Annotated in this window: 33 protein-coding genes and 3 tRNA genes; 18 read left to right on the forward strand and 18 right to left on the reverse strand. The window is 59.5% G+C overall.

Annotated elements, in window-relative coordinates; all coding sequences use genetic code 11:
- Positions 1-67 precede the first annotated feature (67 nt).
- Positions 68-553 (reverse strand): CarD family transcriptional regulator, encoded by a 486-nt coding sequence (locus AB5164_RS01815; protein WP_022094807.1) that lies wholly within the window; start codon positions 551-553, stop codon positions 68-70.
- A gap of 342 nt (positions 554-895) precedes the next feature.
- Between AB5164_RS01815 and argS the strand changes: the two genes are divergently transcribed.
- The 4 genes from argS to AB5164_RS01835 all read left to right on the forward strand — a co-directional run bounded on the left by argS (position 896) and on the right by AB5164_RS01835 (position 8,021).
- On the forward strand, positions 896-2,749 hold the full coding sequence (gene argS / locus AB5164_RS01820) for an arginine--tRNA ligase (protein WP_117655689.1): 1,854 nt from the start codon (positions 896-898) through the stop codon (positions 2,747-2,749).
- A 529-nt stretch (positions 2,750-3,278) separates the two neighbouring features.
- Positions 3,279-5,852, forward strand: coding sequence for a transcription termination factor Rho (rho, locus tag AB5164_RS01825; protein ID WP_438265607.1), 2,574 nt, complete (start codon positions 3,279-3,281; stop codon positions 5,850-5,852).
- Between the two features lie 311 nt (positions 5,853-6,163).
- Entirely contained in the window at positions 6,164-7,564 is a 1,401-nt protein-coding gene (locus AB5164_RS01830; RefSeq protein WP_368142392.1) for a hypothetical protein, read from the forward strand.
- Positions 7,565-7,571: 7 nt separating this feature from the next.
- Entirely contained in the window at positions 7,572-8,021 is a 450-nt protein-coding gene (locus AB5164_RS01835) for a VanZ family protein (protein ID WP_117770213.1), read from the forward strand.
- A gap of 115 nt (positions 8,022-8,136) precedes the next feature.
- On the opposite strand, the gene AB5164_RS01840 is transcribed toward AB5164_RS01835, so the two are convergent.
- Both AB5164_RS01840 and AB5164_RS01845 read right to left on the reverse strand, forming a co-directional pair.
- The gene (locus tag AB5164_RS01840; protein ID WP_368142391.1) at positions 8,137-9,027 is read right to left on the reverse strand and encodes an ROK family protein; all 891 of its coding nucleotides are present in this window, start codon (positions 9,025-9,027) and stop codon (positions 8,137-8,139) included.
- Between the two features lie 144 nt (positions 9,028-9,171).
- Positions 9,172-10,353, reverse strand: coding sequence for a pyridoxal phosphate-dependent aminotransferase (locus AB5164_RS01845; RefSeq protein WP_195239198.1), 1,182 nt, complete (start codon positions 10,351-10,353; stop codon positions 9,172-9,174).
- A 166-nt stretch (positions 10,354-10,519) separates the two neighbouring features.
- Here AB5164_RS01845 and AB5164_RS01850 point away from each other — a divergent pair.
- From AB5164_RS01850 to AB5164_RS01860, 3 genes are all read left to right on the forward strand, one after another.
- Positions 10,520-10,596 (forward strand) — tRNA-His (locus AB5164_RS01850).
- 22 nt (positions 10,597-10,618) lie between these two features.
- Positions 10,619-10,694: transfer RNA gene (locus AB5164_RS01855), tRNA-Lys, on the forward strand.
- A 43-nt stretch (positions 10,695-10,737) separates the two neighbouring features.
- Positions 10,738-10,813, forward strand: a tRNA-Lys gene (locus AB5164_RS01860).
- 83 nt (positions 10,814-10,896) lie between these two features.
- Here AB5164_RS01860 and dinD read toward each other — a convergent pair.
- The 4 genes from dinD to AB5164_RS01880 all read right to left on the reverse strand — a co-directional run bounded on the left by dinD (position 10,897) and on the right by AB5164_RS01880 (position 15,459).
- Positions 10,897-11,757 (reverse strand): DNA damage-inducible protein D, encoded by an 861-nt coding sequence (dinD, locus tag AB5164_RS01865; protein ID WP_368142390.1) that lies wholly within the window; start codon positions 11,755-11,757, stop codon positions 10,897-10,899.
- Positions 11,758-11,918: 161 nt separating this feature from the next.
- A complete protein-coding gene (locus AB5164_RS01870; protein ID WP_368142389.1) occupies positions 11,919-13,445 on the reverse strand; it encodes an FAD-dependent oxidoreductase in 1,527 nt (508 codons plus the stop codon).
- A gap of 256 nt (positions 13,446-13,701) precedes the next feature.
- A complete protein-coding gene (locus AB5164_RS01875) occupies positions 13,702-14,706 on the reverse strand; it encodes a GGGtGRT protein (RefSeq protein ID WP_006235553.1) in 1,005 nt (334 codons plus the stop codon).
- A gap of 18 nt (positions 14,707-14,724) precedes the next feature.
- Positions 14,725-15,459: an iron-sulfur cluster assembly scaffold protein gene (locus AB5164_RS01880; protein WP_006235554.1), complete on the reverse strand. Its 735-nt coding sequence runs from the start codon at positions 15,457-15,459 to the stop codon at positions 14,725-14,727.
- Positions 15,460-15,862: 403 nt separating this feature from the next.
- On the opposite strand from AB5164_RS01880, the gene AB5164_RS01885 reads away from it, so the two are divergent.
- Entirely contained in the window at positions 15,863-16,672 is an 810-nt protein-coding gene (locus tag AB5164_RS01885; RefSeq protein WP_368142395.1) for a transposase, read from the forward strand.
- A 76-nt stretch (positions 16,673-16,748) separates the two neighbouring features.
- Here AB5164_RS01885 and sufU read toward each other — a convergent pair whose 3' ends face one another.
- The 5 genes from sufU to sufC are packed head-to-tail and all read right to left on the reverse strand — an operon-like array spanning position 16,749 to position 21,994.
- Positions 16,749-17,183 carry a Fe-S cluster assembly sulfur transfer protein SufU gene (sufU, locus tag AB5164_RS01890; RefSeq protein WP_368142388.1) on the reverse strand — a complete coding sequence of 145 codons (435 nt, stop codon included), beginning with the start codon at positions 17,181-17,183 and terminating at the stop codon, positions 16,749-16,751.
- Complete coding sequence (locus AB5164_RS01895) at positions 17,176-18,501, reverse strand: aminotransferase class V-fold PLP-dependent enzyme (protein ID WP_368142387.1); 1,326 nt, start codon at positions 18,499-18,501, stop codon at positions 17,176-17,178. The genes sufU and AB5164_RS01895 overlap by 8 nt, the downstream gene beginning before the upstream one ends.
- Complete coding sequence (locus AB5164_RS01900) at positions 18,498-19,769, reverse strand: SufB/SufD family protein (protein WP_368142386.1); 1,272 nt, start codon at positions 19,767-19,769, stop codon at positions 18,498-18,500. Before AB5164_RS01900 ends, AB5164_RS01895 begins: the two co-directional genes overlap by 4 nt.
- The gene (gene sufB / locus AB5164_RS01905) at positions 19,769-21,181 is read right to left on the reverse strand and encodes a Fe-S cluster assembly protein SufB (protein WP_022094821.1); all 1,413 of its coding nucleotides are present in this window, start codon (positions 21,179-21,181) and stop codon (positions 19,769-19,771) included. The genes AB5164_RS01900 and sufB overlap by 1 nt, the downstream gene beginning before the upstream one ends.
- Positions 21,182-21,193: 12 nt before the next feature.
- Entirely contained in the window at positions 21,194-21,994 is an 801-nt protein-coding gene (gene sufC, locus AB5164_RS01910; protein ID WP_006235561.1) for a Fe-S cluster assembly ATPase SufC, read from the reverse strand.
- Positions 21,995-22,216: 222 nt separating this feature from the next.
- Between sufC and AB5164_RS01915 the strand changes: the two genes are divergently transcribed.
- From AB5164_RS01915 to AB5164_RS01925, 3 genes are all read left to right on the forward strand, one after another.
- A complete protein-coding gene (locus AB5164_RS01915) occupies positions 22,217-22,648 on the forward strand; it encodes an RrF2 family transcriptional regulator (protein WP_022094822.1) in 432 nt (143 codons plus the stop codon).
- A gap of 139 nt (positions 22,649-22,787) precedes the next feature.
- Complete coding sequence (locus tag AB5164_RS01920; RefSeq protein WP_368142385.1) at positions 22,788-24,575, forward strand: VgrG-related protein; 1,788 nt, start codon at positions 22,788-22,790, stop codon at positions 24,573-24,575.
- Positions 24,576-24,777: 202 nt separating this feature from the next.
- On the forward strand, positions 24,778-26,574 hold the full coding sequence (locus tag AB5164_RS01925) for an AAA family ATPase (protein WP_368142384.1): 1,797 nt from the start codon (positions 24,778-24,780) through the stop codon (positions 26,572-26,574).
- 24 nt (positions 26,575-26,598) lie between these two features.
- Here AB5164_RS01925 and AB5164_RS01930 read toward each other — a convergent pair whose 3' ends face one another.
- Complete coding sequence (locus AB5164_RS01930; protein WP_368142383.1) at positions 26,599-27,618, reverse strand: glycosyltransferase; 1,020 nt, start codon at positions 27,616-27,618, stop codon at positions 26,599-26,601.
- 256 nt (positions 27,619-27,874) lie between these two features.
- Here AB5164_RS01930 and AB5164_RS01935 point away from each other — a divergent pair, with 256 nt between their 5' ends.
- From AB5164_RS01935 to AB5164_RS01960, 6 genes are all read left to right on the forward strand, one after another.
- Positions 27,875-28,978 carry a glycosyltransferase family 2 protein gene (locus AB5164_RS01935; RefSeq protein WP_368142382.1) on the forward strand — a complete coding sequence of 368 codons (1,104 nt, stop codon included), beginning with the start codon at positions 27,875-27,877 and terminating at the stop codon, positions 28,976-28,978.
- Positions 28,979-28,984: 6 nt separating this feature from the next.
- Entirely contained in the window at positions 28,985-30,025 is a 1,041-nt protein-coding gene (locus AB5164_RS01940; protein WP_368142381.1) for a glycosyltransferase family 2 protein, read from the forward strand.
- A 74-nt stretch (positions 30,026-30,099) separates the two neighbouring features.
- Positions 30,100-31,218, forward strand: a complete 1,119-nt coding sequence (locus AB5164_RS01945; RefSeq protein ID WP_368142380.1) for a glycosyltransferase family 2 protein — start codon at positions 30,100-30,102, stop codon at positions 31,216-31,218.
- A gap of 12 nt (positions 31,219-31,230) precedes the next feature.
- Positions 31,231-32,298: a glycosyltransferase family 2 protein gene (locus AB5164_RS01950; RefSeq protein WP_368142379.1), complete on the forward strand. Its 1,068-nt coding sequence runs from the start codon at positions 31,231-31,233 to the stop codon at positions 32,296-32,298.
- Positions 32,299-34,785 (forward strand): glycosyltransferase family 2 protein, encoded by a 2,487-nt coding sequence (locus AB5164_RS01955; RefSeq protein WP_368142378.1) that lies wholly within the window; start codon positions 32,299-32,301, stop codon positions 34,783-34,785.
- A 192-nt stretch (positions 34,786-34,977) separates the two neighbouring features.
- A complete protein-coding gene (locus tag AB5164_RS01960) occupies positions 34,978-35,544 on the forward strand; it encodes a DUF8462 domain-containing protein (protein ID WP_368142377.1) in 567 nt (188 codons plus the stop codon).
- Here AB5164_RS01960 and AB5164_RS01965 read toward each other — a convergent pair.
- The 3 genes from AB5164_RS01965 to AB5164_RS01975 all read right to left on the reverse strand — a co-directional run bounded on the left by AB5164_RS01965 (position 35,494) and on the right by AB5164_RS01975 (position 37,893).
- Positions 35,494-36,222, reverse strand: a complete 729-nt coding sequence (locus tag AB5164_RS01965) for a nucleotidyl transferase AbiEii/AbiGii toxin family protein (protein ID WP_368142376.1) — start codon at positions 36,220-36,222, stop codon at positions 35,494-35,496. The two genes, AB5164_RS01960 and AB5164_RS01965, sit on opposite strands and share 51 nt — an antisense overlap.
- Positions 36,222-36,764, reverse strand: a complete 543-nt coding sequence (locus tag AB5164_RS01970) for a type IV toxin-antitoxin system AbiEi family antitoxin domain-containing protein (protein WP_161115970.1) — start codon at positions 36,762-36,764, stop codon at positions 36,222-36,224. Before AB5164_RS01970 ends, AB5164_RS01965 begins: the two co-directional genes overlap by 1 nt.
- Before the next feature lie 184 nt (positions 36,765-36,948).
- Positions 36,949-37,893, reverse strand: coding sequence for a virulence RhuM family protein/type II toxin-antitoxin system death-on-curing family toxin (locus tag AB5164_RS01975; RefSeq protein ID WP_368135739.1), 945 nt, complete (start codon positions 37,891-37,893; stop codon positions 36,949-36,951).
- A 424-nt stretch (positions 37,894-38,317) separates the two neighbouring features.
- Here AB5164_RS01975 and AB5164_RS01980 point away from each other — a divergent pair, with 424 nt between their 5' ends.
- Positions 38,318-38,614 carry a glycosyltransferase family protein gene (locus AB5164_RS01980; protein WP_055252705.1) on the forward strand — a complete coding sequence of 99 codons (297 nt, stop codon included), beginning with the start codon at positions 38,318-38,320 and terminating at the stop codon, positions 38,612-38,614.
- Positions 38,615-39,032: 418 nt separating this feature from the next.
- Here the strand turns inward: AB5164_RS01980 and AB5164_RS01985 are convergent, their stop codons facing one another.
- Positions 39,033-40,814 (reverse strand): ATP-binding protein, encoded by a 1,782-nt coding sequence (locus AB5164_RS01985; protein ID WP_368135742.1) that lies wholly within the window; start codon positions 40,812-40,814, stop codon positions 39,033-39,035.
- Between the two features lie 43 nt (positions 40,815-40,857).
- Positions 40,858-41,815 (reverse strand): SIR2 family protein (locus AB5164_RS01990; protein WP_368142375.1); only part of this gene is annotated, 958 nt, incomplete at its 5' end.

The following is a 41,815-nucleotide window of genomic DNA, read 5'->3' on the forward strand; positions in this document are numbered from 1 at the left end:
CTACTAGAACAAGAAAACCACCACAAAGGTGCCTGTCCCCTTTGTGGTGGTTTTTGGCGCGGATGGGTTAGTTGAGGGCGGCTTGGGCTAGGCGAGCTTCGGCGTCCTCCTCGGTGACGCCCAAGGCCACGGCGAACTCCTCGATGGAGCGGCGCTTGGCCTCCTTGAGTACGCGCATGTAGTAGGAGCTGGGTTTTTTATCAGCTTCCTCGGCCTGGCGAATGCGGTGCATCATGGTCTTTGCCACGCGGACCGTCTCGGGCGCGCCCAGCTTGAGCTGCTGCTTAAAGTGTGTCTCCTCAAGCGAGCTGTTGCGCTCGGTAAAGGTGTCGCACTCCAGCTCGTCATAGTGGCTCAGCAGGTGCTCGGCATCTTGCTGCGAGATGGCGGCGTGCAAACGGTCGGCCTGCGCCACGGGGTACATGAGGATCGTCTGCGCATGTCCCTGCTTGGTCTCGAGCAGCAGCATGGGCTGCGGTGTGTCGTCCCTAAAACCGACGACGGTGCAGACTCCCTGGCCCGGATGAATGACGTGTTGACCGATTGAGAACATGCTACCTCCAACTTATACGAATTTACGTATGTCTAGAATAACACGCTGACGTGCGCAAACCCTTACTTTATGCAGGAAAAGCACACAACTCTGATAGGTAAGAGTATTCGATAACAGACGCAGCTCATTCACACCTTTATGCATTTTCAACGCCTGCATAATCTGCAGGCAGACTGGCATCTTTGAGGGACTCCATACAAGCTGTAGTCATTTTTGTGCATATGCAATATCTATTAGCTTTACCCTGCGACAGTGCCCGTCGCTTGTGATAGAGTGCTACAAACTCTGGCTTTTGCCCTACGAGTGACCAAGAGCTCGGGGGCTTTAACACAAGGAGGATCTATGCCCGAGAAGATTGAAGAGCTGGTACGCGCTGCGCTTGCTGCGGCCCAGGAGGCCGGCGACCTTTCCGCATTTGAACTTGACGATTGCGCTATCGAGCGACCGGCTGACACTTCTCATGGCGAGTGGACCTCTACCATGGCCCTGAAGTCCGCCAAGCTGGCCCACTGCGCCCCGCGCAAGATCGCCGAGGCCATCGTTGCCCATATGCCTGAGGACCCCGCGATCGAGAAGGTCGAGATCGCAGGCCCCGGCTTCATCAACTTTTACCTCTCCGTTGCCGTCAAGAATGCCATCTTTGGCGAGGCTCGCGAGAAGGGTATGGACTTCGCTAAGTCCAACGTCGGTGGTGGCCTGAAGACCCAGGTCGAGTTCGTTTCCGCCAACCCCGTCGGCCCCATGCACATCGGCCACGGCCGTTGGGCCGCGCTGGGCGACTCGCTCTGCCGCGTTATGGACCACGCCGGTTACGACATCCAGCGTGAGTTCTACATCAACGACCACGGCTCTCAGATGAACACCTTCGGCAACTCCATCAGCACGCGCTATATGCAGCTTGCCGACATCATCGCCAAGCAGGGCGTGGATATCGACGAGGCTCACAAGCTGCTGATCGCCGACCGCGACGCCTTTGTTGCCGACGAGAACGACGAGCACCCCGAGACCCATCCGTATCAGGACAACTTTGCCGAGACTCTGGGCAAGGACTCCTACGGCGGCGACTACATCATCGACGAGGCTGCTGAGTTCTGGCGCACCGACGGCGATAAGTGGGTCGACGCCGACCCGCAGGAGCGTATGGAGAGCTTCCGCGAGCGCGGCTATGTGAAGATGGTCGACAACATGCGCGACCTCTGCCACGCCGTCAATTGCGACTTCGATCGTTGGTACTCCGAGCGTTCGCTGTATGTGAAGGACACCGAGGGTGAGACCGCCGGCACCTCCGCCGTCGACCGCGCTTTTGAGAAGCTCGACAAGATGGGCTATCTCTACACTAAGGACGGCGCCCTGTGGTTCCGCTCCACCGACCTGGGCGATGACAAGGACCGCGTCCTGATCAAGTCCGACGGCGAGTACACCTACTTCGCCTCCGACGTTGCCTATCACTGGGATAAGTTCCAGCGCGTCGACCACGTCATCGACATCTGGGGCGCCGACCATCACGGCTACATCGAGCGCGTCCGCTGCGTCTGCGACGCCTTGGGTTACCCCGGCAAGTTCGAGGTTCTGCTGGGCCAGCTCGTCAACCTGCTGCGCAACGGCAAGCCCGTCCGTATGTCCAAGCGCAAGGGCACCATGGTGACCCTGCAGGAGCTCGTCGACGAGGTCGGCTCCGATGCCGCTCGCTACACGCTCATCTCCAAGAGCTCCAACCAGATGGTCGACTTCGATATTGAGGCCGTTAAGAAACGCGACAACTCCAACCCGGTGTACTACGTGCAGTACGCTCACGCCCGTGTGTGCTCCATCCTGCGCCGTGCCGCTGACGTTACGCCCGAGCAGGCTGACGAGATGGGCATGAAGGCCGTCGCCGCCAAGGCCATCGGTGAGAACGTCGATTACTCGCTGCTGACCGACCCGACCGAGCTCGCCCTTTCGCGTAAGCTCAACGAGCTCACCGACCTCATCGCCAGCTGCGCTCGCGACCGCGCCCCGTTCCGTCTGACGCACTTTGCTGAGGAACTTGCCGGCGACTTCCACAGCTTCTACGCTGCCTGCCAGGTTCTGCCGAGCGAGGGCCGTCCCGTCGACCCCGAGCTTTCGCGTGCCCGTCTGGCCGCTTGCGACGCCGTCCGCGTGACGCTCGCCCTGGTGCTCACCCTTGTTGGCGTTTCCGCGCCCGAGCAGATGTAATCTGCGAGTCATTTAACCGTGTAGGTTCGGCTTTGCTGAGCCCTATAAGCCCGATCTCCATGCGGAGGTCGGGCTTTTTGCAAACGCCGACGTATTGACGAATTTGGAACTGCTGGAAATACGAAACTATGCCGGTTTACTACGATGAATATGAGAAATTCCAACCACGCCAGCTTTTCGCAAAAAAGTGCAGGGCATCTACCTGCGGTTTTAGTTCAACAAGTTTCGGAGTGGTCGCGGTTGAGCGATTCATCGTAGTAAACCGCCATAGTTTTGGCGGAGGCAGTCAGATTTGTGGGTGTTAAACCAAAGAGTGCCCCTTTTGACTAGTCGTTTAAGAGCGTTCCCAATGACTAAGTTGCAGGTGGCGGCGGTTGTGTTACACTAACGCTGCGTATATGACGCAATCATCTCGATACAGATCAATGATGTCCGTCGTTTTGAACGGAACTAGACTGTTTAGCCGCCCTGAAGGTTTATGCAGGGAGCATGTGATCACAGGGCTTGAAAAGAAAGTTGAGCAAACACTGTGTCTGATCAACAGCAAGAAAACGAAATAACGACGACGCAAGCCGCTCCCGCTGCACCGGTTGCGTCGGACCAGGTCGCGGCGCCCGCGCATGCCTCGGCTCCTGAGACGCCTAAGGCTGCTTCGACGCCTACGCCTGCAACGGCTGAGAAGGCCGTGCCTGCAACTGGTGAGGAGGCTGCTCCGGCAAAGCCCAAGCGTACGCGCCGCACGGCCAAGCCTGCTGCTGACGGCGAGGAGGTCACCAAGCCCAAGCGCCGTACCACGCGCATGACGCGCGTCAAGCGCACCGTTGCAGCTGACTCCTCGGCGCCGATTTCCGATGAGGTCGCGCAGGCACGTGCGTTGGCGCAGATTAGCGAGGCTCAGGTGGTGCGCGCCCGCCGTCGTGCTGCCGAGCGCGAGGCTGCGGCTCTGACCGAGCTTGCAGCTCCGTCTGTGCCCGAGACGCCTGCCGCCACCGAGACCCCTGTCGCCGACCAGCCGACCGAGAAGCCGGTACCGCGCACACGCCGTCGCACGGCTGCTAAGGCCGAGCAGGTTGCCGATCAGGTAACCCCCGAGCTCACTGAGGCTTCGGTCCGTTCCGCGGCAGGGGAGGGCACATCGCCTGTTGAGCTCGCTGCGCCTGTCGAGGCCAGCGAAGTTCCCGTTGTCGATCCGGCTTTGCGCCCGCACCGTCGCGGTCGCAAGCCCAAGGCCTTCGTCGAGGCAGAGAAGGCCGCAGCCGCAGCTGCAGCCGCTCGGGATGCTGCGGCGACCGCCGAATCTGCAACCGCCGCCGACGCGCCCGTCCAGGATGCTACGACTTCCGAGGCCGCTCCCGCCGATGTCGAGCCCGCCGACCTCCGTCCCGGTCGCAGCCGTCGCACTGCTGCTAAGCGCACGTCCAAGGCTAAGGCTGCCAAGAAGGTTGCGTCCGAGGATTCCGCCGAGACGACCGCCGATGCATCGACTGACGCCGCCGAGCCCCAGGACGTCGAACAGCCTGCGTCTGAGAAGCCCAAGCGCGGTCGTAAGAAGTCCGCTAAGGCCAAGGCGTCCGAGCAGCAGGCCGAGGCCGAGCTGCAGGGCGATTCCAAGGCCGAGGCCAGCGATGATACTGTGGCTAACGCCGACGCCGTCGCAACCGATGGCGCCGCGCCCGCCGAGGCCGAAGACAACGCTCGCCCCAACCGTCGCCAGCACAAGCGTAACGACGAGCGCAACGAGCGCAAGGACGAGCGCAACAACGACCGCCGCAACCGCCAGCGCGATCGCAAACAGCGCAACAAGGAGCGCAACGCCGCCCCCACCGAGCCCACGCTTTCGCGTGAGGAACTCGCGGCCATGAAGGTCGCCGAGCTGCGCGAGAAGGCCAAGGAGTTCGAGATCGAGACGACCGGCAAGAAGAAAGCCGAGCTCGTCGAGGAGATCTACGTCACCGCCGCGAAGGCCGAGGGCTTCCGCGACATCAAGGGCATCCTGCAGATTCGTCCGGACAGCTCCGGTATCATCCACGCCCACGGTTACATGAAGTCCAACGACGACGCCTTCGTCCCCGCCTACCTCATCCGCTCCGCGCGTCTGCGCACGGGCGACGTCATCGAGGGCTCGCTTCGTCCTTCGCGCGGCGGCGACAAGCGCGCCGGCCTCGCCAAAATCACGACCGTCAACGGTCTAGACCCCGAGCAGATTCGCAACCGCCCCAAGTTTGGTGACCTCACCCCGGTCTATCCCAACGAGCCGCTGCGCATGGAGCACGGCAAGGACTCCATTACCGGTCGCGCCATCGACATCGTGTCGCCGATCGGCAAGGGTCAGCGTGGCTTGATCGTGTCTCCGCCCAAGGCCGGCAAGACCACGATCCTCAAGAAGATCTGCCAGTCCATCTCGATCAACAACCCCGAGGTGCACCTCATCTGCCTGCTCGTCGACGAGCGCCCCGAAGAGGTCACCGATATGCAGCGCTCCATTAAGGGCGAGGTCGTGGCCTCGACCTTCGATATGCCCGCCGACAACCACACCCGCGTGGCCGAGCTCGTCATCGAGCGCGCCAAGCGCATCGTGGAGCTGGGCGGCGATGTCGTGGTGGTGCTCGACTCCATCACGCGTCTTGCCCGCGCCTACAACTTGGCGGCGCCCGCCTCGGGCCGCATCCTTTCGGGCGGCGTCGATTCGGCGGCGCTGTATCCGCCCAAGCGCTTCCTGGGCGCAGCCCGCAATATCGAGAACGGTGGCTCGCTCACCATCCTGGCCTCTGCCCTCATCGACACCGGTTCCAAGATGGACGAGGTCATCTTTGAGGAGTTCAAGGGCACCGGCAACATGGAGCTTAAGCTCGACCGCGACCTGGCCGACCGCCGCATCTTCCCGGCTATCGACCCCGTTGCCTCCGGTACGCGTAACGAGGACCTGTTGGTTGACGAGCAGATGCGTCCGTTTGTCTTTGGCCTGCGTCGCATTCTTGCCGGCATGAACAACACCGAGCGCGCGGCCGCATCGTTTATCAAGGGTCTTAAGGGCACCAACACCAACCAGGAGTTCCTGGTGCGTTCGGCCAAAAAGCACAGCGACTACGAGCAGACGTTCTAGGTTGTCATCCACGCGCAGCGATAGTCATCAGTGCAATAAAGGGTCGGGGCTTTGAGCCTCGGCCCTTTTCTTTATTGCCGCTCCGCGCTTTTTTGACCATAAGACTGGCAAGCAGCAGGTTTCCCGTTTCAATCCGACATCGTCGCTTGCAATCGACAGGGCGGTTTCGCATAATAGCTTTTAAGCTTCGCGACGGAAAACGCAGATGAAACGAACCATATACCGTTGCTTTGGGGCATAGCCCCGCTTCATCTTCTCTCGCGCAGCCAACTGAATGATGCGATTTGGGTGCTGGAAGATGGGGAGAGCTCATGGCTTCTTCTGATGCAACACAACGAGCAGTCCTTGCCGGACTTTCGTGCGGGATCGGCCTTGCCGCTCCCGTGGTTATGTATGCCGCGACGCTGCCGTTTTCGTCTGTGAACGAGACGGTCGTGGCGGGTGCGGTTCCCTTCGCCGTGGGCGCGGTGGCGGGCGTGGGTATCTATGCCGCCTCGCTGGGTATTTCCGAGTACCGTGCGCAGCGTGAAGAGCGTCTATTCCAGCCTGATGCCATGGGCGGTGCCGCCAATCTCAATCAGCATCAAAGCGAGTTCAAGACCGCCTCGATTCCAGCTCAGCAGCAGGATGCGACTCCTTACGCTGCGGCTTCTGCTTCTCAGGCTCAGGCGGAGCAGTCTACCTCGGCATTCCTTTCCGGCCTGACTGGTGCGTTCCAGCGCCGTCATGCCGATGATGGTGTCCCTACCATCGCTCGAGCCGCAGATGCTATGGACGAGGACGAGGCTTGGTCCATGATCGACAGTATGCTCGACGACGATTCGCCGGTGAGCTGCGACCCTGCACACTCGCGCGACGTCTATCAAGTCGCCATCGACGAGCTCACCAACGGCGGGCAGACCGGCTCCTTCAATCGCGACGACATCGCCGCCGCGGCACGCGCCGTGTCTGGCTCCCAGGCCGCCCCTGCGGGCAGCACGGCGGCTTTCGTGGCGCTCGTCGCCAACGCGGCAGCCAATAACGCCTACAGCGCTACCTCGGCGGACGCGAACGCTTCTGCCGACAATTCGTACGTTGATGAAGCCATGACTGCGGACGAGGAGGCCGTTGCCGCCCGCCGTGCCGCCGAAAGCTCGCTTTGGGGCGCTCCTGCCCAGCAGCAGGCGGCTGAGGCTGCGCCGTACAATGCAAACCTCGCCAGCATGCCTATCATCTCCGGTGCCGTGGACATCGATCTCGATGACCTCGATGAGCCTGCAGCCATCACCGCATCGATTGATGCCCAAGATCGCATCGACACCGGCGACCTTCCGGACGCCTCGCTCGAGGTTGATGTTCCCATGGCCGATTACTCGGGCCACGAGGACATGTGGGCCGCCGCCACCGCGATTCTGGATGAGATTGACGAGCCCGCTCCTGTTGCAGCCCCCGCTCCCGTCGCTGCCCCTCAGCCTGCTGCCCCCGCCTATGTCGGCCGTCACAGTGCTGTGTTCCCCGAGGATACTGCCCGTATCTCGCGCGAGAGCATCGAGCGGGCCGAGGCTATTGCCGCCGGCATTATGGAAAACCGTCGTCACGAGCGCGTCAATCAGATCCTCGAGGAAGAGATCGAGCGCCTGCAGTCCTCAACCGCCAAGCGTACGGGCCGTGCCTATCTGAGCGTTATCGAGGGCGGTACCGCCAGCTTCGCGCCGCTCCGCGCGGAGGCATAACTTCTGCATGGTTAAGATCAATCGAAAATGGGCGGTTGTAACCTGCCTGATGGCGCTCTTGATCTGGGGCAATTCGCTGGTTCCCGGCTCGGGGTCGGGCTCGCTGAGCCTAACGGTCATGGAAGCTATCCGCGGTTTCCTGCACAGCGTGGGACTTCCATATGAATGGGTGACCAACTTTGTTGTTCGCAAGTGCGCGCATTTTACCGAGTATATGGTGCTCGGCATCTTGGCAACGCACGCCTTTGATTTTGAGGGCCGGCGCACCTTTGACGTGCTGCTGCCCACGGCGGTGTTCCTGCTGCTGATTCCCTCGATCGACGAGACGATTCAGCTCTTTGTGCCGGGACGCGCCGGCATGATCACCGATGTGATGATCGACTGCTGTGGAGCGGCAACGGGCGTTGTGCTCCGATATCTCTTACGGTCGCTGATGTGCGCTAAAAAGGCCGCCTAGGACGTATTGTTTGGTCCTAGGCGGCCTTTTTTATTTGAGGGGCTTATATGAGGCGTGGTGGCGTCGTTCCGTAGGTCGGATTTGCCGGGCGCGCCACGCCCTGTGGGTGCGTCTGCTACTGAAGCGCCTGTGCGCCCAGGGCCAGGCAGCCCATAATGCCCTGCTTGCCCTCGAGGCTGTTGTTGACGATGTAGTTATCGATGTCGTTGACCTCGGGCGTGACGATATAGCCGTTGAGCATCTCGGCACACTTTTTGCGTGCGAGCGGCACGATGGGGGTGTGGTCGGCCACACCGCCGCCGATGATGATCTTTTGCGGCGCGTAGCACAGCGTGTAGGTCATGAGCGCCTGTGCTAGATAGCCTGCGAGCAGGTCCATGGCCTCTGGGTCATCGGCCATGTCTCCGGCGCTCTTGCCATCCCAGCGCTTTTTAACGCCGGGGCCGGCGATGAGGCCCTCGAGGCAGTTGTCATGGAAGGGGCAAGCGCTATGCTCGCCGATGGTGTCGCGCGGGTCGCGCGTGACCAGGATGTGGCCGGCCTCGGGATGCATCATGCCGTGTACGAGCTTACCGCCCGAGAGCACGCCGGCGCCCACACCGGTGCCGATGGTCAGGTAGACCACGTCCGTGAGGCCCCGGGCGCAACCAAAGGTGACCTCGCCCAAGCAGGCAACGTTGACGTCGGTGTCGTAGCCGCAGGGAATATTGAGCTCGTTTTGGATGGTGCCCAGCAGGTCGAAGTAGCGCCATGCCGTTTTGGGCGTCTCTAGGATCTTGCCGTATTGGGGCGAGGCAGGGTTGACTGCGGTGGGTCCAAAGGCGCCGATGCCCAGCGCGGCGATGCCCTTGTTCGCAAACCATGCATTGACGGCCTCAACGGTCTCCTGCGGGGTCGTGGTCGCGATCTGCTCACGCTCCAGGACCGTACCGTCTGCATAGCCCGTGGCGCAGACCATCTTGGTGCCGCCGGCCTCGAGCGCTCCGATAAGCTGCTGTTCTGCCATAGTATTCCTCTCTCTGGGACGAGTTGCTCCGTGACTAAAGTATAGGGCTCTAAACCATTTAAGAAAGCGCTATAAAAAGAAGAAGCCTCGCAACGTGGCGGGCGGTGCGGGGCTTCTTTGGTTGCTTTAGTTGCCGGGCCGTCCTTACCCGCGCGGCTTGATTTTATCACGTAGCGACTTGAGGTTCTCCAGTGCCGCGTTAAGCGTCTCATCCCGCTTGGCAAAGTGGAAACGAATCAGATGGTTGACGGGCTCGCGGAAGAAGCTCGAGCCGGGCACGGCGCCCACGCCCACCTTGGATGCGAGGTCCTCGCAGAATTCGAGGTCGCTGTCATAGCCAAACTCAGAGATGTCCATCATGACGTAGTAGGCGCCCTGCGGCACGTTATGCTCAAGACCGATGCTATCGAGCCCCTGGCAGAACAAGTCGCGTTTGGCGGTGTAGAGGTCGAGGACCTCATCGTAATAGCTGTCGTCGAAGTTGAGGGCGGTGACAACGGCTTCCTGCAGGGGAGCGGCGGCACCCACGGTGAGAAAGTCGTGGACCTTCTTGATACGCTCGGTGATCTGGGCCGGGGCGATGGTGTAGCCCAGGCGCCAACCGGTGATGGAGTACGTCTTAGACAGCGAGCTGCAGCTGATGGTTCGCTCGAACATGCCGGGCAGCGTGGCCATATAGACGTGCTCGTGGGGCGCGTAGACGATGTGCTCGTATACCTCGTCGGTAATGCAGTAGGCGTCGTACTTTTTGCAGAGGTCGGCGATGAAGGTGAGCTCCTCGCGCGTAAAGACCTTGCCGCAAGGGTTGGAAGGGTTGCACAGGACGATGGCCTTGGGGTCGTTGTCGCGGAAGGCTGCCTCGAGCGTCTCGCGGTCAAAGTCGAACGTGGGCGGGTTGAGCGGCACATAGATGGGCTCGGCACCCGAGAGAATGGTGTCAGCGCCGTAGTTCTCGTAGAACGGCGAGAAGATGACGACCTTGTCTCCGGGGTTCGTAACCGTCATCATGGCGGCCATCATGGCCTCGGTGGAGCCGCAGGTGACCACGATATTCTGGTTGGGGTCGATCGGCATGCCCATAAAGTGCTCCTGTTTGGCGGCGAGCGCCTCGCGCATGGCCTGGGAGCCCCAGGTAATGGAGTACTGGTGGTAGAGCGGCTTGGGGTCGGCGGCGATGGTGCTCAGGCTGTTGAGCAGCTGCGCCGGAGGATCGAAGTCGGGGAAGCCCTGCGACAGGTTGACGGCATCGTACTTATTGGAGATGCGTGTCATGCGGCGGATGACCGAATCGGTAAATGTTGCCGTGCGGTTGGAGAGTTCTTTCATGCCGGTCCTTTCAAGGATTTGCAGTGGGGCAAGTTTACTCCTATGGAACCGGTGGGAATTGCTCGAAACGCGCTCGAAAAACTCTTTTCAAAATTCTTGAAAATTGGGGCTTGCATCGCGTGGCGTTCCTTGCAATAATAGTCGAGCGCGAAGCGCACAGGACACGGTGGGTGTAGCTCAGTTGGCTAGAGCGACGGGTTGTGGTCCCGTAGGTCGAGGGTTCGAGTCCCTTTACCCACCCCAGTTCTTGCTTCGTGTTGATATCGGGTCGTTAGCTCAGTTGGTAGAGCAGGGGACTCTTAATCCCAAGGTCCAGGGTTCGAACCCCTGACGGCCCACCACACGATATCTCATCTAAAGTCCGCCATAACGGACTTTAGCTTTGGGTCGTTAGCTCAGTTGGTAGAGCAGGGGACTCTTAATCCCAAGGTCCAGGGTTCGACTCCCTGACGGCCCACCAAAGCATGTTAAAGCGACTGGCTTAGGCTGGTCGCTTTTTTCTTAACCTCGCATGGGGTCGAACCCGAAAGGGCGCGGCCGCTTTCACAGATTGAGTCTACCCTGGGGATCGGTGAAACCGTCAGTACCCTCCTTGAGTTTCTTCTCGTCTGCCTTCACGCGACGCTCGAGCTTTTTTGTATCCTCGGCAGGCGGTAGGTTCTCGGGAACAATTCCGCGGTCGATGAGGCTGCCACGCACGCTCGTGTTGTTCTCGACGTGTTCTTGTTTGATCTGGTCCAGACCGTACAAGTCGTGTTCCTCGGCGTTGAAGGCCGTCATCGAGTTCGTGAGGTCCTTTGCTTTGATGAGGACATCGGCTAACCTGTCCGCCAATGCCGCGCTCTTGGGTACGCCGAGCTGCTGCTTCATTTCCGCCGTGCTTCTGCCGCCGAATAACGTCTCATCGCCCTTCGACTTGATGATCGCGAATCCTTTGGAGTCCACGCCGCGTTTGAACGCAATACCCGAGAGCTGTTTCTCTGAATCGGATAGCGAGTGGCGCGCCTGCAAGCGCTGAATCTCTGCGAAGCGCTGCTCTATGAGCTCTTGGCGGCGCGTCTGCACGGCAAAGTATGCCTGGGCGAGCGCGATCTCTGGCTTGTTTGAATCTCCGTTCTGTGCGATTAAATAGCATGCATAGCGCGTAAGTTTGTAGTCTTTAACCGCGCGAGCGGCGACACCGGCAGTTACCATTTTCGTGGTGTCACGAAAATGGGAATCAACTGGAGTTTTGTTTGTTTCGCACGAGACTTTTGCCCTCTTAACAACTTCGGCGAAGTTCTCCCATCGAGTGTACCCCATGGGTTCCATTAAATCGCGTGCGAGCCAATACTCAACGCCGTCTTCCACATGGGCGTAGCTGTCAAGTTCGACACGCCATTTCTCGATATCCCTGCTGTCCATATCTCCTCCTCGCTGGTCTATTTTCTATGCGGGCTTTGCCCGCTCTATATTCAGAATAAGGATACGCTGTCGTGCGGACACGAATGGGCCCCGTGCTGCTTCAAGCTCACGGGGCCCATGGATATCGATTGATTGTGTTCTGCTTTAGATAGGTGTCCGGTTTAATCCGCTCGATAGTGCGATCCGAGACTTTCGGTCCGCTTACGCATGGCTTTGACCATTTCCTGTGCTAGTCGAATCTGCGACTGTAGGCGGGCGAGGGCTGCGATCTCGCTGTCATCGGCATGCGGCTTGCTCAGCGCCATGGCCTTGTCTTGCAGGCTTTCAAGCTGTTGCAGGGCCTCGGATAGGCCTGTTTCGGTCCTGTTGATCATGCAATAGGTGCTCATCGTGTGCCTAAGGCTGTGTGTCAGGCGATCGGCATCTGTTGTGGCAATGCCGTACTGGGGGAGGGTGATATCCGTCTTCAGGGCCGCTTCAGGCTCTTTCTGCGCTGTGAGGGCTGCCGATGCGCCCGCGATACGTCCGAATACGATGCCGTTGGCGCTTGACAAGCCACCAATGCGGTCGGCGCCGTGCATGCCGCCTGTCGCCTCGCCGCAAGCGTAGAGGCCCTCAACGCCCGTGTGCGCGGTCTTATCGATCTTGATGCCGCCGTTAGCAGCGTGGGCATACATCGCAACGCGCATCTCGTCGGTCGGCGCGATGCCGTGCTCGTCTTGCAGCCAGGTGGCAAAGGTCTGCACAAACTCTGGGACATCCTCGCGGGGGAAGTCGTAGTGGAGTGCCAGGCCTTCGACACCTGCCTGATCGATGACGAGATCGATAGCGCGGGAGGCCAAGCGTGACGTGAAGGGACCATATCCAGAGCGCTGCTCGAGCAGGTCGTCCAGCTTGTCGTCGGCAATATCTACCGGCTGGTCTACGTGCACGTAGCGCCAGGTTTTCTCATTGAAGACCAAGTTACGCCTGGGCTCGATGAAGCCGGGCATCATCTGCATGAACTCTATATTAGTAAGTGTTGCGCCGTGCGCCAGCGCGATGGCCTGCGAGGAACTGAGCACATCAGCCGACGTAAGGCTGCGCTCGAACAGGCCGCCTGTGCCACCGGCTGCGATGACCGTGGCCTTGGCAGCAAAGGGCACGATTCGATTTTCGGTAAGGTCGTAGAGTACGGTTCCGGTTATTCTGCCGTTCGTGTCCTCAACAAGGTCGATAAGCTCATGGCGGGGGAGCAGGCGAATGCCGAGCGACTCGATCCGGGTCGTCAGAGCGTCCTCAAGGGGCTTGCGGGTGAGGCCGCGCCACATGCGCGTCTTGTGGTCAAAGCAGGGGATAAATTGCTTTTGTTGAGCACTCTTGGCGCTTTGCGGACGCTGGAGCTCAACGCCCAGCTCTTGCTCGAGCCAGTCAATCGCTTGGGGAATGCCGTGGACGAACGCTTGGACGAGTTCGGGGTCGGCAACGCCGCCGCCGACGGCCAGGATGGTGTCGATGAGGTCCTGCTCGTCGTCTTCGTTAACGGGTCCGATAAGCCCTAGGCCCCAGGTTCCGGGGAAGAAGCTCGATCCACTCATAGTCTTGCCGGCGCTTGCCACAGTGACGGTTGCACCCGTGCGTGCCGCTTCGATGGCGGCGCAAAGTCCCGCAATGCCAGATCCAATTACCAGTACATCAGTCGATTCCATCGGATTCCTTTCTCGTCCGGCGCATTGTCGCACGGGTGATCGGCAATGGGGCCGCAAAGACTCGGCAAATCGGTAAAGGGCAAATATGGCAGGTGGGCGTCATGGACGCTCTGACGCTCCATCTCATCACATCTTGTATTTCGCCCCAACTGATATATCGGCATTAGCTACCCTGCGACAGCGCAAACAAAAAGAGCCGCTACCTGGGTGGGTAGCGGCTCCAAAGCTCAACTATATGAGCATCGCGCGGGCGCGATTAGGCCTTGAGGGCCTCCTCGACGGCGACAGCGCAGGCGACGGTGGCACCGACCATGGGGTTGTTGCCCATGCCGATGAGACCCATCATGTCAACGTGCGCAGGCACGGAGGAAGAACCGGCGAACTGGGCGTCGGAGTGCATACGGCCCATGGTGTCGGTCATGCCGTAAGAGGCAGGGCCGGCGCCCATGTTGTCCGGGTGCAGGGTACGACCAGTGCCGCCACCAGAAGCGACGGAGAAGTACTTCTTGCCAGCCTCGAGGCGCTCCTTTTTGTAGGTGCCAGCGACGGGGTGCTGGAAGCGCGTGGGGTTGGTGGAGTTACCGGTGATCGAGATGTCGACGTTCTCGTGCCACATGATGGCAACGCCCTCGCGGACGTCGTCGGCGCCGTAGCAGTTGACGGCGGCGCGGGGACCATCGGAGTAGGGGATGGTCTCGACGACCTTGAGCTCGCCCGTGAAGTAGTCGAACTGGGTCTTCACGTAGGTGAAGCCGTTGATGCGGGCGATGATCTGAGCAGCGTCCTTGCCCAGACCGTTGAGGATGACGCGCAGCGGCTTCTTACGAGCCTTGTTGGCGTTCAGAGCCAGGCCGATAGCGCCCTCAGCGGCAGCGAAGGACTCGTGACCGGCCAGGAAGGCGAAGCACTCGGTGTCGTCGGAGAGCAGCATGGCGCCCAGGTTGCCGTGGCCCAGACCGACCTTGCGGTCCTCGGCGACGGAGCCGGGAACGGTGAAGGCCTGGATGCCCTCGCCGATGATGGCTGCAGCCTCAGAAGCGGACTTGGCGCCACGCTTGACAGCGAGAGCGCAACCGAGGGTGTAGGCCCACTCGGCGTTCTGGAAGGCGATGGACTGGGTGTTGTTGACGATCTCACGCGGGTTGAAGCCCTTGTCGGTGCAGATTTGCAGAGCTTCCTCGAGGGAGGCGATGCCGTTGTCGGCGAGGCACTTGTTGATCTTGTCAGCGCGGCGCTCGTAACCTTCGAACGTAACAGTCATAGTTATTTCCCTCCCTTTCTACTCGTGAACCGGGAACACGCTGGCGACGGAGTGAGTCTCCTCGTCGGTGCGCGGGTCGATGTACTTGGCAGCGTTCTCCCACTGACCATAGTGGCCCATAGCGCCAGCGATGGCCTCCTCGGGGGTCTTGCCGGCCTTGACGGCGTCGGTGAACTTGCCGAGGTTCAGGAACTCGAATGCGATGATCTCGTTCTTGTCGTTGAGAGCCATGCGGGTGACGTAGCCCTGAGCGAGCTCGAGGTAACGAGCGCCCTTGGCCTTGGTGCCGAACATGGTGCCGACCTGAGAGCGAAGGCCCTTGCCGAGGTCGTCGAGGGAGGCGCCCACGGGCAGGCCGCCCTCGGAGAACGCGGTCTGGCTGCGACCGTAAACGATCTGCAGGAAGATCTCGCGCATAGCAACGTTGATGGCGTCGCAGACGAGGTCGGTGTTGAGGGCCTCGAGGATGGTCTTACCGGGAAGGATCTCGGAAGCCATGGCGGCAGAGTGGGTCATGCCCGAGCAGCCGATGGTCTCAACGAGGGCCTCCTCGATGATGCCGTCCTTGACGTTCAGCGTGAGCTTGCAGGCGCCCTGCTGAGGTGCGCACCAACCCACACCGTGCGTAAGACCGGAGATGTCGGAAATCTCCTTAGCCTGGACCCACTTGCCCTCCTCGGGGATGGGTGCGGGGCCGTGGTATGCACCCTTGGCAACGGGGCACATGTTCTCCACTTCCTGTGAGTACTGCATGCCTCTCCTCTCTATCGTGTTGGCGTCCCGTCTGGGGGTCGTGGCTGGCGATTGCCGGGCGACCCTTCGAAAGGGACATGACATGCAGCCCCTATAATACCGCGAAATGCACGGAATATTCGGCGAACGGCTCAGTTTTCGTAGCGAGAAGTCCGGAAGTTTTAATTGAAACGGTTTAACTCTATGTTCTGTGGTCGCGAACTTCCGTAGAGGGGGTCCGTCTTGGGCAAGCTATTGGTCAGCTCTTGTAAGCATTGCGGGGGTTGACCTGTTGCAACGGTGCCGTTCGCCGCCCGTTTACTGCCTTTGGCCGCGCGAGTGTATTGTTTTGCGTGAATGTTTTGATGGCACGCTTCAATCGTGCTGTATTGGATGGCAAGCAGATCCCGGCGAAGGGAGGGCCATGCAGCGCGTTTGGAGAACGGTTACCGGCTTTTACCATGTCTGTGCCCGCGGTACGGGCAAGCAGCTCATCTTTGAGGGCGATGAAGACCGGTGGGAGTTTTTGGAGCTGATGCGCGAGTGCTGCCGCGAGGAGGGTGTGACGGTTATCGCCTGGTGTCTTATGGGCAATCGCGTGCATTTGGTGCTTGCAGATTACGAGGACAGGATGAGCGCGGCAATGCACCGGCTGCTTTTGACATACGCGCGGCGGTTCAATAAGCGCACGGGGCGCACAGGCCATCTGTTCCAGAACCGTTTTGACCGGCGCTCGCTCGATACCGATTGGCAGGTGATGGAGGCTATTCGCTCTGTACACGCCGATCCGCAGGAGGCGGGCATCAGTCTCATTGAGCGTTATCCCTGGAGCAGCTTTCCGGAGCATTTGTGCGCTTACGACGGTGACGCGGCCGATGTCGCGAGGGGATTTTCTGATCCTTCTTGCGTGCTTGAGCTTTTTGGTTCTGCCGAGGGCTTTATTGCCTATTCGCTTTCGACGCCCGACGGCGGCGAACCGGCGCTGCGCGATATGAAAGAGACAGAGTGGGAACGCCACGCCTTTGCCGACAAGTTGGCGAAAAGCCTCGGGGCTCCGCTCCATGGGGTTAAAGACGCACCGCCTGCGCAGCGCGATACCGTTATTTTTGGATTGCACGATGCCGGTTTTACGGTGCGTCAGATTGAGCGGTATACGGGGATTGGCAAAAGTACCGTTTCTCGTATTGTGCGCGCTTATGCGCAGGTGGACACGCAGACTGAGGGCTCGAAATAAAGGCAGAAAAGAAAATGGCCGAATCGCGAAAGTTAAGCGATTCGGCCAACAGAATTCTTCAGATTTGAGACAACTATTACTGATTATTTTGTCCCGTGAGCATGCCGTCGAGGGTGCGCCAGGCGAGCTCGGCGCACTTGACGCGGGCGGGCATGTGCGAGATGTCCTGGAGCTGGGCGGCCTCGTCCAGGTCTTCCAGGTCCTCCTTGGAGAGCTGCTCGCCGCGGATCATGGCGAGGAAGAGCCCCGCCAGACGACGCGCCTCCTCGACCGTCTCGCCGGTGATGAGGTCGGCCATGATGTCGGCGCTGGCCTGACTGATGGCGCAGCCGTGGCCGGTAAAGGACGCCTCCTCGATTACATCGTTCTCGACACGCAGCTGCAGGGTGAGCTCGTCGCCGCAGCTGGGGTTGATGCCGTCATGCTCGTGCGTGGGGGCATCCATCTCGTACTTGTAGTCGGGGTGCGAGTTGTGCTCCATAAACGTGGTGGAGGTGTACAGATTACCCATTGAACGTGCTCCAAACGTGATGCAGTCCGGCGATGAACTTGTCGATATCGGCCTTGTCGTTGTAGAAGGCCACGCTGGCGCGGCAGCATGCGAGGTTCTCGACGCCCAGCCAGGTGAGCAGCGGCTGCGCGCAGTGGTGACCGGCGCGGATGCAGACGCCGTCCATGTCCATGATGCTCGCGACGTCGTGCGGATGGATGCCCTTGACGTTAAAGCTCACAACGCCGTGGTGGTTGTCCCAATAGATGGAGCCGATGATCTGGACAAAGTCGAGCTGCATGAGTTCGCCCATCAGATAGTGGACGAGTGCCTGCTCGCGGGCCTGGATGTTCTCGTAGCCCACCGTGTTGACCAGGTAATCAAGGGCGGCGCCCGTGGCGAAGATGCCGGCGGCGTCCTGCGTGCCGGCTTCGAATTTCTCGGGGACGGGCGCCCAGACGGCGTCCTGCTCGGTGACCGAATCGATCATCTCGCCGCCGGTGAGCATGGGCGGCATGGCGCTGAGCAGGTCCATCTTGCCCCACAGCACGCCGATGCCCATGGGGCCCATGGCCTTGTGCGCGCTAAAGGCAAAGAAGTCGGCTCCCAGGTCATCCACATCGACCGGCATGTGCGGCAGCGACTGCGCGCCGTCGACGACCAGATAGCCGCCGTACTTGTGGACGAGCTTGCCGAGGTTCTTGACCGGGTTCTCGACGCCCAGCACGTTAGAAACCTGACCCACGGCCAGAATCTTGGTCTTGGGACCAACCTTGGCAAGAACCTCCTCGGTGGTGAGCTGGCCAGTCTTGGTGGGGTAGAGGTAGACGAGCTTGGCGCCGGTCTCGCGGCAGACCTGCTGCCACGGAATCAGGTTGGAGTGGTGCTCCATGATGGTGATGACGACCTCGTCACCGGGCTCGAGCACCGTGGGTGCAAAGCTCTTGGCGATCAGGTTGAGCGACTCGCTCGTGTTGCGGGTGAAGACGACCTCGTTGGCCTGGGCGGCGCCGATGAGGTCGGCGATCTGCTGGCGGACCTTCGCGATGGCATCGGTGGCCTCGACGGACAGCGAGTACAGGCCGCGCAGGGGGTTGGCGTTCATACGCTGGTAGAAGTCGCGCTCGGCGTCGAGCACGCAGGCGGGGCGCTGCGCGGTGGCGGCGCTATCGAGGAAGGCGATCTCGGGGTGCTGCTGGAACAGCGGGAACTGGCCCTTGTAGGGGTTGGTCTCGATGTCCACGGTGGGCCAGCCGCGCGAAGCCTCGTCACTGGCGTCGAGCTCCATAGGCTCCGGTGCGGTACAGGTATCGCATTTAACGTGCTCGGTGTCGATCATGCGAGCTCCTCTTCAAAGTTGTCGATCAGGTTGTTGCCCAGTCGGACGACGGCGGCGCGGGTGCGCTCGTCGGTGGCGGAAAGCGCGGCGTCCTCCAGCTTGGCGCGAATGAACAGGTCCTCGGCGGCGTTTTGGTCAAGGCCGCGGCAGGCGAGGTAGAACAGCTGCTCGTCGCGGACGTGGCCGATCGTGGCGCCGTGGTTGCCGGCGACGTCGTCCTCGTCGCAGAGGATGACGGGAACGGTCTTGTTGTCGACGCCCTTGTTGGCCAAAAGCACCGTCTCGCGCTCGGTGCCGGTTGCACCCTTGCAGCCGTGCACGAGGTCGATGGTGCCGCGGTAGACCTTCTTGGACGTGCCGGTCAGCACGCCGTTGGCGTCAATCTCGCACTCGGTCTTGCGACCGCGGTGGCGCAGCTCGTAGTTAAAGTCGCGCACCTGCTCTCGGGCGCCCAGGTAGTCAGTATCGATGGTGACCTTGGCGGTATCGCCCAGCAGGTCGCCGGCAAGGCCGGTGGCGCTGGCGCCGGCACCCAGGACGGTGTGCTGCACGTTGACGCGCGCGCCCTCGTCCAGGAACAGGCCGGTGTCGTCGAGCGCGATCCAGCTATCGTCGAGCGTCTGCGTGCAGGCCACGTTGACGGTGGCGTACTCGTGGGCGCACACGCGTAGCACGGATCCCACGACGCCTTGGCCGGCAACGGGAGAGTCCAGGGCAATAAGCAGATCGAGCGTCGACTGGGGACGGGCGACGACGTCGATGGCGGCGATGGCCGCGGCTGCATCGACACCGCTCACGCGCACGGTAACCGTGGCGTGCTTGTATGCGGGCACATCGATGACGATGCGCTTGGTGGCGTGGTCGGCCAAGTAGGTGTAGGCAGCCTCGCCCATGCCGGTCTCGAAGGCTTCAGCGGGGGAGAGCTCCTCCTCCAGCTTAATGGCACCGGCCTGGTAGACGGAGGTGGCGGGCACGTCGAGCTCGGTCTCGGGCGTGATGCGGGCGCGGTCGGCGGCATCACCCGGGGCGGAGGCGCGGCGCTCGGGGAAGCGCTCGGCCATGGCGTCCATGGCGGCGTCGAACGCGTCTGCCACGCCAGCAAATTGCTCGTCCAAGCCCTCGACCTCAATGGTCTCGGCGGGAGCGGCAGCAAGCTCGTCAGAGAGCTCGAGCTTGGTCTGATTCATCTTCAGCCAGCCCCATGTGGCAGCCGGCATCGCATTGACCTGCTCAAGGGTGGTAGCAGCGGTGTTCGTGGTCTGTTTCATTATCCGATCGCTCCTTCCATCTCGAGCTTGATCAGGTTGTTCATCTCGACGGCGTACTCCAACGGCAGCTCCTTGGAGACCGGGTTGGCAAAGCCGTTGACGATCATGGTACGGGCCTCTTCCTCCGAGATACCGCGGCTCATCAGGTAGAACACCTTGTCGTCGCCGATACGACCGATGGTGGCCTCGTGGCCGATGTCGACGTTCTTGGCGCGGATGTCCATGGCCGGAATAGTGTCGGAGCGGCTCTGGTCGTCGAGCATCAGCGACTGGCAGCTCACGGTTGCCTTGGAGCCCTCGGCCTTGGGCGTGGCCACGATAGAGCTGCGGAAGGTCTGGATGCCGCCGCTCTTGGAGATGCCCTTGGTCTCGACGGTCGCCGAGGTCTCGGGCGCGTTGAGTACGACCTTGCAGCCGGTATCGAGGTTCTGGCCGGCGCCGGCAAAGGTGATGCCGGTAAAGCTCGAACGGGCGCGGCGGCCGTTGAGCACGCTCATGGGATAGAGGTAGCCCACGTGGCTGCCGAAGGAGCCACTGATCCACTCGATGTCGCCGTCCTCGTCCACGCGTGCACGCTTGGTGTTGAGGTTGTACATGTTCTTGGACCAGTTCTCGATGGTCGAGTAGCGCAGGTGTGCGCGTTTGCCCACAAAGAGCTCGACGGCGCCGGCGTGGAGGTTGGCTACGTTGTACTTGGGCGCGGAGCAACCCTCGATAAAGTGCAGGTCAGCGTCGTCCTCGACGATGATAAGCGTGTGCTCAAACTGGCCGGCGCCCTTGGCGTTAAGGCGGAAGTAGCTCTGCAGCGGGAAGTCCAACTTGGTGCCCTTGGGCACGTAGACAAACGAGCCGCCCGACCATACGGCGCCGTGCAGGGCCGCAAACTTGTGGTCGGTGGGCGGGATGAGCGTCATAAACTTCTCGTGGATGAGCGGCTCCCACTGCGGGTCGTGCAGGGCCTCCTCGATGCCGGAATAGACGATGCCCATCTTGGACGCCGTGTCCTGCATGTTGTGGTAGACCAGCTCGGAGTCGTACTGCGCGCCGACGCCTGCCAGGTAGCTGCGCTCGGCCTCGGGGATGCCCAGGCGCTCAAAGGTGTTCTTGATGTCGTCGGGCACCGACTCCCAGTCGTGCTTTTGGTCGGTGTTGGGCTTGACGTAGGTGACGATGTTGTCCATGTCCAGGCCCTCGATGGAGGGACCCCACGTCGGGTCGGGGAAGCGGTTGAAGATCTCGAGGGACTTGAGGCGCAGGTCGAGCATCCACTGCGGCTCGTCCTTCTTGGCGCTGATCTCGCGCACGATGTCGGGCGTGATGCCGGCGTCGAGGCGCTCGAAACCCTCCTCGCCATAGGTGAAGTCGTAGAGGCTGCGGTCGATGTCCGCGACCTCGGTGCGGTTCTTGGTCATTGCGTCGCCCCTTTACGCCTGCTGCTCGGCAGCGGCGGCCTCGGCCTGGGCGCGCTGCTCGGCGGCCTCGCGCTCGAAGGTCTCAAAGCCGTTCTTGTCGATCCAGGGGATCAGTGAGGCGTCGTCCTCGCGCACGATGTGGCCCTTGACCATAACGTGGACGCGGTCGACATCCAGGTGCTCCAGGATGCGCGTGTTATGCGTGATGATGAGCATGGAGCCGTCGCAACTCTTGCGGTAGGCGTCCATGCCGTGGCTGACGGTTGACAGGGCGTCGACGTCCAGGCCTGAGTCGGTTTCGTCCAGGATGGCGAGCTTGGGCTGCAGCAGCAAAAGCTGGAGCATCTCGACCTTCTTCTTCTCGCCGCCCGAGAAGCCCACGCCCAGCTCACGGTTGAGGTAGGCGGTATCCATGTTGAGCTCGGCCGCGAGCTCCTTGACGCGACGGCGGAACTCCTTGCCCTTCATCTCCAGGCCGGGACGGCCGGCGATGCTGGCACGCAAAAAGCTCGACAGCGGCACGCCCGGGATCTCGACCGGAGCCTGGAAGCTCAGGAACAGGCCGGCGCGCGAGCGCTTGTCGGTGGTGAGCTCGGTGATGTCCTGGCCGTCAAAGACGATGCGGCCGTCGTTGACCGTGTAGACGGGGTCGCCCATGACCAGGTGGCCGAGGGTGGACTTGCCGGCGCCGTTGGGGCCCATCAGCACGTGGGTCTCGCCGGCGGCGACGTTGAGGTTGACATTGTGGAGGATGGTCTTCTCGTCCACGGAGGCGGTCAGACCCTCGATGGAAAGCAGCGGATTTGCGCTCATGCTGTCCCTCTCTGTATATGGTGTACTCATAGGTGTACTAAACCCTAGGAATCTTCTCGGAATAAAGTTACTATGGGTTCGGCGTTAGTCAAGGGAAAACCCGACTAATTCACTCGACTTTTTAGATGCGTGACATAATAATCAGGATTGTTTGCCCCGCGCGCATAAGATTTGGGACAAACAAGCCTGGTATTTTGTCCCAGGAACAACGGGAGGGTAGGTATGCTCATTTCTTCCAAGGGCCGCTATGCCCTCCGGTTAATGATCTATATCGCGGCGCTGGGCGACGCCGAGGGCAAGATTGCCTTGCGCGAGGTTGCCGACCGCGAGCATATCTCGCAAAAGTATCTGGAGCAGCTGGTTCGTCCGCTTATGAAGGCGGGCCTGCTTAAGAGCGTGCGCGGCAAGGGCGGCGGCTACATGATGGCCAAGGACCCGGCCGAGGTGCGCGCCGGCGACATCCTGCGTGCCGTTGAGGGCAGCACGGCTCCGGTGGCGTGCGATGGCATCGACAACAGCTGCGCCCGCAGCGACCTGTGTTCCACCGTCAAGTTCTGGCGCGGCCTGGACGAGGTCATCGAGAACTATGTTGACGGCGTGACGTTGGCCGACCTGGCCGCCGTCCCCGAGATCAACTTCGACATTAAGCTGTAGGTTGACCGCAATTCCTTAAGAATTCGCGGAGGGTTGTTGCCGTTTACCGAGGGGTTGTTGTGTAACAACGGGCGAGCTGCAATACTTATTTTTATCTTTGCAAACTGCACTTTAACTACACCAATGCAGGGAGGATCTTATGCAGCCCAAGCATTCCGCGATTGTCGCGGGCCTGACGCTGGCGCTTTCGTTTGGCGCCGTTTCCGCGCCGGCACCCGCCGCTGCCGAGGAGCCCACGCCGGGCGTTGCCTCGGATGCCACCGATATCGACAAAGGTCTCTACACCCAGCAGTCTTTCTCGGGCGTGCTGAGGTCGGTCCAGGGCGTTTCGTTTGTCAACGTGACTCCCGAGATGAAGTACTTTACCAAGTACGAGAGCCATGGTAATTACAACCAGGGCTTTTCGTATGGCGACGGTTATAACGCGCTGGGCTATTACCAGTTCGACCGTCGTTGGTCGCTCATCCCGTTTATGAAGCAGGCCTACAACTACAACCCCGAAAAATACTGCATGCTCAAGGATGCGGTTGATCGCGGCAGCGAGATTTCCAACACGAGCAATGCCATGTACGAGAACGGTCAGCTCACCGAGTTGGGCCGTATTGCGCAGGAGGCCTTCCAGGGCGCTTACAACATCGACCCTGCTGAGTTTTCGGCTCTGCAGGATGCGTATGCGTACAACTCGTACTATGCGGTGACCGAGGCGTGGCTCAAGAGCGGCCTGGGTATTGATATTTCGGGCCGCGCCGATTGCGTCAAGGGCATGGTGTGGAGCATTACCAACATGTGCGGCACTGGTGGCTGCAGGGACTTTTTCCGCTGGGCGAATCTTTCTAACGATATGTCCGACCGCGAGTTTGTGACGGCGCTTTCCAACAGCTTGGTCAATAACGTGGCGACCAAGTATGCAAGCCAGCCCCAGTACCACGAGGGCTGGAAGAACCGCTACCGCAACGAGCTAAAGGACTGCCTGGTCTATATCGCCGAGGACGAGGCTGCCGCTGCGAAGGACAACAAGCCCGAGCAGCCCGAGCCTACGCCGGCGCCCTCGCCGACACCTGATTCGAATGACGACTCGAGTGACGATGCCAACGATGACAGGATGGATGCGCCCTCGACCGATGCTGACGGTAATGGCTCTGCTGGTGGCACTACCAACGACGGCTCTACCTCGAACGGCTCCGATTCGAACGGCTCTGCTGCGGGCGATTCGCCTTCAAGCTCTGCCGGCAATACGGACAGCGACGCTTCTGGTTCGACCGGCGCTGACACCTCTAACTCATCTACCGGCTCGAGCGATTCGTCCGTTGACACCGGCTCTAACAACGGCTCCGGCTCTGACACGACCCCTGATTCCGATGCTTCCAAGGACGACTCGAATAAGGCGCCGGACGCTCCCGTTGCTTCGCCGGACAAGAAGCCTTCTTTCTCCGTGCAGCTTGGTTCTACGCTGGGCTCTTCGCTGATGGCTGGCGTCAATAACGGCTCGACCCAGAACAAGGACAACTCTGATCAGGTTTCCACGGAAAAGACCGAGGCCGCAAAGGGCGACTCCAAGGACAAGGCTTCCGAGAAGACCGAATCTGATAAGGGTTCTAGCTCTGAGGAGAAGGACGACAAGTCCACTCAGAAGAAGGACGAGGGTAAGACCGAGGGCGAAAAGAAACAGCCCGAAGACAACGACAAGAGCGGTGCTGACAACCAGGTCCAAGAGCAAAATGACTCCAAGACGGTGACCACTACAACCACGACGGCTACAACGACCAAGTCATCTGGCGGTAACATGCCCAAGACGGGCGACCTTATCGTTATGGCGAGCCTTGCCAGTGCAAGCTTGGCCACACTGGGCGCTACGTCTATCGTAAGTGGTAAGCATAAGCTCGATCAGCAGAAGAAAGCTTCTGGGGAGGACGGCTCGGAGGAGTAGCCTCTTGGTTGCTAGATAACTAAAGAGTTGGGACGGGGTCCGGTGCGAATGCGTCGGGCCCCGTTTTGTTGTGCAACGATTAGTTGTGCCCCCTCACACCTCTTGTTGCTACCGTTGCCCGATATGTTTGCGCGGCGTCATCGGTACATGCGATGCGGTCATTACAATTGGCATCGTGCTGCGATTTAGGGGGAACGTTTTGGTGTCTGAACAGGCAAATGTTGATTGTGCTGCTGGCTTTGGCGTGCGCTTGATCGGCTGTGCCGACGATGCGGTTTTGCCCATTGGCATGCACGACTATGCCGATGCCATTGGTCGTTGCATGCTGATCGATAAGACCATGTTTATTGCCGATATGTTGGACTGCGACGCGTCCGTTGTGGTGTGCTGTCGACCCGAGGGTTTTGGCAAGAGCATGAACTTGTCGATGCTCAGGGCTTTTCTGGAGCGTCCTGCGGTCGGTCGCGCCGGTCGGAGCTCGTTTGCCGATGCTCAGATTTGGGATGCGGACGGCGGGCGTTATCGGGATGAGTACGCTTGCTATCCGGTGATATCGCTGGACTTTTCTGGCGCTGCGAGGCGTGGCGCCGCTGTTGCCGGCGTCGTGCGCGATGCCCTTTCGGGCGAGTGCGCTCGCTTGTTGGCGCTCTTGGAGGCCCCGGATTTAGCTCGAGATAAGGTGCGTCACATCGAACGTGTTGCGCGTGGCGCGGCGAGCGAGGACGAGGTCGCCTCGGTGCTTGGCGTGCTCATTGAGTTGCTGGAGATTGCCTGCGATGAGCAAGTTGTATTGCTCGTTGATGGGTACGACGCGGCGTGGTTGGGCCGTGCGAGCGCAAGGGGCGCTTCCGGCGCCGATCCGGCAGGGCTACTTGACCGTGTGCTGTTTGACGCCATTGCTGCCGCGGGCCATTCGCTACGCTTTGCATGTCTGATGGGGGAGTGTCCCGGCCCTGCCGAAGCGGCGCTTTCTTTGCACGGCTGCTCGTATTATCTGACGACGCCGCTTTCGACGTGGTGTGACCGTTGGTTCGGCTTTTCGGATGCCGAGGTCCAGGCTCTGTTGAATCATGCTGGGCGCGAGGAATACCTTGATGATGAGCGTGAATGGCTCGAGGGATATCGGTTTGGTAGGGCCTATTGCTCGAGTCCAGCGCGTGTGATCGGTTTTCTGGACCGAGGTTGCACGGCGCCTGTGCGCGCCGATCTGTATGGGTATGCGGATTGCCTGAGTAGGGTAGTTGCCGGGTGGAATCTCGACCGCCTTTCGGTCTTGTTTGATTTGCTCGAGGCCCATGGGTGTGCTGAGGTCCCGCTTTGTTTGGGCACTGCAGAGCCAGATGTCTCGCCTGACGATGGCATGTGGACAGCGCTGTATCTGTCCGGTTTTCTCACGACGGATATGACTGAGGAGCCAGAGCATGGCGATCGGCTCCGTGCTTTGCGATTGCCCAATAACGAGCTTCGCCAGGCCTTGCGTCTAGTGATTGTTGAGTGGTTTGAGTGCGCTGCCGAAGACATTCGAGACGTCGATGCGTTTCGCGACGGGCTGTGCCGTGGGAACGAGGATACCGTGAGGCGGGCGCTAAGTCGCATCCTGGGGGATGCGGGAATCGGTGAGACCGACCCAGATACGCCGCTGCCATATCATCTGCTCTTGCAGGGGCTCTGCTTTGGCTTGCCGGGCTATGCCAATCCTGCCTCGAGGCGAAAGTGTGGCGCGAGTCGCTGGGACATCCAGGTTTTCCCTACGGGCACTGTGCTCGACGTAGCAGACACGATTGGCATGCTGGACGAGCGCCCGCTTATAACGATCAATATGATGTATGACCCCGATGTGGATGCGCTGGGGTTGGAATTGCTGGCCGTGCAGTCGCTACTCGACATAGAGCGCGACGGCATCGACGATATCCGTGTGCCGCGCCCCGGCGTGGGTCGCATGCGCTGGGGGTTCGGTTTTGATGGGCGGCGTGTGACGGCGGTGTGCCAGCGGCTTTAAGCGCCGAGGTGTTTCCGGCTTCCGTTACTCGGTGTTCTTCATAGGCGGCATGGGCTTCCAGTTAGGATCCTTGACGATCTTGCGGGCGTCCTTCATGCCACGGCGCAGCGCCGGAATACCGGTCTTAAAGCACTTGTCAACGGCGGCCAGGCGAATGAACTCCTTGCAGAAGGTCGCGGCGTTGCCCAGACGGAACAGCATGGGGTGATAGTCGCCATAGATCTGCATGTAGCGGGCCAGATAACCGCGGTTGCGCATGATATAGTAGCGGTTGGTGTCGCTCGTGGAGTTGAGCTGGCGCTTGCCGGCGATATCCCAGTTGGAGACGGCGCGGGCGCGCTTGAGCACCACGTCGGCGACCACGGCGGCGGGGAAGTGCTGGCTGGCTACGTAGCCGTAGCAGGCATCGTCGCCGTAGATAAAGAAGCGCGCGTCGGGCAGGCCAATCTTGTCGACCACGCGGCGCGAGAACATGCCGCCCTCAAAGCACAGCTGGTTCATGGCGCGATAACCCTCTGGACCCAAGTCCCACTTGGCGACTGGGTTGGGAATGCCGAGCGAAAGGATGAGTTGGTATTGCCAAAAGAAGGCGCCGCCGTCAAAGTCTAGGCGCGAACCCTGGATGACATCGTAGCGGTCGGTCCACTTGGCCAAGCGCTCGATGCCTTCGGGGATGACGAGCACGTCGTCGTCCATCACCCAGAACCACTGGGCGCCCAGGTCGTAGGCGCATTTAGTGCCGGCGGAGAAGCCGCCCGCACCGCCGCCGTTTTCGAGCTGCGGGGCGTAGATGACACGGTCGGTGCCGCCCTGCGCGTCAGGCTGCTCGGTGTCGATGCCCCACAGGTTGGCCAGGCGCTCGTTGAATGCGGTGCACATGGCCTCGGTCTCGCGCGAATTCTCGTTATCGACAATCACGATGCGCCAGGGCGTTGCCGTGAGCTCGGTCATGGAGTCGAACAAATTTGCCAGGAGTTCCTGGCGCTTGTACGTAACGACGACGATGGCGAGCTTATCGATGGGGGCGGGAAGGGTTGAAGGCATGGGGCAATATATCCTTTCACGCGCGGCGGGCGAGCGCTGCACGGAAGCTATCGAATACGTCCTTGGGACTGTCCTATTGTAAAGGCTCGGCGCACCTTAGCGGCAAGCTTTGAATAAAACGCAGGAACCTGCCATGGGCCCGCCGCATGACGTGGGGCTGCTTTGCCCGCAAGAGGCTCCATAGATTATATAAACGCCTGCTGGCGCGCTGACCCTTTGATACCATGAAACGACAGGTATTTCCTAAGGAGCACATTTGTCTACTAACGCCTCTGGCAGCCCTGTTCTGTCGCTGCTTATTCCCATTTACAATGTTCAGCGCTACCTGCGCGAGTGCCTCGATTCCGCCCTGGCGCAGACGCTCAAGGATATTGAGATCATCTGCATTAACGACGGGTCGACCGACAACTCGCCGGCGATAATCCGCGAGTATATGGAGCGCGATGGGCGCGTCAAGATGATCGACAAGGCCAACAGCGGCTACGGCGACTCGATGAACCACGGTCTGGAGATGGCGCGTGGCAAGTACGTGGGCATCTTGGAGTCCGATGACTTTATGGCACCCGACGCACTCGAAAAGCTTGTCTCGGCCGCCGATAGCAATAATGCCGACTTTGCGAAGGCGAACTTTGATTTCTACTGGTCTAAGCCCGAGGAGCGCCGTTCGCTGCACGAGATGTTTAAAGCCAAGGACTGTGGCAAGCCAGTGCACCCGAGCGATACGACGCAGTTCTTTAAGCAAAAGCCGTCGATTTGGTCGGCCGTGTACCGTCGCGATTTTCTTGAGCGCAACGGCATTACGTTCCTGCCGACTCCGGGGGCATCCTTTCAGGACACGTCATTCGCCTTTAAGGTGATCGCGTGCGCCGATAAGGCTGTTTACCTGCATGATGCCGTGTTGTCGTATCGCCAGGACAACGAGAATTCTTCGGTCAATTCTTCGGCTAAGGTCTTTTGCGTCAATGCCGAGTATGCCGAGATTGAGCGTTGGATTCGAGAGGATTATGCCCGCGGCCACGCAAGCGGCGACGTCGCGCGCATGCTCAAGTTCAACCAGCTCATTAAGTACGATTCGTACATGTGGAACTACGTGCGCCTGGCGCCCAAGTTCTATAAGGAGTTCCTGGTTCAGATGGCCAAGGAGTTCCAAGCGGCCTTGGACGCCGGGGACTTTTCGCTTGATGACCTCAAGCCGTGGAAGCGCGCAAATCTCGCTGCTATCCTCAAAGATCCTGAGGGCTGGGTTGACGAGCATCCGAGCTTTGCGACGGATGGTGCCTTGGGGCGTGCTAAGTATTACGCCTCGGTTGGAGGCCCAGGCGTGGTCGCCGCTTTCCTCATCGAATCGCTGAGGGGGTAGGTCGGCATGGGAGAGGCCTCGTGTCCTAAAGCTACCATTGTCGTCCCCGTTTACAACTCTGCGCGCTCCATTCAGCGATGCCTCGATTCGCTGTTGGCCCAGTCTGAGCGTTCGATTCAGGTTGTCTGCGTCAACGACGGTTCGACTGATGATTCGTTGAACGTTTTGCGCCAGATTGCGCAGGCCAACGATCGCGTACTGGTGATTGACCAGGAAAACGCGGGCGTCTCGTGTGCTCGAAATGCCGGCATCGATGCCGCCGTGGGCGGGACCGTCTTTTTTGTGGACGCCGACGATTACATCGATGCGCAGACGGTCGAGCGCGTGCTGCATGCCATGGAGTCTGCAGATGCCGAGGCCGCCGTTTTTGGCGGCGTCTGTGAACCTGCCGATGCTGCCCCCAAACGCGTCCAGCAACTCATGAGTCCCAAAGCTGGTATCTTTGGCGCCCGTGATCCCCAACTGCTGTTCCATTCGAATGCGCAGCCCTATGCCTGCCGTGCGGCTTTTTCGCGCGAGCTGCTCAATCGCGAAGGCATTCGCTTCGCCCCCGGTCTGGCTTTGGGCGAGGACGTCGTCTTCCAATTTGCGGCTTATGCGCTTGCCCGCAAGACCGTCGTCATGCCGGACAAGTTCTACCACTACGTGATGGAGAGTGAATCGGCGACGCACGAGTTCAACAGTGCCGAGGCTCGCGCCAAAAAGCTTGACGCCCACATGAGGATGCTCGAGGAGGTCTTGGAGGACTGGGCGGCCTACGGTCTTTTGGACCTGTGCCCCGGCGAGCTGATAACTTGGTTTTTGGACCTCATTGTGTTCGACCTGGCGCGCTTGGATGCCGATGACTTCCATCGCGTGGCGGCTCGCGTCAACAGGGCTTTCACGACGTTTATGGGAACGGAGTGGGCGGATATGCCTGCTAAGGGCGCCGTTCGCCGTGTTGCCCACAAGCTCGTTGCAGCGACCTCGGGCGTTTCGATGGCAGATGCCACGCTGTTCTATCTTTCGACTCGCGGTCTCAAAGCCTGCCTGGAGCGCTTTATCTAATTCCAAGCGCTGTCGCCCGCCGCAACTCGGCTGCTAAAATAATCCTGTTACACGCTATTCAACAGGAGGTTCTCTTGCAGAACTCTGATACCCCTAAAGTTTCGCTGCTTGTCCCCATTTGCAATGTCGAACGCTACCTGCGCGAGTGCCTCGATTCCGCCGTGGCGCAGACGCTCAAGGACATCGAGATCATCTGCATCAACGACGGCTCCACCGATAGCTCGCCAGATATCATCCGCGAGTACATGGAGCGCGACCCCCGTGTAAAGATGATCGACAAAGCTAACAGCGGCTACGGCGACTCGATGAACCGCGGCCTGGAGATGGCACGCGGTGAGTACGTGGGTATCCTTGAGTCCGACGACTTTATGTTTGAGGATTCGCTCCAAAAGCTGGTCGCCAAGGCCGATGCTGAGCATGCCGATGTGGTTAAGGGCGACTTTTACCTGTATTGGTCCACGCCCACCGAGCGCCGTGAGCTGTTTGGGATCATCGACGAGCATATGACGGGCGCCGCGTATCGCCCCGTCGATCGCCCGGGTATCTTCTACCGCAAGCCTTCCATTTGGTCTGCCATCTATCGGCGCGAGTTCCTCATCGACAATCAGATTCGGTTCCTTCCCACGCCGGGTGCCTCGTATCAGGACGCAGGCTTTAACTTTAAGGTTTGGGCTTGCGCCGAGCGCGCCGCGTTTATTGCGGACCCCATTTTGTGCTATCGCCAGGATAACGAGAAGAGCTCCGTTAATTCGCCCAACAAGGTGTTTTGCGTATGCGACGAATATGCCGAGATGCAGCGCTTTTTGGATGAGCGTCCCGAGCTCAAGGCTCAGCTCCAGGGGATTTTAATGCGCATGAAGGTCGATACGTACCGTTGGAATGATGAGCGCCTGGTCGATGAGCTGCGTGAGCAGTTTTGGAAGAAGGCATCTCCCGAGCTCAAGGCCGATTGGGATGCCGGTCGCTTTGACCTGTCGCTGTTCGATCCGCGTGGCGAGACCGACTTGCGCCTGATGGTCAAGTCGTCCCGCGCCTATATCGATTCACGCTTTGACTTTAAGAAGCCGGGCAAGCTCAATACGTTTAAGCATTACTTTAAGATTGGCGGCCTGCTGCTGGTCTGGCGCGTGCTGACGTATCAGCACGCCTACGGCGACAACCCGCACCCCGATGACGTTCCGTTCGAACAGTAGGAGCACTTGACTATGGCTACCCCCAAGATTTCCGTTGTCGTTCCCATCTATAAAGTGGAGGAGTGCCTGGCCTGGTGCCTGGACTCCCTGCTTGCGCAGGATATGCCCGATTGGGAGGGCGTGCTGGTCAACGATGGCTCACCGGATGGCTCGCGCGATATTGCGGCCGCTTATTGCGAAAAGGATGCGCGCTTTACGCTGGTCGATAAGCCAAACGGGGGCCTGTCGAGTGCACGTAATGCAGGCATCGCCGCGTCCACGGCGCCTATCGTCACGTTTTTGGATTCCGACGACCGGTTTACGCCCGATGCATGCCGCGTGATCGTCGATGCCTTTGAGTGCGAGGACTGCGACGTTTTGACCTTTGGCGCGAACCCGTATCCGCTGGAGGCGGGGTATCCGTGGCTTAACTATGTGCTGAGCCCGCGCGATGTGTCGTTTGAAGGCTATAGCTCCGACCTACTGTTTAAGGAAGCATCTCGCCCGTTTGCATGGCGCACCGCCTGCAAGCGTGAGTTTTTGCTGGGCAACGGGATCGTGTTCGACGAAACCGTTAAGTATGGCGAGGACCAGGTCTTCGATTTTGCCGTGTACGGTCGTTCGCACAAGACCGCGCTTATCTCGAACAAGCTGTATGATTACCGCGTGGCGCGCAAGGGTTCGCTCATGGACACCATGCGCTACGACGACGAGACGCGTCTGCTGGAGCACGTGAAGATTTACTCTGCGGTGCTGGCTGACTGGCAGCGCGACGGTCTCGATGCTCAGCATGCCGATGACCTGGCGTACTTCCTCTGCGATCTGGTGCTGTACGATGCGCTCAGGCTGTTGAGTACGGATTGCGGCAAGGTGTTTGCTGCCGTTGCCACGGCGCTTGCCGGTTCTGCCGTGGGCAGCGATGCTGCGCTCGCACAATGCGCTCCTTCTGTTGCTGCTATGGTGCGTGCGGCGCTTACCAGCAAGGCCCCCAATGTCCGTGCGTGCAAAAAGCTCATGTTCGATTACGATGTCTTGAGGTTTGGGCGCCTGGGTGCCTGCAAGCGCGTGGCAGCGAACGCCCTGGGAAAGCGAGAAGTGTAGATGAGTATCAAGCGTTTGGCACTTTGCCGCAGCCAGGGCCGTCTTTTTGTGCTGCTTCGTTTTGCCGGTCAGGATGTCGCCGCGCTTATTGAGCGGGAGGCCTCTCAGGCGTTTGCCCATGCGACTACGAGCGGTTCTTGTTTGCCGTCACTGGTGCTCCCGGTCGATCACGGCCGTGTGCTGGCGCTATGCCCTTCTGTTTCCGATTACGAGCGCGAGCTCGCCGTTTTGGTGCTTCCGTTTTTGGATGGCTCGTCGATGGATGCCGTTTTTGCATCCGGTGGCCAAAGGTTGGGCTCTATTCGCCTCGATAGCCGCGTGGCCAAATTGGAATCCAAGATTAACTACAAAGCAAAGCCTGCGCTGTGCGCGCTTATCCGCGATGCGCAGCGTGGCGAACACTGCGGCCGCTACGAGATCGATGCCATTCGCTATTTGCCGGCAGACGTCGGCGCGGTGTGGCGCTATGAGGTTACCTGGGCGGGAGACCCCCAGTGCGCGCCTGAGCTCCAGATCTTCGATACGCATATGAATGCCATCGATGTTACCGTGCATGTGTTTGAATCGCAGGTCGATGTGCCGCAGCAGAACGGATGCCGCATCAATAAATCGTATCTGAGTGTTGAGATGCCTCAGGATATACGAGATTTTGTCGCGATCGTGAGCGATCCCACAGAGCGGATCCAAAGCGGGTTTTGCGCCATGGATGGTCGCCTGTACAACGGCATGGTCGACGACAGCTGGAACCGTATGAAGGACGCGCGTGCAGACGACGCAGCTTATCGACGTTGGTTTGAGCAGCATCGCGCAAAGCCGGGCGATTTGGCGTGCCAGCGTGTCGCTTCGGCGGCCTTTGCCTATAGACCGCTCGTGAGCATTGTGGTGCCGTGCTACAAGACTGATCGGGTCTACCTGCGCGAGCTGCTGGAATCGGTGCAAGCCCAGAGCTATGACAACTGGGAATTGCTGCTTATGGACGCCTCGCCCGAATGGGACGCGGTGGCCACCCTTGCGGCAGGTGCCAACGACGAGCGCATCCGTCGCATCGAGCTTCCCGGCAACGGCGGCATTGTGCTCAACACCAACGCAGGTATCGAGCGAGCGACAGGCGACTACGTCGCGTTCTTGGACCATGACGACATCCTGGAACCGGACGCATTGTTCCGCTATGTTGCCGCGCTGAACAAGGCTGCCGAGGACGAGCGTCCCCAGGTCCTGTTCTGCGACGAGGACATGTTCCAGAAAACGGGGGAGTGGGGCCAGCCGGTCTTTAAGACGCGGCTCAACGTCGACCTGCTCTATAGCCATAACTGCGTGACGCATTTCCTGATGGTGGAGAAGGCGCTTATCGATCGTATTGGCACGTCCCCAGAAGACGTTGCGGGTGCCCAGGACTACGACCTGACGCTTCGCTGCCTTGCGGCGGGCGCGCGGTTTGAGCATGTTGCGCACGTGCTGTATCACTGGCGCGTTCATCCGGGGTCGACCGCCGATGGCTCTGCCGATAGCAAGCCGTATGCCATCGAGGCCGGGCGCCTTGCGCTTCAGCGCCACTTTAACGCGCTGGGCATTTGCGGAACGGTCGAGGAGACCGAGACGCCGTTTGTCTATCGCATGCGCTATGCGCTGCCGGAGCCTGCGCCGCTGGTGAGTATTGTGATTCCCACTAAGGATCACATTGAGACGCTTGACGCCTGCGTAATGTCGATCGCCCAGAAGGCCGCGTATGCCAACTACGAGATCGTCTTGGTGGAGAACAACAGCGAGGCCCCGGAGACGTTTGCGTATTACGAAACCCTGCCAGAGCGCGTGGCTGCAGCATCCGAAGGCAAGGGCATCGCGCGCATTGTGTGCTGGCCGGGCGAGTTCAATTACTCCCAAATCATCAACTTTGGCGTGGAGCTTGCCAAGGGCGACTACTTGCTGCTGCTCAACAACGATACCGAAGTCATAAACCCGGACTTTATCGAAGAGATGATGGGCTATCTGCAGCGTCCCGATGCGGGCGTGGTGGGCGCCAAACTCTATTTTGCCGATCATCTGGTACAACATGCCGGCATTTTGGTTGGCGTGCGTGGCGCACTTGCCCATGCCAACCAGGACTTCTCGGCAAAGCGCGAGGGCTATCTTGCCCGCGCTGTGCGCCCGGGCAACTTTAGCGCCGTAACGGGTGCCTGCCAGATGGCGCGACGCGACGTATTTGAGCGCGTCGGCGGCTATAACGAGGAATTCGCCGTTGGCTTTAACGACGCTGACTTTTGCCTTCGTGTGTGGGAGGCGGGCTACCGCACCATCTTTACGCCCTATGCCGAGCTGTATCACTACGAGTTCACCTCGCGCGGCAGGGAAGAGGCCAACGAGGAAAAGCTGCGCCGCTGGAAGCGCGAGCAAGCGCTGTTCATGCAACGCTGGCCGGAGTTCTTCTTGACGGGCGATCCGTGGTTGGGGCCGAACTTATCCGCTGAGAGCGAGTATTTCTCGCTTTAGAAAATGGATTTTAGGAAGTCCTCAACTTACTTACGATATGAGCTGAGAAGAAAGCAGCGTCTAGGCGATTTGCTGCAATGCATCACGATAGCTCGATACTTCCGCGATACGTTTATACAGACTTATACAACTCGATATTATCCGATATAAGTAGATATCGCACTTGCCTTTGCCGGCTTACCCGCCGGCGTTATGGATCTTATTAACGGCAAGGCGCTTACGTTCTTGCGTCGTGCCCTCCCTGAAGATCTGGCGCCTATCAACCAGGTGGAGGTAGCGCTCTCTATGGGCGATAGCTTTGTCGCGACTGGTTTGACCATAGAGGACGATCTTCTGTCGAGAGCCGCTAAGGCCACTAAGGGCTATGCCTATCTGGTGCAACTGGTCGGTTATTCCATTTGGCAGCGCGCCAACTTGCATCGTGCCAAAAGTGCCATTGTGAGCGAGCGCGATGTTGCCGAAGGCATTGCGCTGGCAGAGGCTCGTTTTCACGATGTTGTTCACGAGCCCGCGATTTCTGGACTTGGACTCAACGATATCAAATACCTTTTGGCCATGTGCGAGGATAAGCAGCAGTCCAAATCATCTGAGATTGCTAAACGCATGGGTAAAAAGACCAATGAGGTCAGCTCTATTAGGGCTAAGCTGCTTCAAAGAGAGGTTATTCAAGCTCCGCAGAGGGGCTACGTGCAGTTTGCCGTGCCGGACCTAGATATCTATCTGCGAGAGAACGCCGCGGAGATTCTCGAGCGGTTCTAAATCGAGGCATGAATAGCCGCCGGTTAACTGCCCTTGTCGACTTGGCTCGCGTCCCCCCCAATCTAGTAGACTCTGAACCGTTGCTAGATTGGGGGGGGGATTTTCCATGAAACGCTCCATGAAACGAGTTTCCGGGGCCGTTCGGATGTCGTGGCGCAGCAGGGACTTGAGCTTCTCGGCGAACACCTGCTCTTTCGAGTTCGCAAGCAGGCAGACGCCCTCCTGCCGGTGTGCCACGTCGAACCACAGCTCGTCCTGCTCCATCGCAGCGCTCGCGTGGACCCCCAGGTCGAACTTCGTGTCGAACGTGCTGCGCCCGTCGCTGACCTTGAGGTTGGCGCGCCTGCCCTTGTAGTCCTGCTGCGACAGCTCCTCTATCTCGCCGGCGATGCGGACGGTTACGCCGTCGCCGAGGTTCGAGAGGGCGGACACAAAGGAACGAATGGAGGCGTCGGTCATCGGGTACCGCACGAAGTCGAGGTCTATGTCCTGGGTTGCGCGGCGCCCGCTCCCCGACAGCGCGCACATCAGGACCCCTCCCTTGACCGTCACTCGGTCGCGCATGCCGGATGCCGCCAGCTTTGAGAGGATCACGTCCTGGCAGACGCGCGCGGTCGCGTTGAGGCAGGAGTAGCCCTCCTCGCGCTCGTAGCGCGCCCTCATCTCGTTCAGGTCCATCAGAATACCTCCTCCATGGCGCGCTCGAGGTGTGCCTCGCCGTGCGGGATTGCCTCCGCGTAGTCCTGCAGCCTGTATATGTCCAGCCGCTCCGACCGCCTGCGGAACGAGGCGACGGCCTCCCGGTAGAGGTCGTAGGGCAGCTTGTTGCGCGAGCGCATGAGCTCGAGGAGCATGCGCTCGGGGTCGTAAACGGCAAGCTCGGTCCCGTCCACCGAGACGGTCGACCTCCCGACGCCCAGCCATCCCTCCGGGATGAAGTGCTGGCGCACGGCGGCGTCGCGTATCTTGGTCCCACCGCGCTTCGTGGCCAGGTCGATCCGGTCGGGGGGCGCGGTCACGAGCCCGTGGGCGTAGAGCGCGGTCTGCCCGGTCAGGATGCCCCCGGGGTAGCGCTTCGCGATCACGGCGAGGGCGTCCTCGTCCCGGTTGGTCGAGTACATCCCTCGGCCGACGGGGTGGAGCGTCCCTTCCGACACCGCCTTGCGAACGCGGTACCTGCTCCCGAGTTCAGCCAGCGCCTCCCGGTAGGTGATCACCATGCCGACCTCCCCTCGAAAGCCATATAAGCCTACATCTGATGACAATTGTAGGCTTATATGGCTTTTCATGGAACGACTCATTGCGGCACCTCCCTCGCCATGACGGTGCCTTACTTTGATGGCTCTTTCCTCGTTTGCATCTGCTATATGAAGGAACGTCGATTCTGGTGCTCGGGCGAAGGCGCTACGCGATGAAATTCTCCACCAGCGTAACCATGGAGTCCTTCTCGCTTGGGTCAGAGAGGGCAATCATGAGCGTCATGGCCGCGAGCGCGTTGCCCTCCACGCGGAGTCTTTCGCCGTTGCGCAGTATCCCGTTCTTGTCGAGGAAGTGAATGAAGAGCGCCGCTGCAGAGCGCTTGTTGCCATCCAAGAATGGATGGTCCTTCACTACGAGGTAGAGAAGGTTGGCGGCCTTTGCTTGAACGGAGGGATATAGGTCTTGGTCGCCAAAGCCCTGATAGAGGGCGCTGATGATTCCGGCGAACTGGTTGTCCCGCTCTCGTCCGAACAGGGTGGACGACGAGTAGAACGGTAGGCTGCGGACGACTTCGAGGGCTTCGGTGTAACCGAGCTCCCAGTTGGGCTCGTTGCCCTGGGGCGCCTTCATCCTTCCCGTGTCGTATTCATCGAGCAGAGTCAGGCTCGGAAGGTACTTCTGTAGAATTTCTGCCGCACCGGAGAGTTCCGGAGTACTCGACCTCTCGAGGACCTTGAAGACCGTTCCGAGCGCCTCGAGTCTCTTTTGGTTGATGGAGTATCCCTGGAGTAGATGCTGCTTGAGCACGCCATTTGCCCACCGGCGGAAGTACACGCCCTGCTGAGACTTCACGCGGTAGCCAACCGAGATGATCATGTCGAGGTTGTAGTGCTCGACCTGACGTTTGACCGTTCTTGTTCCCTCTAAGCGAACTATTTCAAAAAATGAAATAGTTCGAATTCCGGCAAGCTCTTCCTTTGCTGCGGAATGAATGTGCTTGGAGATAGTCGGCACTCCGCGCCCGAACAACGTCGCCATCTGCTGCTGGGTTAGCCAGACCGTATCGCCGTCGACGCGCACGTCAAGGTGGACTGCGTGGTCGGGGTCCTCGTACAAAGCGATCTGCTGGCTTGCGTTGGAATTGTCCATGATGTATGCCCCTTCGGTTTAGTCGACATGCTATGATCCGCACGCCGGAGGACGAGTGGTTTCAACATGCCGGTATTGCGTAGCTTCAACCGGCATCCCGCCGGTCAGTCGGCGTCGCGTGCGCCGGCTAAGCCAGGGTCGGGGCACGCGACGCCGGCGCTTCGTACCATTGGGGGCCTCCGAAGCGACTTTCACTCTGTCTTATTCTGGTAGATACAGTGTACCACGAAACGCGAACATGCGTACGTATTTCTGTTTAAATATTAGCTGGACGCGGCGGTGTGTCGTCCTCTGCCTTGTTCTCCGAAGCCAGCTGTATTCCGGGCCGCGGTTCTACAAGGCAGGGGGTAGTCAGATGGATATGATTATCCTTCTCCTACTTCTCTTGACCTTCCTGGTCATCCTGAGCAAGTAATGGGCTTTGGTGGGTGCCAAGCTCTACTTTGCTGGCCATCTGGTTCAGCTAGCTGGCATTGTGGTCGGCGTGCGCGGCGCCCTTGCCCATGCCAACTGGGACTTTTCGGCAAAGCGCGAGGGATATCTTGCCCGTGCCGTGCACCCGGGCAACTTCAGCGCCGTTACGGGCGCCTGCCAGATGGTCCGTCGCGACGTTTATGAACGGGTTGAAGGCTGCGACGAGAAGTTTGCCGTCGGTTTTAACGATGCGGATTTTTGCCTGCGCGTATGGGGGCTACCGCACCATCTTTACACCTTATGCTGAGCTGCACCACTACGAGTTCACTTCGCGCAGCAGGGAAGAGGCCAGCGAGGAAAAGCTGCGCCGTTGGAAGCGCGAGCAGGCACTGTTTATGCAGCACTGGCTGGAGTTCTTCTTGACGGGTGATCCGTGGCTGGGGCCGAACCTTAGCAGCGAGTGCGTGTATGGTGCGCTGAAAATTACTGTGCTTGTTCTGGCTTGTTGCTAGGCGTAGCGCGCGTCCCGCCGGTTGAGAAGCTCGCAGTAGTTCGACACCGCCTCTACCTGCGGCGCCTGCTCCTGCGGCTCCTCCGGCTGCCCTTGCTGCCCTGCGGCTTACCATCCTACTCACCCACGTATGACTCCCGTGCCCCGAGCGGGCAAAAGGAAATGCCCACAACGTCTCCGTTGCGGGCATTCTCCGGGCCGGCCACAAATAGCTTTATCGAATCCGATTGCTCTTCATCATCCGGATCGTTGGCGTCTCGTCGGCAAAGTCATCGTCTATCTGTAGTTCAAGGGGCACCGTAATGGAGCTTCCCAGCGCGGTCGCGGTTCCCGGGGCGAATGCGGGAAGGCGCATGACCTGGCCATTTGATATGGAAGGGATATTGCGGCGAACGTAATCGAGGTCGTAAGAGTTCTGAATGCGGTGGATTATGAAGGTTCCCGTCTGAGAGAGCACGACGCGGGAAAGCTCACTGGGGATTTGGCTGATGGCGGTAAGGTAAATGCCAAACTTACGGCCCTCCCGTGCAATTCGATTGAACACTGAGTCGTCTGTCAGGTCTGCATCCCTGATATAGCGATGCGCCTCGTCAAAAATGAGATAGACGGGTGTTGAGGAACCTCTTCCCGCATCTAGACTAGCCTGAAAGAGTGTACGCGCAACGTAGTGGGAGAACAACTTCAGTCCCGACTCGTCGATTATCTGAGAGACGTCTAGCACAAGAATGCCACGCCACTTGTTTAAGAGGGCTGCAATTGACTCGCCCCGCTCAAGTGAGAAGAGGTCATGCGAATACCTTTCCCTAAGGTTTCTAAGCTGAGTAACCAGCCCCTCTGAATACGACCTTATCTGACGGTTGCCCCGCACTTCTTCTTCATCGAACACGAAGTCAAGCGCATCGACGACGTCAGAGATTGAGACCTCCCTTTCGGGTTTCTCGTAGCTGCACAAGATGCGCTCGACATTGGGAAGGCCGTTGGACATGTATTCATCCTCGATGAACTCCTTCAAAAGGGACTCAAGCCCTTCGACGACATCTTTCGATATGTTTCCGTAATCCAAATTGAAGGACGCTAGCAAATTGTGAGCAATCCGAGCACGAGAGTGGGGCTCAGATCGTTGTCCGCGAATCGCGTCAAGGTCTTTCTCGATCGGCTGGTAATACTTTGAGACCTGAAACTTCCTCGCTGCGTGGCTATCGATGCTCGTGTCCCGAATTGCGGTATATGCGAAGGCTGCAAATAGCTTCTTCTTGCCCTCCTCGTTGAGGTGGGAGTATCTCACGGCCCTCTCAAGCAGAGGTTTCTGGATGCGTCGCGAGGGGTCGAGAATAGCTGACCAGTCATCCATCGACAACTCTCCAGGCGCGAGGTGGTACTCATCGGCATCGATTCGTCTCGTGCAGCCGTAACCGCCGCGCGTGAGAAAGTCATAATCACCGTGCAGGTCGAAGACGATGAATCGGGGCTCTGCATCGAACGCGTTCTCGGCATCTAAGAGCGACGCTACTCTATCAAGCAGGAGCCGCGCGGTTGAGGACTTTCCCGAGCCGGTATTACCGAGAATAGCGAGATGACCAGAGAACAGAGAATCGATATCAAAAGTGGGTCTTACCGAATCGTATCCAGCGAGAGACCCAATCTCGACTCCTTCCCGTACGCAAAAGACCTTCTTGAGGATTGATTCATCGCAAGCGTAGACATTGGAACCGACCATAGGGAGGTCTACTACGCCGGGAACGTAGGTAGACTTCTCAATCTCCCCAATGGGGGTGGCTGTGAAGATGTAGCTCGTACTAAACCTCGACGACGGCTGGTCGGAATACGGTCTCTCGGCCTCTTCTGCGGAAACCACGCGGAAGATAACCTTGGTAGATATGGAGAGGTAGGCGAAGAGGTACTGGTTGAGCCCGTTCAAATGCCTGGGCTCGCCATTGAGCATACGATCGGAAAAGTCGGAACGCGACGCGCGGAGCCTTATCTTCTCTTGGTCCATGTAGCAAATAGTGCCTATCAGCCAACCCGGCTTGGGGACTCCGTTATTCATTCCCGTCACCAAGCCCCAGAGATCCAGATGCAGCATCGTCTCCGAAGGTGATTTCAGGCCCGATAAAGTCAGCGAATTCCGAGAAATACAGCGGACGCTTGGGCTTCGGATCCCTTTCGCTTGGATATACGAAATAGGCGTTCGCGCCACCTGCTCTGTCGTAGAAATCCCGTGTGGGGGAACCAATATCGGTCTCTGCTGGGTTGCCGACGAAGGCGAGAAGAGTGAAGTCAGGCCTCGCAAGAGCCTGCCTGATTAGGTTCGATATATGCGAGTCTGCAAAGCTGAATCCGCACGTCAGAAGAACGGTGTTGGGAACGGCGAGGATGTTTACGAACTCGCGAAACATATCGCTATAAGGAGTGCCTTGCGTTAGGGCATATTTGGAAGTCATCGGGGCAATAAGCTGTTTGTCGCCTTGGTATTCGTCGGCGATGTCGGGAAACTTTGGGGCCCTTACGACGTTACCGTCATAGACCCTCCAGTTGATGGAGCCGTGCATCTTGTAAAGGCGGAAGAAGGGGTTCACCGGTTCGTAGTGGTCTCTGAACCTCTCATCGAGGTCAATCGGCCTGCGATGGTATTCCCGCGGGCTGAATGTGGGCATCAGCGCGTTCGAGAACCCGTCGACATAGGCGTAGTCGCTCGATTCAAGGGCCATCTCATGGAATAGGTCGTAGTTCGTGGTGAAGAGGTTGACAACATCGAAGGCAGCCTGCCCTCCGCGCGCAAGAATCTGGCGGGATATACCAAGTCCCTGAACGAATCTGCGGTAGCTATCGAGGACGTCTGAGTGTTCTGTGTTGTATTTTATATCGACGGACTCGAGAAAGGCCTTGCGAACTGCATCGGAAACCCTCTTGTCTTCATCGGCCTTGATTATCGACTTTATCCGAACACCTCCCACATTCATCCGTACATGTACGGATGAATGTGGGAACCCGATACCC

The organism is Collinsella aerofaciens, from assembly GCF_040915425.1.
In the GTDB taxonomy this organism is placed as follows: Bacteria; Actinomycetota; Coriobacteriia; order Coriobacteriales; family Coriobacteriaceae; genus Collinsella; species Collinsella aerofaciens_BW.

What these genes read in the sequence shown, in the direction of transcription:
- AB5164_RS01840 (WP_368142391.1), bottom strand. Translation starts at nt 9,027, where the DNA reads ATGGCAGAACAGCAGCTTATCGGAGCGCTCGAGGCCGGCGGCACCAAG.
- AB5164_RS01930 (WP_368142383.1), bottom strand. Translation starts at nt 27,618, where the DNA reads ATGCCTTCAACCCTTCCCGCCCCCATCGATAAGCTCGCCATCGTCGTC.
- AB5164_RS01830 (WP_368142392.1), top strand. Translation starts at nt 6,164, where the DNA reads ATGGCTTCTTCTGATGCAACACAACGAGCAGTCCTTGCCGGACTTTCG.
- sufC (WP_006235561.1), bottom strand. Translation starts at nt 21,994, where the DNA reads ATGAGCGCAAATCCGCTGCTTTCCATCGAGGGTCTGACCGCCTCCGTG.
- AB5164_RS01880 (WP_006235554.1), bottom strand. Translation starts at nt 15,459, where the DNA reads ATGCAGTACTCACAGGAAGTGGAGAACATGTGCCCCGTTGCCAAGGGT.
- sufU (WP_368142388.1), bottom strand. Translation starts at nt 17,183, where the DNA reads ATGGGTAATCTGTACACCTCCACCACGTTTATGGAGCACAACTCGCAC.
- AB5164_RS01970 (WP_161115970.1), bottom strand. Translation starts at nt 36,764, where the DNA reads ATGGTGATCACCTACCGGGAGGCGCTGGCTGAACTCGGGAGCAGGTAC.
- AB5164_RS01845 (WP_195239198.1), bottom strand. Translation starts at nt 10,353, where the DNA reads ATGAAAGAACTCTCCAACCGCACGGCAACATTTACCGATTCGGTCATC.
- AB5164_RS01920 (WP_368142385.1), top strand. Translation starts at nt 22,788, where the DNA reads ATGCAGCCCAAGCATTCCGCGATTGTCGCGGGCCTGACGCTGGCGCTT.
- dinD (WP_368142390.1), bottom strand. Translation starts at nt 11,757, where the DNA reads ATGGACAGCAGGGATATCGAGAAATGGCGTGTCGAACTTGACAGCTAC.
- AB5164_RS01900 (WP_368142386.1), bottom strand. Translation starts at nt 19,769, where the DNA reads ATGAAACAGACCACGAACACCGCTGCTACCACCCTTGAGCAGGTCAAT.
- AB5164_RS01875 (WP_006235553.1), bottom strand. Translation starts at nt 14,706, where the DNA reads ATGACTGTTACGTTCGAAGGTTACGAGCGCCGCGCTGACAAGATCAAC.
- AB5164_RS01950 (WP_368142379.1), top strand. Translation starts at nt 31,231, where the DNA reads ATGGCTACCCCCAAGATTTCCGTTGTCGTTCCCATCTATAAAGTGGAG.
- AB5164_RS01870 (WP_368142389.1), bottom strand. Translation starts at nt 13,445, where the DNA reads ATGGAATCGACTGATGTACTGGTAATTGGATCTGGCATTGCGGGACTT.
- AB5164_RS01985 (WP_368135742.1), bottom strand. Translation starts at nt 40,814, where the DNA reads ATGGACCAAGAGAAGATAAGGCTCCGCGCGTCGCGTTCCGACTTTTCC.
- AB5164_RS01895 (WP_368142387.1), bottom strand. Translation starts at nt 18,501, where the DNA reads ATGATCGACACCGAGCACGTTAAATGCGATACCTGTACCGCACCGGAG.
- AB5164_RS01965 (WP_368142376.1), bottom strand. Translation starts at nt 36,222, where the DNA reads ATGGACCTGAACGAGATGAGGGCGCGCTACGAGCGCGAGGAGGGCTAC.
- AB5164_RS01815 (WP_022094807.1), bottom strand. Translation starts at nt 553, where the DNA reads ATGTTCTCAATCGGTCAACACGTCATTCATCCGGGCCAGGGAGTCTGC.
- AB5164_RS01915 (WP_022094822.1), top strand. Translation starts at nt 22,217, where the DNA reads ATGCTCATTTCTTCCAAGGGCCGCTATGCCCTCCGGTTAATGATCTAT.
- sufB (WP_022094821.1), bottom strand. Translation starts at nt 21,181, where the DNA reads ATGACCAAGAACCGCACCGAGGTCGCGGACATCGACCGCAGCCTCTAC.
- AB5164_RS01885 (WP_368142395.1), top strand. Translation starts at nt 15,863, where the DNA reads ATGCAGCGCGTTTGGAGAACGGTTACCGGCTTTTACCATGTCTGTGCC.
- AB5164_RS01940 (WP_368142381.1), top strand. Translation starts at nt 28,985, where the DNA reads ATGGGAGAGGCCTCGTGTCCTAAAGCTACCATTGTCGTCCCCGTTTAC.
- AB5164_RS01975 (WP_368135739.1), bottom strand. Translation starts at nt 37,893, where the DNA reads ATGGACAATTCCAACGCAAGCCAGCAGATCGCTTTGTACGAGGACCCC.
- argS (WP_117655689.1), top strand. Translation starts at nt 896, where the DNA reads ATGCCCGAGAAGATTGAAGAGCTGGTACGCGCTGCGCTTGCTGCGGCC.
- AB5164_RS01960 (WP_368142377.1), top strand. Translation starts at nt 34,978, where the DNA reads ATGGATCTTATTAACGGCAAGGCGCTTACGTTCTTGCGTCGTGCCCTC.
- AB5164_RS01835 (WP_117770213.1), top strand. Translation starts at nt 7,572, where the DNA reads ATGGTTAAGATCAATCGAAAATGGGCGGTTGTAACCTGCCTGATGGCG.
- AB5164_RS01955 (WP_368142378.1), top strand. Translation starts at nt 32,299, where the DNA reads ATGAGTATCAAGCGTTTGGCACTTTGCCGCAGCCAGGGCCGTCTTTTT.